This is a genomic window from Sphingomonas sp. HMP9, assembly GCF_013374115.1.
Lineage (GTDB): Bacteria > Pseudomonadota > Alphaproteobacteria > Sphingomonadales > Sphingomonadaceae > Sphingomonas.
Map to the genome: position 1 here is coordinate 865,256 of NZ_AP022673.1, position 57,477 is coordinate 922,732.

Below are 57,477 nucleotides of genomic sequence, written 5' to 3' on the forward strand. Positions count from 1 at the left end.
TGATCGACGAGCTGCCCCCCAGCCCCTTGCCGCGCGGCCACCACAGGCGGCGGTTGTCGAGATGCGGCTCGGGCTCGGTCGAAAAGCCCCAGTTGCTCGCATTCTTGCTCTTGATCAGCTCGCCGACCCCCGCCGGCATCCGCACAAGCACGCCGTCGTTGCGCCCGCCCGCCTCGAGCAGGAGCACGGTTACAGCGGGGTCCTCGGTCAGCCGCGCGGCGAGCACGCAGCCGGCCGAACCCGCGCCGATGATCACATAGTCATACGTCTGCATGCCCGCATCCTCCTGTTCGCGCTCCACTTTTTTACGGAGTCGCGGTCTGGTGTCAGGCTAGCGCTCGCATAGTAGCGTTAGCAACCCGCGGCGCAGCACGTCGCGGTCGATCGCCTCGTCCGGGTGCAGTTCGCTGAGACCGATCGCGAGCAGCGCATAGGCACGGATTCCGGCTTCGACCGAGTCGAACCCATGCGCCGTCAACTGCTCCACGAGAAATGCCATCACCTTGTCGTCATGTTCGCGGATCGCTGCCGCCGCGCGCGCGTCGCTTCTCGCCCAGGCGCGCATTGCCAGCGCCAGATGCGCCATGTCGTGATCGCGGACATGATCGGCGAAAGCGCGGATCCGTTCGACCGGCGGCAAATCCGACGCGGTAAGCTTGGCTACCAACGGATCGATATGCGCCTCGACGAAATACCCCGCGAGCGCCGCGTGATAGCCGTCGAAATCCTTGAAGTGATGGTAGAAGCTACCGGTCGATGCGCCCAGCGCCAGCGCCAGGCTGCGCAATTTCAGCGCGCGCAGCCCGCCGGTCTTGAGCGACGACAGCCCGATCTCGAGCCAGTCGCGCGGCGCCAGATCGCCCCGCGGCGCTGCCGTCTCTTCCACCAATACCGTGCTTGACAAGCCAATCCCCATAACGAATGTTACGTCGTAACGAAGCCGGACGCAATCCGGCAACAGGCACTACGATCGGAGCAGACCGGCGGGTGCAACAGGAGAGCGATGTGGCCGAGGCACTGATCATCGACGCCGTCCGTACCCCACGCGGGATCGGCAAGACGGGTAAGGGCGCGCTAGCCCATATGCACCCGCAGCATCTCGCGGCAACCGTCCTGAAGGCGATTGCCGAGCGAAACAAGCTGGATACCGCAGATATCGACGATATCATCTGGTCGACCTCGGCTCAGCGTGGCGAACAGAGCGGCGATCTCGGGCGGATGGCGGCGCTCGACGCGGGGTATGACGTCAAGGCGAGCGGGACGACGCTCGACCGGTTCTGCGGCGGCGGGATCACCGCGGTGAACTTCGCGGCGGCGCAGATCATGAGCGGGATGGAAAACCTCGTCATCGCCGGCGGTACCGAGATGATGTCGCTGGCGGCGACGATGATGCAGGACGACATGGCGGCGGGGAAGCGGCCGCTCGGGATCGGCTCGGGCAATGCCAGGCTCGACGCGGCGCACCCGCAATCCAACCAGGGCATCTGCGCCGACGCGATCGCCAGCATCGAGGGGATCGACCGCGCAACGCTTGAAGCACTGGGACTGGAAAGCCAGCGCCGGGCGGCGGTGGCGATCGCCGAAGGGCGGTTCGATCGCAGCCTCGTCCCCGTCACCGACGCGACCGGCGCGCTGGTCCTGGAAAAGGACGAATATCCGCGGCCGGACACGACCGCCGAGGGCCTCGCCGCGCTCCGCCCCTCGTTCGCCGGGATCGCCGACATCCCGCTTGACGACAAGGGCACGACGTTCCGCAAGCAGATCAATCGACGTTATCCCGACGTCGATATCAAGCACGTCCATCATGCCGGCAATTCCTCCGGTGTGGTGGATGGCGCGGCGGCCGTGCTGCTCGCCAGTGCCGACTATGCCGCCAAGCACGGGCTGAAGCCGCGCGCGCGAATCGTCGCGATGGCGAACATGGGCGACGACCCGACGTTGATGCTCAACGCCCCCGTTCCCGCGGCGCGGAAGGTGCTGGCGAAGGCCGGGCTGACGGTGGACGACATCGACCTGTGGGAGATCAACGAGGCGTTCGCGGTGGTCGCCGAGAAGTTCATCCGCGACCTGAAACTCGACCGCGACAAGGTGAACGTCAACGGCGGCTCGATCGCGCTGGGCCATCCGATCGGCGCGACCGGCGCGATCCTGATCGGCACGATATTGGACGAACTCGAACGCCGCGACCTGAAGCGCGGGCTCGTGACGATGTGCGCGGGCGGCGGGATGGCGCCGGCGATCATCATCGAGCGCGTCTGATGCACCCCGTCGCGCATGCGCAGACGACGCCCGACAAGCCCGCCTACATCATGGCGGCGACGGGCGAGACGGTGACGTATCGCGACCTTGACGCGCGGGCGAACCAGGGCGCGCATCTGCTCCGGTCGCTCGGGCTGAAACGCGGCGACGGCATCGCGGTGCTGATGGACAATTCGCCACGCTATCTCGAGGTGATGTGGGCGGCGGAGCGCACCGGCGTGTATTGCACGTGCCTGTCGTCGAAGCTCACCGCGGGCGAGGCCGCGTATATCGTCGACGACGGCGATTGCCGCGTGCTGATCGCGAGCCAGGGATGCGCCGGGGTCGCCGCGGGTCTCGTATCCCTGCTGCCCGACGTCCAACGCTACATGGTCGACGGCGCGATCGAGGGCTATGACGCGTACGAGGTCGCGCGAGACGCGATGCCGGTCACACCGATCGCCGACCCCTCGCCCGGCGGCATCCTGCTCTATTCGTCGGGCACCACCGGCAAGCCCAAAGGCGTCAAGCACGCGCTGTCGGACGAGCCGTTCGGGACCAACGTCTCGCCGCTCGTGATGCTCGGCAAGGGGCTGTACGGGTTCACGCCCGACATGGTCTATCTGTCGCCCGCGCCGCTCTATCACGCGGCGCCGTTGCGCTGGTCGATGGCGGTGCAGCAGGTCGGCGGCACCGTCGTCGTGATGGAGCATTTCGACCCCGAAACCGCGCTCGCCGCGATCGAGCGGTTCCACGTCACGCACGCGCAATGGGTGCCGACTCACTTCATCCGGTTGCTCAAACTCCCGCCCGAGGTCCGCGCGCGCTACGACATGTCGTCGCTGAAGGCGGTCTGGCATGCCGCGGCCCCCTGCCCGATCTCGGTCAAGCAGGCGATGATCGAGTGGTGGGGGCCGATCATCGGCGAATATTATGCCGGCACCGAAGGCAACGGGTTCTGCGCGATCTCCAGCGCGGAATGGCTGGCGCATCCGGGCTCGGTCGGCCGCAACCTGACCGCGCAGACGATGATCTGCGACGATGAGGGCAATGTCCTCCCGCCGCGCGCGGAGGGTGACGTGTATTTCGCGGGCGGCGGCGCGTTCGAATATCACAATGATCCCGCCAAGACCGCGGAGGCCGCCAACGCGCACGGCTGGACCACGCTCGGCGACGTCGGCTGGCTCGACGAGGATGGCTATCTCTACCTCACCGACCGCAAGAGCTTCATGATCATCTCGGGCGGGGTGAACATCTACCCCGCCGAGATAGAGAATTTGCTCGTCACCCACCCGAAGGTCGCCGACGTCGCGGTGATCGGCGCGCCGGACGACGAGATGGGCGAACAGGTCGTCGCGATCGTCTGCCCCGCCGATCCGTCCGAGGATCGCGCGCACCTCGCCGCCGAACTCAGCGCGTTCGCCCGCGCGAACCTCAGCCACGTCAAGGCGCCGCGCCGGATCGACTTCCGCGAGACGCTGCCCCGGCACGAGACGGGGAAACTCTACAAGCGCCTGCTCCGCGACGAATATTGGGCGCATTCGAAGGAGTCCGCATGAACTTCGATTATTCCGACGACCAGAAATTCCTGAAGGACGAGGCGCGCAAGTTTCTCGCGGCGCAGTGTGGCAGCGATCGGGTCCGCGCCGTGCTCGACGACGCCGCCACCGCCTATGACGCCGGCTTGTGGAAAGCGGTGGCCGCGCAGGGCTGGCTCGGCGCGGCGATCCCCGAGGCGTTTGGCGGGCTCGGTCTGGGCCACATCGAACTCTGCGCGATCGCCGAGGAGCTGGGCCGCGCCTGCGCCCCGATCCCGTTCGCCTCGACCGTGTATTTCGTCGCCGAAGCCTTGATGCTCTACGGCAGCGAGACGCAGAAAATCCGGTGGCTACGCCGGATCGCGGCGGGCGACGTCATCGGTGCGTTTGCCACATCCGAAGGCGCCGGCCCCATTACGGCACGCTCGGTCCGCTCCACCGTTTCCGGCGGCACGCTGACCGGTGAGAAGATCCCGGTTACCGACGGCGACGTCGCCGACCTGATCGTCGTCCTCGCCCGCGACGGCCTCTACCTCGTCGAGAAGGGCGCAGGCGTCACCGCCGAAGTCCTCGAAACGCTCGACCCGACCCGCAGCGCCGCCCGCCTCACCTTCACCGACGCGCCGTGCGAGAAGCTCGGCACCGAAAACGGCATCGCCGCGATGCAGGCGGTGTTCGATCGGGCGGCGGTGCTGCTCGCGTTCGAACAGCTTGGCGGCGCGGATCGGTGCCTCGAGATGGCGAAGGGCTATGCGCTCGATCGCTACGCGTTCGGGCGGCAGATCGGCGGCTATCAGGCGATCAAGCACAAGCTCGCCGACATGTATGTGAAGAACGAACTCGCACGCTCGAACGCCTATTACGGCGCGTGGGCGCTGAACGTCGGCGCCGCAGAATTGCCGCTCGCCGCCGCCACCGCGCGCGTCGCCGCGTCCGACGCCTATTGGTTCGCGTCGAAGGAGAACATCCAGACGCATGGTGGGATGGGCTTCACGTGGGAGTCCGACTGCCATCTCTATTACCGCCGCTCGCGCCAGCTCGCGCTCGTCGCCGGCAGCCCCGCGGCGTGGCGCGAACGCCTCGTCGGCCAACTCGAAATGCGTAACGCCGCCTGAAAGGACGAATATGGACTTCAAGGACAGCGACGCCGAAGCTACGTATCGCGCCGCCGCGCGCGCGTGGCTCGACGCGACCATCGCCGAGCACGACGCCGGCCATTACCCCGACGACATGGCCAAGGCGAAGGCGTGGCAGGCGCGCAAGGCGGCGGGCGGCTATGCGTGCATCACCTGGCCGCAGGAATGGGGTGGCGGCGGCGGCACACCGATCGAGAGCGTGATCTTCGGCCAGGAAGAGGCGCGCCACGCGGTCGACGGCAGCTATTTCACGATCGGGCTCGGCATGTGCGTGCCGACCGTGATGGCCTATGCCGACGACGCGACCAAGCGGCGCTTCGTCGGCCCGGCCGTGCGCGGCGACGAGATCTGGTCGCAACTGTTCTCCGAACCCGCCGGCGGCTCGGACGTCGCCGCGATCCGCACGCGTGCTGTCCGGGACGGCGACGACTGGGTGATCAACGGCCAGAAGGTCTGGACCTCGGGCGCCCATTACAGCGACTATGGCATCGTCCTGGTCCGCACCAATCCGGACGTGCCGAAGCACCAGGGCCTGACCATGTTCTGGCTCGACCTGAAGGCGCCGGGGATCGAGATCCGGCCGATCCACCAGATGTCGGGCGGGTCGAGTTTCAACGAGGTCTGGTTCGAGGACGTCCGGATCTCCGACGCACAGCGGCTCGGGCCGGTCGACGGCGGCTGGAAGGTCGCGCTGTTCACGCTGATGAACGAGCGCCTCGCGATCGGCACGAGCGGCGGGGTCGGGCCGGAGGACATCCTCGCCTTTGCAGCCCAAGCCGATGGCGCCGACGGGCCGCTGCTGAAGGACGCGGCATTCCGCCAGCGGCTCGCCGACTGGTGGGTGCAGGCGGAGGGCCTCCGCAACACCCGGATGCGGACGATCACGGCGTTGTCGAAGGGACAGGTGCCCGGCCCAGAAAGCTCGATCGGCAAGATCGTCGCCGCCAACCAGTTGCAGGACATCGGCAACACCGCGGTCGAGGCGGGCGATCAATACGGCATCATCGCCGACCCCGCGCTGACCCCGCTGAAGGGCGCCTTCCACGCCGCTACGATGTGGGCGCCCGGCCTGCGCATCGCCGGCGGCACCGACGAGATCCTCAAGAACATCATCGCAGAACGTGTCCTCGATCTTCCTGGCGAAATCCGTGTCGACAAGGACCAGGCGTTCCGGGACTTGCCGGTGGGAGCATGATGAGGGGTATCGTGCAATGAGCGAAACCCGTGAAAACGTAATCCGCGCGACCCGATTGATTACAGGTATTCATTGAGCAATGCTGTCATCGATGGTCTGTAGCGCTTTCGATAGCGCACAGTGGTAAGCAAGGGGTGACGACGATGTTACAAGCGGTTTTGACATTCGCCCTGCTGGCCTCCGCTGGGAAAGCGACGTCGGCGCAGTTGATTTCCGTCCAGCTGGATTACCCGCCGACCGCGCTGCGCGCCCGTTCGGAAGGGGTAGTCGCTTTCGAGGTAAAACTGGCGAAGAATGGCAAGGTCATTGGATGCCGGGTCACTCAAACCAGCGACCATGCCGATCTCGACCAGCAAACCTGCAGCCAGTTACGAAAGACCGCGCAGTTCAAACCAGCTTTGGACCTGATGGGCAAGCCTGTCTCAACGACATATGCTGGCAGATTGCGCTGGCAACTGCCACGCTCGGCGCCGGAAACAGTACCGGTGACCGTTCCGCAATAAACTTCGATCATAGCATCAGAAAACCTCAATGGCCGCTGCATCACCAATCAAGGACAGCGTTCCGAATCTGGCGCGGCTAACTAAACATATCGCCTGCCGCAGACATTGCCGTTGAGTTGACTGACGTCTCGCATACGTATTCGTGTTTTTGTTTCCCGTTCGAGGATGCCCGATGACCGATATGAAGACCATTCTCGTCGCGCAGCGCAACGCGTTTATGGCGGAGTTGCCTGTTACTAAGGCCGTCCGCCTCGATCGGCTGAAGCGAGCGGCGGCGATGGTGAAGGACAACGCCGCGCGGTTCTGCGATGCGGTGTCGGAGGATTTCGGGCATCGCAGCCGTGAGCAGACGATGATGACCGATATTGGCGCATCGCTCGCGCCGATCGCGCATGCCGCCAAGCATCTCGAACGCTGGATGAAGCGCGACCGTCGTCCGGTCCAGTTCCCGCTCGGGCTGCTCGGCGCGAGGGCGTGGGTCGAATATCAGCCCAAGGGCGTGATCGGCATCATCGCGCCGTGGAATTTCCCCGTGAACCTGCTGATGGCGCCGCTCGCAGGCGTGCTCGCCGCGGGCAATCGCGCAATGGCGAAGACGAGCGAATACACGCCCGCCACCGCCGCGCTGTTCGAAGAGATCGTCGGCCGCTATTTCGCGCCGGAGGAAGTCGCGATCGTCTCAGGCGGGCCGGACGTCGGCAAGGCGTTCGCCGCGCTGCCGTTCGATCATCTCATCTTCACCGGCGCGACCGCGGTCGGCCGCCACATCCTTCACGCCGCGGCGGACAATCTGACGCCCGTCACCCTCGAACTTGGCGGCAAGTCGCCCGTCATCCTCGGCGCCTCGGCGGATATCGCGCGCGCGACCGAACGCGTGACGTTGGGCAAGATGATGAACGCGGGCCAGATCTGCCTCGCACCCGACTATATGCTCGTCTCCGCGGCGGACGAGGCCAAGGTCGTCGACAGCATCAAGGCGGCGGCCAGCGCGATGTATCCGACGTTGCTTGCGAACGCCGACTACACCTCGGTCGTGAACGATCGGCACCACCAGCGGCTCACCGACTGGATCGCCGACGCGCGGGCGAAGGGCGCGACGGTCGAGGTCGTGAACCCGGCGAACGAGGATTTCGGCAGCGCGAACTCGCGGAAAATGCCGCTGCACATCGTCCGCGACGCGACCGACGACATGATCGTGATGCAGGAGGAGATCTTCGGCCCCGTCCTGCCGATCCGTCGCTATGACGGGATCGACGACGCGATCGCGCAGGTAAACCGCCGCGACCGGCCGCTCGGCCTCTATTATTTCGGCAACGACGAGGCGGAGCGTCGTCGCGTCCTCGACCGGACGATCTCGGGCGGGGTGACGCTCGACGACGTGATCTTCCACATCTCGATGGAGGATCTCCCCTTCGGCGGCAGCGGCCCATCGGGCATGGGCGCGTATCACGGCATCGACGGCTTCCGCACGTTCAGCCACGGGCGTGCCGTCTTCAAGCAGTCGAAGCTCGACGTCGCCAAGCTCGCCGGGCTGAAGCCGCCTTATGGTGCGGCAGCAGGGAAAACGATTGCGCGAATGATGCGGGGGTAGCGACACGCGTTCCTCGCATCCTGCTCGCCCCCTTTCCCCGGTCGGAATCGCTGCCGGCTTCTTGCCTCTCTCGGCGAGAGAGCGGAGCCTGTCGTCACGGTAGGCGAGGCGTTCGGGCCACTACCGTAACAATATCGCCATCGTCTCGAAATCGTCTTCGATCTGTCGTCGGCGCGTCACGCCGATCGGCAATGGGCCGCTGAGCGCCGTCGCGCTTCAGGGGACATCATGCAGACCATATCGTCGCTTTTCGCCGGTGTCGCTCTCGCGGCGCTCGCTATGCCTTCCGCATTCGCCCAGGCCGGTCCGGAAACCCCGACCGCCATGCCGACGGACGCCCAAGTCGAGCCCGCACCCGAAACGTCGGCGGACATCGTCGTGCTCGGCTTCGGTCAGAGCCGCCAGGTGCAGAGCGTCAGCGCGGTCGATCTCGCGCGCCTCACCCCCGGGTCGAGCCCGCTCAAGGCGATCGAGAAGCTTCCCGGCGTCAATTTCCAGGCGTCCGATCCGTTCGGCGCGTATGAATGGGCCGTCCGCATCTCGTTGCGCGGGTTTAACCAGAACCAGCTCGGCTTCACGCTCGACGGCGTTCCGCTCGGCGACATGAGCTATGGCAACGTCAACGGCCTGCACATCAGCCGCGCGATCATCTCCGAGAACGTCGCCCGTACCGAAGTCGCGCAGGGCGCCGGCGCGCTCGGCACCGCGTCGACCAGCAACCTCGGCGGCACCATCCAGTTCTTCAGCGACATACCGCGCGATACGGCCAACGTCACCGGTGGCGGCACCTATGGCTCGGACAGCACGTATCGCGGCTATGCCCGGCTCGATACCGGCGATCTTGGCGGCGGCCTAAAGGGCTATCTCAGCTATGGCTACCTCACCACCGACAAGTGGAAGGGCGACGGCGTCCAGCGTCAGCACCAGGCGAACGGCAAGATCGTCAAGGATCTGGGCAGCCTCGGCAGCCTGTCCGCGTTCCTGAACTTCTCCGATCGCCGCGAGCAGGATTATCAGGACCTGAGCTACGACATCATCCGCCGTCGCGGCCTGCGCAACGACAACATCGCCGATAACTATCCACTCGCGCTGCAGATCGCGAAAACCTACCAGAACCAGGGTGCGCTGGCGACCTACACCAGGGCGAACAACGGCTCGTCGGTCGGCTTCGTCGCGCCATGGGCCGGCACCGGCACGACCTTCCCGACCGGGTTTGGCACCGTCGACGACGCCTATTTCGATGCCGGTGGCGTGCGCCGCGACTATCTTGGCGGCGTAACGCTGAATGCCAACCTGACACCCGAACTGACGATGACCACCACCGGCTATTACCACAATAACAAAGGGCAAGGATCGTGGATCACGCCCTATTCGCCGACCCCGGCAGGGGCACTGAACCAGGATGGCAGCGCGATCACTGCGGCGAGCCCACTCGGCTTCCGGACGACCGAATACAGCATCAAGCGCGGCGGTGCGCTCAGCAACATCGCCTATGAAACGGGTGCGAACACCTTCGAGATCGGCGGCTGGCTCGAGACCAACACCTTCACGCAGGCACGGCGTTTCTACGGAATGACCGACAGCGCAGAGCCCAACCGCGACGTGCTGAAGTTCCAGAAGAATGCGTATGCGACGCAGTGGGACGGTAAATACGGCACCGACACGATGCAGTATCATGTCGAGGATACGCTGAAGCTCGTCAACGACCGGCTGATCGTCAACGCCGGGTGGAAAGGCGCCTATGTCGTCAACAGCGCGACGATGCTGCCCGATACGACGTCGCCGCTGTCGGTCGGCCGCATCTCTGCCAAGGACTGGTTCCAGCCCCAGGCCGGTATCCTGTTCAAGCTGACCCCGGCGGCGGAAGTCTTCGCCGACTATACCGAGAACATGCGCGCGTTCGTATCCTCGGCGACGACCGGGCCGTTCGCGGCGACGCAGGCCGGGTTCAACGCGGTTCGCGGGCGCCTCAAGCCCGAGCGATCGAAGACGGCGGAAGGCGGCGTTCGCGTCCATAGCGGTCCGTTCCAGGCCTCGGCGGTCGGCTATTATGTCGACTTCTCGAACCGCCTGCTCGCGTTCGCCAATGGTGTCGGCATCCTCGGCAACGCACCGACGCTGAACAATGCCGGCAGCGTGCGCACGTACGGCGCCGAAGTCTCCGCCAACTACCGCGTGTTCCGCCCGCTCTCGCTGTTCGCGAGCTACTCTTACACCAACGCGGAATATCAGGACACGGTTACCGACGCGTCCGGATCGGTCCAGGTCCGCAAGGGTGACACCGTCGTCGATACGCCCAAGCACATGGTAAAGGGCGAGATCGTGCTCGAGCAGTCGGGTTTCACCGGCCGGGTCGGCGCGGACTATATGAGCAAGCGCTACTTCACCTATCTCAATGACCAGTCGGTGCCGAGCCGTGTGCTGGTCGATGCGAGCATCGGCTATCGGTTCGACGGCGAAGGCGCGCTGCACGGCGTCGCGATCGAAGGCAGCGTCACCAACCTGACCAACAAGACGTACATCGCGACGATCGGGTCGAACGGCTACACTGCTAGCGGCGACAACCAGACCTTGCTGGCCGGGGCACCGCGGCAGTTCCTCGTTTCGCTAAAGAAGGGCTTCTGACGTAGCAACGCTGCATCGGACCGGGCGAAGGTCGCCCGGTCCGATGTCATTCCACCGCGCGCAGCTTGGGCCGCCCCGGTGGTGACTGGCGCAGCAGTTCGTCGACCCGGGCAGCGATATCGGTCTGGCGGAACGGCTTCGACAGACGAATGACGCCGTCGGGGACATCCTCGCCCGCTGCTGCATAGCCCGTAACGAGCAAAGCCGGGATACGATTGCCTGACGACCATAATTCGCTGATGAGCTGCCCGCCGGTCATCCCCGGCATCAGATAATCGCTGACCAATATGTCCGCATCGACGCCCGATCGGATCGCCGACAGCGCCTGGCTTGCGGAGGACACCTCGACGACGACATAGCCGATGTCGCGCAGCATGTCCGCAGTCGCCGCGCGCACCAGATCCTCGTCGTCGACCAGCAGCACCTTGGCAGCGCGCCGTGCGATGACGGGCTCGGCGGTATTCTCGGCGGTATCGGCCGCCGCTTCCTCGGTCGCTGGAAGCCACAGTTCGACCGTGGTGCCCGATCCGGGTTCGCTGGTCAGGCGGAGCGTGCCGCCCGATTGCGCAGCTAGGCCGTGGACCATCGACAGCCCCAGCCCGGTGCCCTTGCCGACCCCCTTGGTGGAGAAGAACGGCTCGGTCGCGCGCGCGAGCGTCGCGCGGTCCATGCCGACGCCGGTGTCGATCGCAGCGATCCGGACGTAGCGGTCGGGTGCGAGCCCGACGGTGTTGCGATCATCGACGACGACCTCGCTGACGGTCAGGGTAAGCTTGCCGCCACCGGGCATGGCGTCACGCGCGTTGATGGCGAGATTGAGCAGCGCGAGTTCGAGCTGGTTGGGGTCCACTCGTGCCGACGACAAATGCCGCGGGATCTCTAGCGTCACGGCAATGGACGGCCCCAGCGACCGGCGCATCAGGTCGACAAGACCGTCAATCAACGCGCCGATATCGACCGCCCGTGGTTGCAACGCCTGCCGCCGAGCAAAGGCGAGCAGCCGTTGCGTCAACGTCGCCGCCCGCTCCGCCGCCTGCAACGCGCCGCCGATCATCCGCTGCGTGCGCTCGTCGTCCTTGTGGCGTCGTCGCAGGAGGTCGAGGCTGCCGACGATCGGAGTCAGCAAATTGTTGAAGTCATGCGCAACGCCGCCGGTCAGCTGGCCGATCGCATCCATCTTCTGTGCCTGCGCCAGTTGCGCGTCGGCTTCCTTGCGATCGGTGACGTCGGACACCACCCCGGTCATCCGCGCGGCCCTGCCAGAATCGTCATACTGGACCCGCCCCTTGGCGACGAGCCAGCGCGAGTGGCCGTCCGCCGCGTCGATGCGGTATTCGACGTCGATCACGCCCGTCCGCGAAGCCTCGGTCATCGCGCGCGTGACGGTGCCGCGCTGCTTGATGTCGACATGGTTCAGGAACGTCTCCAGGTTCCAGTCCGGGCGTCCCTCGGGATACCCGTAGATCGCATCATGGCGCAGCGTCCGACGCGACTCTCCCGTAGTCAGGTCGATGTCCCAGCTGCCCATGCCGGCGGCCTCGAGCGCAATCTCCAGGCTTTCACGCGCGGTCCGCAACTCGCTGGTCCGATCCAGCACGGCGCGTTCGAGCGTTACCGCGACGTCACGCAACTCATATTGCCGCCGCCGTGCGGTCAGTGCCGACCGGATCGCGCCCAGCATCGCCTCGGCATGCAGCGGCCGTTCGAGCAGCAGGACGTTGCCGAGATCGGCGAGCCGCTGGGTGGCGCGCGCGGTGCGGGGCGCCCGTGTCCCGTTCGCTAACACGACGAACTGGATATCGGCCCAATTGGGTTGCGCCGCCACCCATTCCGCCAGGAGCGCAACCTCCTCAGCGATCAGCGCTTCCTCGGTCAGCATCACTGCACCGGCACCCTTTGCCAGTTCGACAAGCAACTCCGACTGGTCGCGACACACGAACGCGATGATGTCGTTGCGGCCGAGCAGATCCGATGCGATCGCGGCATCGCGCCCGCGCGGCGCCAGGATCAGGACGCGATCGTCCATGTCAGCCGCGAACGTCCCGAAATCCCATCCGACTGGCCATCAACGTCTTTCCTTCGCCGGAGAATGTCGGGACACCGGTCAGCACCCCCTGGAATTCGCGAAGGGGCTCGCCGACCAGCAATCCGTTGCTACCGATCTGAAACTCCCGGATCGTCCGTTCGTGCCGTGCAGTCCGGGTCTTGATCACAGAAATCGCCTGTCGCACCTCGCCATGCGCCTCGAAATAACGGAGCTGGACGATCGTGTCGGACAGATAGCTCAGGTCGACGTCGGAACGGACGTCGCCGGTGATACCGTGCAGGCCGAGGATCAACAGGCTGACGATCCCCTTCTGGCCCAGATACGTCAGCATCTCGTGCATCTGCAGGATGAGGAACTGCTCGTTGGGCATCGCCTGGAGATAGGCATTCAGGCTGTCGATCACGACGATCTTCGCGCCGTGCTGTTCGACCGCGGCCCGCACCGCGCCGGAGAACTCGCCCGGCGACATCTCGGCCGGATCGATCGCGCGCAGTTCGAGCTGCCCGTTCTCGACGAACGGCAACAAGTCCATGCCGAGCGACGCGCTCCGCTTCAACAACGTCGGCAACCGCTCGTCGAACAGGAAGTACGCCGCCCGATCCCCCCGTTTGAGCGCGGCGATCATCGACTGGACCGATGCGGTGGTCTTGCCGACGCCCGCCGGCCCCGTCAGCAACGTCGCGGTGCCGGGAATCAGCCCGCCCCCGAGCAACGCGTCGAGCTCGACGGATCCGGTCGACACGGCGTCGTCCGAATATTTCATGACGTGCTCGGACGCGATTAGCCGCGGATACACGCACAACCCGCCACGTTCGATCTCAAAGTCGTGATAGCCGCCGCGATACCGCACGCCGCGCATCTTCACGACATGCATGCGACGACGCTGTGCACCGAACCCGGACAAGGTCTGCTCCAGCGAGATGACGCCGTGTGCGATGCTGTGCAGCTGGAGATCGCTGCCCGATCCGCTCTTGTCGTCGAGGAACAGCACGGTGCAGGCGCGCGTCGAGAAGAAGTGCTTGAGCGCAAGGATCTGGCGGCGATAGCGGATCGGGCTCTGTGCCAGCAGGCGAAGCTCGGACAGGCTGTCGATCACTACGCGCTTCGGGCGAAGTTCGTCGACCTTTGCCATCACGTCGCGGATGGTTTCGCCAAGCTCGACCTCGCTCGGGTGCAGCAACGTCTGCTCGTGATCCTCGCCGAGACCGTCGGCGGGCACCATCTCGAACAGCGACAGCGAGTCCAGCGACCAGCCGTGAGTCTGCGCCACCGCGCGAAGCTCGACCTCGGTCTCGGCAAGCGTGATGTACAGCCCCGCCTCGCCAACGGCAGCGCCGGTCAGCAGGAAGCCGAGACCCAGCGTGGTCTTGCCCGTACCCGGCGTTCCTTCCACCAGATACATCCGGTCCGGCGTCAGTCCGCCGTTCAGAATATCGTCAAGTCCGTCGATACCGGTCTGCGCGAGTGCCGGTAGATGTCCGTTCAGTGCCAAGTCGGCAGTCCTTCCCCTGATCGCACCGCGCGTGGCGCCACCATTTTGCCGGTGGTAGGTTATAATCGTCCTATCGCATACCCTTGCGCTCCTTCGCCCCTGAGGAACTTGATGTCGCTCAAGCATTCGTTTCCGCCAATCGTCGCGCCCGATGCGCGCATTTTGGTGCTGGGCAGCTTGCCGGGCGATCGCTCGCTCGCGGCACAGCGTTACTATGCGCATCCGCAGAACCAGTTCTGGCGGCTGATGTCGCCGGTCGTCGGACTCAATCTAGCCGCACTCGATTATGACGACCGGTTGGCCGCATTGGGGGCAAGCGGCGTGGCGTTGTGGGACGTTATAGGGTCGGCGCGGCGGGCGGGGAGCAGCGATGCTGCGATCCTCGACGTCGAAGGCAACAACATAGCCGCACTCGTCGCGCGATTGCCGAATCTTCGCGCGGTCGCCTTCAACGGCGGCACTGCACTCAAGCAGGGGGTGAAGCTACTCGGACCGAATTTTGCGGGGCCGACCATCGTCGCGCTTCCGTCCAGCAGCCCTCTGCACACCGTCGGTATCGCGGCAAAGCAGCCCGCCTGGAACCAGCTCGCCGCGTTCCTCGTCGAACAGGCCTGATTGCGCGCCTCCGCTTGCGCACATGACCGGTCTCTACGATCTCACCGTCCCCGCGTTCCGCCGCCGTTTCGCGAGACTTTTAACTTCCGACGGCATGTCGCGCGGTGTCACCGTTGGATCATCCAGGTCGCTAGAACGCCGAAATTTGGTCGTAAGCGCCTGTAGCCAAGGGGATAATGCTACTGGCGGAGAACTCCGCGCCGCGGCAAGGGCGGGCGATGTCGATCGAAACGCTTATCGCCCAATATGGACTCGCTGCGATATTCCTGGGTGCGGGGATCGAGGGCGAGACCGCGGTCGTGACCGGCGGCGTGTTGGCGCATCAGCAACTGCTGCCGCTGTGGGGCAGTGCCGCGGCGGCGGTCGCCGGGTCGTTCGTTGCGGACCAGCTCTTCTTCCTCGCCGGCCGCCGCTACCGCGATACCGCGCGAGTCCGCAGGATCGCCGCCAAGCCGGCCTTCGCCAAGGCGCTCGACGCGCTGGAACGGCATCCGACGGTCTTCATCCTCGGCTTCCGCTTTCTCTATGGCCTGCGCACGATCAGCCCGATCGCGATCGGCACGTCGCACGTCCCGGCCCGCACGTTCATGATCCTCAACGCAGTCTCGGCGGCAGCCTGGGGCGTGATATTTACCGGCATCGGCTATCTGTTCGGCGACACGCTGCTCGACGCAGTCCACAGCATTATGCCGAAGCACAAGCTGGCCGGCGTCGCGATCCTCGCTATCGTCGTTGCCGTGGTCATGGCCGCGATCCGCTACTGGCGCGGACGAAGCGGGCATGCCAACCCCAAACCGCTGTCCTCGCCGCAAAAGCCGTCGTCTTCCTGACGAAGGAGAGCAGTGGCGGATCGGGTGACGAACCCCAACCTATCGAGGGCCCAATGCCGTACGAATACGCGCTGACGGCCAATAGATATTCGGGACCGCGTGGCGCGCACAGTATCGAAGCGCGACTGACTCTTTCGGCCGTAACCATAAAATAGTGGCCCAGCAGAGAGGCTCCACTGGACCACGAGGTTCCGCCTAGGGAGCTTCACTTCGCCTCGACGTTGCCCCGTTGTAATGCCCACTCGAGAATGGGAATATAGATAGTCGCGTTGCTCGATGAATAGAGTGTAAATCACGCCAAAGTGCGTCAGCTCAGAAGCTTACTAAGATCGAACAGAATGCAAAAGGCAACGACTTCCATCAAATGGAAGTACGTTACCTTTCTAAGGTGCTGCCGAGGGTGCGCGATCTGATGGACCGCACCATCTATTGCAAATTTAAGTCGCCTATCAGAGCGCGTGCCGCTTGAATTCGCGCCAACCTCGTTTCGGAATCGGTCGAGTTACCTCTTTCGATATCATCGACAGCGGAGAGATTCACTTCGGTGCAACCACGATTTGATCACCAGCTCAGGCCGGCGCGTGCGTAGACGTACCGGCCGTTGAACCCGAACGGCGAGTAATAGGGATAGCCGATCACCCCGGTCGGGTTGTTCGCGATGCTCGTCGCGTCGGGATAGACGTCGAACAGGTTGCTGACGCCGAGCCCGATCTGCGCGCCCTTCTTCGCCTGGTAGCGGAGTTCGAGATCGGTGATCAGGTGCTTGCCGCTATGGACGTCGCCAGCCGCCGTCGTGCCGGGCTGAGTCACGTCGCCATAATAGGTGACGCGGGCCAGTGCACCGAGCTGCTCGAGCGACCAGTCTATGGAGCCGGTCACCTTCTCGCCCGGCGTACCATTCTCCAGCGACTCGACGCGGTTGCGGGCGAACAACGTCGGTGCCGGGCTGAGGGTCGAGGTCGAGGTCGGCACGCGCGTGACGTTCACGTCGTTGACGTTGCCGGCGATCGTGAGGTCGAACGTCCCGGCAGCATCGGTCGGGAGGCGGTAATGCGCGACCGCGTCGATGCCCTTGGTGGTCGACGCGATCCCGTTGATGAAGAAGCGTGCCGCACTGACGTTGAACGGCGTCAGCAGCGCCGCGACCTGCGGATTGCCCGCCGCGGCAAGATTCTCCGACAGGCCGATCTGGTTGCGGATGCGGATACGGTAGGCGTCGACGGTCAACTCGAACCCGCCGGCGCGGATCACGGTGCCCACCGAGAGGTTGGTCGACTTTTCAGGCTCGAGCGGCAGGCCACCGAGCGCGACAGCGACGCGGTTTACCGAGGGATACGTGCCCGTCAGGATCGGAATGCCATCCTGCACGACGCTGGCGACCGACGTGAAATACTGCTGTTGCAGCGCCGGCGCGCGGAAGCCGGTCGAAGCGGTGCCACGCAGCGCGAACCAGCGCGCGAAGTCGTAGCGTGCGGAGACCTTGCCCGTGCCGGTCGAGCCGAAATCGGAATAATCCTCCCCGCGCCCGGCAAGGCCGAGCAGCAACTTGTCCGTCACCTGCGCTTCGACATCGAGGTAGACGCTGCCGTTCCGGCGGCTCCGCTCGATCGCATTGTCCGGCGAGAACCCGCCAAAGCCCTGCGCCCCCGGCGGCGCGGTCAGCAGCGCGCCGCCGGTAACCGTGCCAGCGGTCGGATAGCCGTAGGAGGCCTGTTCACCCGGCTCGATCTTGAACCCTTCGCGGCGTCCTTCCAGTCCGAAGGCGACGTTCACGCCTTGCAGAAGGTCGAATTTGCGATCGATGTCGAGCCCGAGGATGTACTGGTCGTAGATGAGTGCACCGTCGGAAAAATCCCTCGGCGTCGCGCTGCCATAGGCGTAGTTGGCGGAGTCCAGCGTGCGGAAACCGATCTTGTTGCGACCATAGCTGGCGTTCAGATCGACGGTCCAGTCGGCGACCTCGCCCTTGATACCGACCGCCGAGTTGATGTCGCGCGACTTGGTGTTGATCAGCGGGAGGAACCCGTCCTTCGTGCCGGCGAGCGTCAACCGCGTCGCCGAGGTCGCATCCAGCGGCAGGCGCGGGAACGCGGCACTGCGCGTGTCGCGGTCCTGATACCCTAGCCAGCCGTACAGCTTCCACGTACCCGTCAACGTCGTACCGGCATTGGCGAAGATGCTGTACTGTTCGACCTTGGGATCGCCGAACTGGCCCGTCACGCGCTTCGGCGTCGCGGGCGCGTTGAGCAGCGGGCGCGTATCGAAGTCGGCGCGGTTGGTCGCCTGCCGATCCAGATACTCACCCGAAACGGTCAGGAAGCCGTCCTCGCCAAAGCCGATGCCCTGCCAGCCGGATACGGTCAGCGCATGCTCGCCATTCGTGCTGCGGCTGCCGCGGGCAGTGTCTATATCGGTATTGTAGAAGCCGTAATTGACCGTCATGCCGCCGCCCGAGCGTGCCTCGCGCAGCCGCAGGTTGACCACGCCGGCGATCGCATCCGAGCCATATTGTGCGGACGCGCCGTCTCGCAGCACTTCGATGCGGTCGAGCGCAACCGTCGGGATCGTGTTCAGATCGACCGCAGCCGAGCCACGCCCGACCGACCCGCCGACGTTGAGCAGCGCCGCGGTATGGCCGCGTACGCCGTTGACCAGCACGAGCGTCTGGTCGGGCGAAAGGCCGCGCAACGTCGCCGGGCGGATCGCGTCGGTGCCGTCGACCGCGGATGGCCGCGGGAAGTCGATCGACGGCGCGATCGCCGACAGCGCCGCACCCAGTTCGGTCGTCCCCTGACGCTGGATCGCAGCCGAGCTCAGCACGTCGACCGGCGACGCGCTGTCGAGCCGCGACCGACCAACGGCGCGCGTACCCGTGACAATGATGTCGTCCTGCGTATCGGGTGCCGCAGCGGGGTCTGCGGCAGGCTCGGCAGCGGCTGGGGTCGCCGATTGAGCGGGCGCGCCCTGCGCATGGACGGCCTGCACGCTGGCGAAGGCGAGAGTCGAGGCAGCGAGCGTCAACGCGGTACGATAAGCGGTCATGATAGAGTCCCTGTCAGTGGATCGTTCTGCGACGATCTGCGTGCATGCCAAACGAGCGGATGCAGTCATCGGTCCCGATAGGTCCCAAGCGACTGGCCGATAAGTGAAAAGATTGCGCGGCTGGATGCGCTGGCTGCAACGTCCCATTCGGGATGTCACTGCACCGCCAGCACATCGCCGCCGCACGGACGCGCCGAGAACGCCTCGACCAGCCCATCCGACACCGCGTGCGCCTCGACGCTGAGCCCCTCCCCCAGCCGGTCGATCCCCTGGCGGTGAACCGACGTGACCAAGATGGTCGACTCGGCGATCGCAGCCGCGAGCATCCCTCCCGACAGCAGGCTCACATCGTGGACATGGTCGAACAGCGTTTCGTACGCGGTCGTGTCCTCGGTCGATCGGTGATGGCCGTCGTCCAGCGCATCGGTCAGCGTGCCGCCGAACAGCACGTTCAGCTCCTGCAACCCGCGACAGATGCCGAACACCGGCCGCCCCGCCTCGATCATCCGCCCCGCGAGTTCGAGCGCCACCGCATCGCGTTCGAGATCAAGTGCATCGTCGACCGCGTCGGACTTGCCATAACGGGCGCCTGCGACGTTCGACCGCGATCCGGTGAGCAACAGCCCGTCGAGTCGCGCCGCCAGCGCCCGCGTGTCCATCGCATCCGCCACCGCCGGTACCAGCAACACGGTCGCGCCCGCATACCGGACCAGCGGCTCGACGAAGCGCGTGGCGACCGCCTGGATCGGACGATCGACGACCTCGTTGCAGCACAGCACGCCAATCACCGGCTTCGGCGGTCCATCCTCTCGCCGACAACAGGCAAAGCGCATCATGCGGCGCGTCCCCGCAGCGTCTCGTGCAGTTGACCGGCGGCCTCCCCCGCCAGGATCACCGCCGTCGGCTGCGCGACGACGCTACCCGCGGGCACGTCCTCCAGCAGCCAGACATTGCCGCCGATCGTCGCGCCGCGCCCGATCGTGATCCGACCGAGGATCGTCGCGCCGGCGTAGATGACGACGTCGTCCTCGACGATCGGATGCCGGGCAAGCCGCTCGCGCGCCGATACGTCGGTCACCCCGAGCGGGCTGCGCGCTCCGAGCGTGACATGCTGGTAGATTTGGACGCGGTCGCCGACGATCGCGGTTTCGCCGATCACGACGCCGGTGCCGTGATCGATGAAGAAGCTGCGACCGATCGTCGCGCCCGGATGGATGTCGATCCCGGTGCGATTGTTCGCGAGTTCGGAGATGATCCGCGCGACGATCGGTGCGCCCAGCCCGTACAAGGCGTGCGCGATCCGGTGGTACAGGATCGCGACGACGCCGGGATAGCAGATCAGGATCTCGTCGGCACTGCGCGCAGCCGGATCGCCGAGAAACGCAGCGCGCACGTCATCGTCGACCAAAGCGCGGATCGGCCCGAGTTCGGCGATGAACAGCCCGGTGATCATCGCCGCATGGCTGACGTCGAACGCCAGCACCGCCTCTTCCTGCCAATAGCTAAACTCGCATTCGACCTGCCGTTGCAGCCGCGCCAGAGCCTGCCGAAGCCGGGTTTCGACGAACGCATCCTCGCGCTCGACCGGTCCGGTGAACATGCCCAGCCGACCAGGAAACAGCGCGGCGACAAGATCGTCGACCGCCTGCCCGGTCTCGGCCAGCGACGGGAACCGGTCGAGCCGATGGCGACCATCCGCCGCCCGCCACGCAGACCGCGCGGTGCGCAGTTCCTCGATCGTCGCCGAAAGGTCGAGCGCTTCTGTGGCATGCGCCATGAGATCATCCTTCGACACGTCAGCGGAGTTCGGGATAGCCGGCACGAACCGCGTCCGCGTCCAGTCGTGATATCGGCAACAGCGACGTCGGATCCGCAGGCACGATACCGGTGAGGAACAGCGCGTCACGCACTGCGGCGAGGTCGGGATCGGCCATGACACGGTCGAGCGCGATCCGCAGCGCTGCCACGGTCACGGCGTCGGTCGATGCCGCGGTCACGAACGGCAGGCTCGGGGACGGCGAAGTGCGCGCGACGATCTTCACCCCGGCGGTGAGTTCGGGCTCGAACCGGTCGACCGCCGCGAAGGTGACGCAGTCGATCACCGCGAGGTCCACCGCACCGCTACCCACCGCAGCGAGGCTGGAGCGATGGGCTCCGCTGTCCACGACCTTGGCAAAGAACGCCCCCTGCCCCGCATACGGCGCGACCGCCGCGCGGAACAGGTTCATGCCGGTGTTGGATCGGCGATCGTTGATGCCAGCGCGACTGCCCCGGAAGTCCTCGACCGCGTCTCGCGCATCGTCCGCACGCGCGACCAGGACGCTGCCCGGCATTGCATCATAGACCGGGAACGCGACGATCTGGAGCGCCAGCGTCGGATCGACGACCAGCGGATATCCGCACGCCTGCCCGAACACCAAGGTCGGATCGCGCCAGATCGCATGGACGTCTCGCGTCCGGTCGAGCCTGTTTGGTACGTCCGCCACGCCTTGATCGCGCAAGGCCGCGGCGAGCGCCGACCAGAGGCGGTCGTTCGCACTATGTTGCGCAGGGTGATCGTGCATGCCCAGCGAGGCGATCCGGCCGGTCAAACGGTACCGCCCCGGTGCAGCGGATGCACCATGTCGTCGTGCGCGCTGAATGCAAACCGACGGACGACCTTACCATAGCCGCGATAGATCGGTGCACCGGCATCCACGAACCGCTGCCGGTTCAGCGCGTGATAGGTAGGCAGGTCGTACCAGGCGAGCGACGGCCGCTCATGATGCGCTGCATGAAGATTGTTGTTTAGGAACACCAGCCCGAGAAGGCCGCCATGCTCGACACTCGCCGCACGACCTGGGCTGTCGAGGTCAGCGCGGTGCTCGACATAGGAGCGCACCATCGTCAACGCGATGCCAGGATATACGAAGCACAGCGCATAGCGCACCAGGCCGAGCCCGACATGGTCGAGCCGGAGGACTACTAGTATGACGGCGATCGCATGGGGCAGCCAGTGGCGCGCCACCGTCACCGGCGCGCGCACCATCCGCCGAGTCTCTTGAAGCAAGGACCGCACGACGCAGATCGGCGGGCCGAAGATGATCTGACCCAGCAGTGTCGACTGAAGCTGCGCCAGCGCCTGCTGGAGGCCGCGCGAAACCGTGCGATAGCGGGACTCAGGGTCGTATCGCGGATCGGTGATGATCGTCGCGCAGTGATGCGCGATGTGGCTCCGGCGATAGAGGCGATAGGGCAGCCAGAGCGACAAGGGGACGAACCCGATCGCATCGTTGATCCAGCGATGGCCGGTCGGATGCCCGTGGATCGTCTCGTGTTGCAACGATCCCTGCCAGGCGAGCAGCCCCCCGCCGAGCAGGATCAACACGGGTGTCGGCAACAGCGCGTGCCACGCTGTCACGGCCAGCCACCCGCCGTAGATGACAGCTGCCAGGATGACGGTAGGCCATCCGACCCGCGATCTCGAAGACTCCCGCTGCATCCTCACCTCCGTTCGGTGAGGTAAATATCCCCGTACCCGGTAGGAATTGACAGTCGATTGAACTTTCCGCTGGCAAAGTTTCACCGCCACCACGCGGATCGAGTCGGAACGCGCTATGCCCGGAGCCGCCACAGGGCGATCCGGGCATGACGACAGCAGGTTCCAGGATCAGGCGATACGGTCCAGCGGGCTATCCGGCTGGCCCGCCGTCGCCCGGAACCGCGCTGCGACCGCCTGCGTGTAGGGCTTGGTCATCACGGTCGACACCGTGACCGAGTCCGCCGTCGCGTGCTCCGGGGTCAGCGTCAGCAACGTGAACCCTTTCCCGACCTGGTCGCAGAACCGGACCTCGCCCTTGTTCGCATCCGCGATCAGCGCACCGATCCCCGGCAGCAACGAGCCATAGGACAGGCTCGTGATCGCAGTGCAGCCGAACTCGACCGCGACCTGCTTGCCCGAGGCATCGTGCAGGTCGTTCGCCCACGCTGCATGGCTGTCACCCGACAGCACGATCGGGCGCGACTTGGCACGCTGGAACGCGGCATACAGGCGCTCGCGGGCCGCCGGATAACCGTCCCAGCTATCGAGCCCGAACGGCATCCCCGCACGGTACGATGCGATGCTTGCCACCAGTCGTTCCCGCCACATTGCCGGCAGCTTCGCCATCGCTTCGGCGAATTTGACGGGTCCGAGTTGCCGCTCCATGTCGGGCCCCGCAACCTTCGCCATCACCACCTGGTTGCCGAGCACCTGCCACGGCTTCCCCGCCGCGACCGAATTCGCCATCGTCTTCTCGACCCACGCCAGTTGCGTCGCCCCGAGAAGTTCGCGGTCGGCGCGCGCGCGTTCCGCCAGCATCGGCGCATATTCAGCGGGCGTGATCTCCTCGCCCTTCGACACGACCTGATGACTACGCGCCAGCAGCCGCGTCTCGACCATCACGAGCGTCGCAAGGTCGCCGAAATCGAAGCTCCGGTTGATCGCCGCCCAGGGCTGGCCGGGCTTGGGATCGCGGATCGGCATCCATTCGAAATACGCCTGCATCGCGGCCGCCTTACGCGCGTCCCAATCGCCTTCGGTCTTGGGGTCGTGGTTCTCGGCACCGTGCATCCAGTCGTCGTTGGCGACCTCATGATCGTCCCAGACGCAGATGAACGCGGCGCGAGCGTGCGCGGCCTGCATGTCGACGTCGCGCTTCACCTGCGCGTGCCGCATCCGGTAGTCGGCAAGGCTGACGATCTCGTGGCGCGGCTCGACGAAGCGGCCGATCTTCTTGGCGATGTCCGCGCCGTACCCGTCGACGCCGTATTCGTAGATATAGTCGCCCAGATGGAGCACGGTATCGACCCGGTCGAGCTTGGCGATCGCATCATACGCGTTGAACAGACCGCCCGCGTAGAGCTGGCAGGAGACGACCGCCATGACGACGTCGGCGACCTTGCCCTTCGGCAGCGTCCGGAACCGACCGACGGGCGAGCGCGTGCCGTCCGCGGCATCGAACCAATAGCGATATTCGCGACCCGGCTGGAGCCCGGTCGCCTCCACCTTGGCCGTGAAGTCGCGCGACGCGCGGGCCTTGACGGTGCCCGAGCGGATCGGCTTGCCGTCCTCCGTCTCCGCGACATGCCAAGTGAGCGCGATATCCCCAGCCTGCGCTGTTTCGACCGGGGTGGCGCGGGTCCACAAGATGGCACCATCGACCGAGGGATCGCCGCTCGCTACGCCGTGATCGAAACGGGATTTCGCAGCGCCCGCTGCTTGTGACGCGACCGTGGGGAGCGCGAGCGTCGCGCCCGAGCCGGCGAGTTTAAGGGCGTTTTTCAAGGCATCGCGGCGGTTGATCGTCATCGTCTCGGGCTTTCGTAACGGGTGTCGCCCGCCTGCTAGCCACGATCGAAGACAAGCCGGCGGCAACGATGTGACAGCGCCGTTACGGAATAGTCATTTTGCTTTCATGGAGACGCCATCGAAACGTCACCTCCCCCCCGTAGTGCGACGGCAACGAAACGGGGGACTTAATGACACGTATCTTCACGCGGCTCGCGCTTGCGACGCTCGCCACGACCTGTTCGACCATGGCGCTTGCACAAGCCGGCACCCCCGACACTGCCCAAGCCGAAACCCAGGCCGCCACGTCGGACGACGAGATCGTCGTCACCGCGCAGAAGCGTGAGCAGCGCATCGAAGATGTTCCCGTCACCGTCACCGCGCTGACCGGCGCGCGCATGGCGTCGATCGGCGTCAACTCGCTGAGCGAAGTTGCTGCCTATATTCCCGGTCTCCAGATCCAGGAGCAGAGCGCGAACAATCCGGGCTTCGTGATCCGCGGCATCACTTCGGACAATGGTTCATCGCAGCAGGGCGCGCGCGTCACGCTCTATTACAACGGCATCGATATCAGCCGTTCGCGCGGCGCCTATCAGGACTTGTTCGACCTCTCGCGGATCGAAGTCGTGAAGGGCCCGCAGGCGACCCTGTTCGGCACCGCAGCGGCAGTCGGCGCGATCAGCCTCGTCTCAGCCAGGCCGGAGGCTGGCGTATCGGGCGCCATCAACGGCACATACGGCAGTTTCGACCGCACCCAGGTGTCGGGTTTCCTGAACGCCGGCAACGACGTCCTCGCCGGCCGCATCGCCTTCGCGTATAAATATCGCAAGGGGTACGTCCGCAACATCGCCGGCGACGCGAACGTGCCGAACCAGAACCGGGGCGGCGTCGACCAGGACGATCTGAACGGACAGGACCAGCGCGGCATTCGCGGCTCGCTCCGCTATCGTCCGAGCGACAGCATCACCGCCGACCTCGTCCTGACCTATGACGGGCAGCGCAACCCCGGCACCGCGTTCAAGAGCCGCGCACACGCCCCGACCGGTGGCCAGACCGGCGACTATGGCTATGCGGAGCTCTCGGGCTCGCCGTACAGCGAGGCCGCGCTCGGCGCCCGCAAGCTTGGTCTCGACCGCAGCGTCTACGACGCGAACCTGACGATCACCGCGGACCTGTCGCCGGGCGTCACCTTCACGACCGTGAACGGCTATCGCCGGTTCGACGCGCTCGAAATCTTCGACGCCGATGGCGGCCCCGCTGCGTATCTCGAGTTCGCCGAAGACGCGAAGGGCGACCAGTGGAGCCATGAGAGCCGCTTCGCCTTCGAAGGGCCGAAATACCGCGCCTCGGTCGGCTGGAACGCGTTCTTCGAGAACGGCTTCCAGCGCGTGCCGTTCGCGACGGAAGAAGGCACGTATCTCGCCTGTTCCGTAACTTCGGCCTATCAGCCAATTCGCACTGCGCTGAACCGCGCGGGCATCCCGACAGAGACGGGTTGCGTCGCGGCCAACGGGACCATTCCAGCAACGCGTGCCACCGCCGCGCTGACGGGTGGCCGAGCAACTGCAATCCCTTACGCAGCAGAATTCACAAACTACGGCAACAACGACACTTACTCGGTGTTCGCCGACGTGACCTATATTCCGGTACCCGCGCTTGAGTTGACTGCCGGCGCGCGTATCCTGATCGAGGATCGACAGTCAGGCTACTCGTCGGTCCAACCGAATTCGGTGATCCTCGCGAGCCTTAATATCCAGACGAGCCTGCTGGGTACCGTCAGCACCAACGGCAATAAGTTCGTCGCTGAGAAGAGCTTCACGGCTATCCTGCCGCGCCTGAACGCGCTGTTGAAAATTACCGATGACGTCAATGTCTATGGAACCATAAGCAAGGGCCGCCGCTCGACAGTGGTCCAGCTTGCCGCACAGCGGACTGCATTCGGCGTCGGTCCGAACCTCCAGATCATACCCGAGGAAAAGGTCTGGAATTACGAAGGCGGCATCAAGGGTCAGCTAGGCCCGTTCAGCGGGGCGGCGTCGGTTTTCTATCAGACCTATGATGGCTTCCAGTTCTCGGTAACTAGCAACGGCGTGACGACGGTCCGCAGTGCGGACTCGGCGAACAGCGTCGGTGTCGAGCTTGAGGGTAATCTGCGCCTCGCGCCGTATCTCTCGATCTTCGGGACCTTCGCCTATATCGACGGCGGTATCGGCGACGACGTGGCGAACGGCCCCTACGCCGGAAACCAGTTCCGCCTGCAGCCCAAGACGACGGCATCGGGCGGCATGATCCTGCGCGCTCCGGTGGGCGGCGTGACCGTCTACGCCACGCCAAGCGTCACCTATAAGTCGAAGGTATTCTTCGAGTTGCCGAACACTGATGCGATCAGTCAGCGCGGCTATACGCTGGTCAACGTCCGTGCCGGGCTGGAGTTCGCGCAAGGCCGCTACAGCGTCGGCGGGTTCGTCCGGAACGCGACCAACAAGCGCTATCTGATCGATGCAGGCAATACCGGCGGCGGCTTCGGCATCCCGACCTACATCGCGGGCGAGCCGCGCTTCTACGGCGTCGAGCTCGGCGCGAAATTCTAAATCTCACGTATCGTTACACACCGCGCAACCATTCCTTGGGGGGACCAAGCATGACGTTCGAGACCATCTATACCGACGGCGACATCGATACCAATCCGACCGCCAACCCGCATATCAACGACCTGATCGAGTCGCGCTATTCGCGCCGCCAGACGTTGATGGGCGGCATGTCCGCAACCGCTGCGGCGGTCTTTGGCGGGATGCTGCTGACCGGCTGCGACGACGACAATGACGGTAACGGATCGAGCCCCGTCACGGTAACCGCGACGGCCGGCGGCAGCGCGACCGCGGGTCGCGTCGCGACGCTGACCGGCGCGGCGATCGGCCAGGTCGACAGCGTGACCTGGACCCAGACTGCCGGCCCCGCCGTGACGCTCGCGGGTGCCACGACCGCCACCGCGACCTTCGTCGTGCCGGGTGCGGCCGCCGGAACGGTCCTTAGCTTCCAGTTCACCGCCGTGTCTGCGGGCGGATCGGCCAGCGCGACCACCAGCGTCACGGTCGGCGCAGCCTCGCTCGGCTTCACGGCGGTGGCAAAGAGCCTCGCGGATGTCGTTGCGGTGCCATCGGGCTATGTGGTGACGGTATTGTACCGGCTCGGCGATCCGATCGGCAGCGGTGTCGGCGCCTATGTCAATGACGGGACCGACGCGACCTTCTCGAAGCGCGCGGGCGATCACCATGACGGCATGAGCTATTTCGGCATGTCCGCCACCGGCACGCCCGACGCCAACGGCAACACGCGCGGCCTGCTCGTGCTCAATCATGAGAACATCACGCAAGCCTATCTGCATCCGAACGGCCCGACCACTACCGCCGGCGTCCGCCCCGAAGCCGAAGCGCTCAAAGAGATGGAGTGCCACGGCGTGTCGGTGATCGAGGTCAACCGCGCTGCCGCCTGGAGCTATACGACCGCGTCGTCGTTCAATCGCCGCATCACGCCGCTGACGCCGATGAGCTTCTCGGGGCCGGTGCGCGGCGCCGACAGCCTCAAGACGCGCTACTCGCCCGATGCCACCACGGGCCGCGGCACGATCAACAATTGTGCCAATGGTACAATGCCTTGGAACACGTATCTGACCAACGAAGAGAACTGGGTCGGCTATTTCAAGCGTGAAGTCGGCGATGCCGCGCGGCGTGCGGCGACCGGCGCGGTTGGCGTCAAGGCCAACACGTCGCTGACACGATACGGCAAGTCGGAGAGCAACACCGGCGGCAATTACGGGTGGTCGACGGTCACGCCAGCGGACACGACCAGCACGCTCTATGCGCGCTGGAACATCACCGCGCAGGCCAGCGCGCCGGCCGATGGCACGGGCGATTTCCGCAACGAGATCTTCCAGTATGGCTGGGTGGTCGAGATCGATCCGTTCGATGCCAACTCGACCCCGCGCAAGCGGACCGCGCTGGGCCGGATGAACCATGAGGGCTGCCAGATCGGCCGGACCATCGCAGGCGTGAAGCCGGCCTTCTACATGGGTGACGATGCGCAGAACGAATATATCTACAAGTTCGTTTCGGCCACGCCGTGGTCTGCGGCCGATGCAACCGCAGCGAACCGTCTCGCGATCGGTGACAAGTATCTCGATACGGGAACGCTTTACGTGGCGAAGCTTGCAGCGGACGGCAGCGGCCAGTGGCTGCCGCTGGTGTTCGGCCAGGGGCCCCTCACCTCGGCCAATGCGGCATATCCGTTCTCGAGCCAGGTGGATGTATTGATCAATACGCGTCTGGCGGCCGATGCGTTGGGTGCGACGAAGATGGACCGGCCGGAGTGGACCGCGGTCAACCCCGCGACCGGCGAAATGTATTGCACGCTCACCAACAACTCGTCGCGGACCGTCGCGACCGCGGACGCACCCAACCCGCGCGCTTATGTCGATCCGAAGACGACCGGCGGCCAGACCACCGGCAACGCCAACGGGCACATCATCCGTCTTCGCGAGACGGGCGACACGTCCGAAGCGCTCACCTTCGCGTGGGACATCTATGCGTTCGGTGCGGGTTCCGATCTGGACGCGACCAACATCAACCTGTCGGGTCTCGATGCGACCAACGACTTCTCGTCGCCCGATGGCCTGTGGTTCGGTCTGCCGAGCAACGCATCGGGGACGATCGCGCCGGTGATGTGGATCGAGACCGATGACGGTGCCTTTACCGACGTCACCAACTGCATGCTGCTCGCCTCGGTGCCGGGGATCGTCAACGATGGCGGTACGCGGACCGTGACGAACACGATCGGTGCGGCAACCGGCTCGGTGACGACGCGGATCGGCAAGGCACCGGGGGCTGCACTGCGTCGCTTCCTGGTCGGGCCTAAGGAGTGCGAGATCACGGGCATCCATACGACTCCGGACGGCCGCTCGCTGTTCGTCAACATCCAGCATCCGGGCGAGAATGGCGGACCGACCAACATCACCAGCAGCTGGCCGGCGAACCAGGCGGGTACCGTGACGACGCCCTCGCGGCCGCGGTCGGCGACGATCGTGATCACGAAGAATGACGGGGGTGTGGTGGGGCTTTAAGCGGCCCATCAGCAGGACTTACTAATCCTCCCCCGCAAGGGGGAGGTGGCGCCGAAGGCGACGGAGGGGGAGGACACGGAACAGCGGCCTACGCTAACCTCCCCCTCCGTCTGGCAAGGGCCAGCCACCTCCCCCTGCCGGGGGAGGATTGAGCAATTCAGCACGCCCGCATTGCACCCGCACCGCCCCGGCGGAGGCCGGGGTCCAAGTGGGGGACGTCGCTAATCGGCGGTGCGCGTCATTACCTCTGTCTTGCCACCTGGGCCCCGGCCTTCGCCGGGGCGGTAGTTTCTTCGCGGAGGCGGTAGTGGTTTCTTGCCGTTGCGGCTCTGATCTCTCGACCGATCCCAGGTATCAGACCGCCCCGTCCGGGATCCGCGCTAGCGCTTCCTGCTCGATCTTCTCCAATTCGTCGCGCGTTTGGACGATCGCCTCGCGTTGCGCATCGAGCAGGTCGATGCGCTGGCGGCAGCGTTCGGCCAGTGCACGCATCTGTTCGACGTGTTGCGGATCGGCGTCGTACAGGTCGAGGAACTCCTCGACGTCGCGGAGCGTGAAGCCCAGCCTTTTGCCGCGCAGGATCAACTGCATCCGGGCGACTTCGCGCCGCGTGTAGACCCGCGTCGTGCCGATCCGGCACGGCTCGATCAGCCCCTTGTCCTCGTAGAATCTGAGCGTGCGCGCGCTCACGCCGAGCATGCGCGAGACCTCCTGTATGCCGGTAAGATCGTCCTGTCGGTCGTTCACGCGTCCACTCCCCTCGCCTCCGACGCTGCTGCCTTGGCGGCCTCTTCTGCGACAAGTTCCTTTTTGGATAGCTTGCCGATCAGCGTCTTGGGCAGAGTGTCGCGGATTTCGACCTCGCGGGGAAGCTCGATCTTGCTGATCTTGTCACGCAGAAAATCACGCAGTTCGAGCGGGGTAGCCACCGCTCCTTCGGCCAGCACAACAAAGGCCTTGGGCGATTGGCCGCGGTATTTGTCGGGCACGCCGATGACCACCGCCTCGAGCACGGCGGGGTGTTCGTACAGCGCCTCCTCGATCACGCGCGGATAGACGTTGTAGCCGCCAGCGAGGATCAGGTCCTTGATCCGGTCGACGATGAACAGATAGCCGTCCGCATCGAGATGGCCGACGTCGCCGGTGCGCAACGCGCCGTCGACGAACAGGTCGGCGGTCGCGGCGGGCTTGTGCCAATAGCCTTGCGTGATCTGGGGACCGCGGGCGCAGATCTCGCCATTCTCGCCGATCGGCAGCAGCCGGGACGGGTCCTCGCGGTCGCGGATCTCGATAGTCGTGCCGGGGAATGGCAGGCCCGCCGAGCCCGGCTTGTTGATTCCCCCGATCGGATTGCAGGTGATGATCGGCGAGGCCTCAGACAGCCCGTAGCCCTCGACGAGCTTGGCGCCGGTCGCCGCCTCGAACGCGGTGCGGACCTCGGCGGGCAGCGGCGCACCACCCGAGATGCACGCATGAATCGAGGACAGGTCGACCGTCTGCGTATCCGCCGCGGTGGTGATCGCGGCGTAGATCGTCGGCACCGCGGGGAAATAGCTCGGCTTGGTCCGCGCGATCGTCTTGAGCAGCTGCTGCAATTCGAAGCGCGGCAGCAGGATCATCTCCGCGCCGGTACGGATCGAATAGGTCAGCACGGTGGTCAGTGCGAAGACGTGGAACAGCGGCAGTGCGCCCATCACGCGGTCCTGATGCGGCTGTTCGCCCCCGACGAACACCACCATCGCATCGGCGTTCGCGACCAGGTTCGCATGACTGAGCATGGCCGCCTTGGGCTCGCCGGTCGTGCCGCCGGTATATTGCAGCACCGCGACCTCGTTCGGAGCGACGTCGACCGGCGCTGGCGCGCCCTTCGCCTTCAACAGCGTATCAAACGTCAGATGACGCGCGTCGTTCGGCGCTCGAGCGATCTCGGCGCGCTTGAAGATCCGATAGGCGATCGACTTCACCGTCGGCAGCGCACCCGCGATCGGGCAGGTGATGACGTGCTTCACGCCCATCTGCCCGGCCACCTTGAGCACCCGCGCATAGATTTCGGTAATGTCGCAGGTGGCGATGATCGTCGCGCCCGAATCCTCGAGCAGATGCGCCAGCTCGCGCTCGACATAGAGTGGGTTCACATTGACGACGACGCCGCCCGCCTTGAGGATCGCGAAGAACAGGATCGGATAATAAGGCGTGTTCGGCAGGCAGAGCGCGACGCGCGTGCCCTTCACGACGCCGAGATCCTGGAGGCCCCGCGCGGCGCAGTCGACGGACTCGCCGAGCTCTGCATAGGTCAGCGTGCGCCCCATGAAATCGAGCACGTTGCGCGACCCGAACCGGCGGACCGACGTGTCGAGCATGTCGCCCAGCAACCGCGGTTCGCCCAGCAATGGCGCGCCGATCGCTGTGCCCCCGGAAGTGTCCTGCATCTCGCTCTCCATAACTCGATGTGCGTAAGCCATATTGTCGGCCGCTTCACCTTGACGTAAAGGTGAGGTATCGCACCTTAAGGGTAACCCGCAAGCGTTAACCGGGTCGACCGCAATATGAGAGGATCATCGTGACCAACGTCGTCATCGCCGGGTACGCCCGTTCGCCGTTCCACCTCGCAGGCAAGGGCGAGCTCGCCCGCGTCCGTCCCGACGACCTCGCCGCGCAGACGATTCGCGGGTTGCTCGACAAGACCGGCGTCGATCCCGCCGAGATCGAGGACATCATCCTCGGCTGCGCGTTCCCCGAGGGCGAGCAGGGTCTCAACGTCGCCAAGCTGATCGCGCAGATCGCCGACCTGCCGATCTCGGTCGGTGGCATGACGGTCAACCGGTTCTGCGGATCGTCGATGAGCGCGATCCACATCGCGTTCGGACAGATCGCAGTCGGGGCCGGCGAGGCGTTCATCTGCGCCGGGCTCGAGTCGATGAGCCGCGTGCCGATGGGCGGCTACAACCCCCTCCCCAACCCCGCGCTCGCGAAGAAGAGCGCCGGCGCATACATGGGCATGGGCGAGACCGCCGAGAACGTCGCGCGCCAATACCAGATCACGCGCGCCGAGCAGGACGCGTTCGCGGTGAAGAGCCAGGACAAGGCCGCCGCGGCGCGCACCGATGGCCGACTGGCTGACGAGATCGTGACGATCCAGACCAAGGCTGGCCCGGTCAGCCAGGACGGCACGATCCGCGCCGGAACCACCACCGAAGCGCTCGCCGGCCTGAAGCCTGCGTTCAGCAGCGACGGTTCGGTGACCGCCGGCACGTCCTCGCCGCTGACCGATGGCGCGTCCGCGGTGCTGGTCACCTCGGAGGAGTTCGCCAAGAAGCATGGCCTCACGATCCTCGCACGGATCAAGTCGATCGGCGTGTCGGGTTGCGCGCCCGAGACGATGGGCCTCGGCCCGATCGGTGCGTCGAAAAAGGCGCTCGAGCGTGCCGGGATCACCGTCGCCGACCTCGATGTGGTCGAGATCAACGAGGCGTTCGCGAGCCAGGCGATCGCCTGCATCCGCGATCTCGGACTGAAGGACGAGACGATCAACCTCGATGGCGGCGCGATCGCGATCGGCCATCCGCTCGGCGCGACCGGCGCGCGGATCGTCGGCAAGGCGGCTTCGCTGCTGTCGCGCGAGGGCGGCCGTTATGCGCTCGCCACCCAGTGCATCGGTGGCGGTCAGGGCATCGCAACGGTGCTGGAGCGCGCATGATGGTCGATCAGGTGAAAAAGGTCTGCGTCATCGGCGCAGGCGTGATGGGCGCGGGCATTGCGGCGCAAATCGCGAACGCCGGCATTCCTGTGCTGCTGCTCGACATCGTACCCCGTGAGGGCGACGATCGCGACGCCGTGGCGAAGGGCGCCGTCGCCAAGATGCTCAAGACCGACCCCGCGCCTTTCATGTCGAAGCGTGCGGCCAAGCTGGTCGAGACGGGCAATATCGACGACCATCTGGACCGGGTCGCCGAGTGCGACTGGATCGTCGAGGCGATCGTCGAGCGGCTCGACATCAAGCAGTCGCTCTACGCCAAGCTCGAGACGTTGAAGCGTCCGGGTACCGCGGTGTCGTCGAACACTTCGACGATCCCGCTCGGCCATCTGGTCGAGGGGCGTTCGGACCAGTTCAAGGCCGACTTTCTCATCACCCACTTCTTCAACCCGCCGCGCTACATGCGGCTGGTCGAGATCGTCCGCGGTGCGCAAACCGACGTCGCGGTCGCCGAGAAGGTCGAGAATTTCGTCGATCGTTTCATGGGCAAGCGGATCGTCCGTGCGAAGGACACGCCGGGCTTCATCGCCAACCGCATCGGCACCTATTGGCTGGCGGTCGCGATCAACGCGGCGATGGACCAGGGGCTGACCGTCGAGGAGGCCGACCAGATCGGCGGCCGGCCGATGGGCGTGCCCAAGACCGGGATTTTCGGGCTCGTCGATCTCGTCGGCGTCGACCTGATGCCGCTGCTGACCAAGAGCCTGTCGTCGACGCTGCCCGCGGGCGATCCCTATTTCGACACGGTGCGCGACATGGCGCTCGTCGACAAGATGATCGCGGAGGGCTTTACCGGCCGCAAGGGCAAGGGCGGCTTCTACCGCTTCGACAAGGCGACGCGCACCAAGCTTTCGCTCGATCTCGCGACCGGCGAATACCGGCCCGAGGCGAAACCCGCCGACCTGCCCGGCAAGACCGGCAAGGATATCGCCGCGCTGATAGCCGAACCCGGCAAGATCGGCACCTATGCGTGGACGATCCTCGGCAGCGTTCTGTCCTATGCCGCGATGCTCGTCGGCGAGGCGACCGACGACATCATCGGCATCGATGACGCGATGAAGCTCGGTTATAACTGGAAATACGGGCCGTTCGAACTGATCGACCGGGTGGGGCCGGGCCTGCTCGCCCAGCGTCTGGCCGCCGAAGGCCGCGACGTGCCCGTTATCCTGAAGACGGCGGGCGATCGTCCGTTCTACCGCGTCGAGGACGGCAAGCGTCAGTATCTGACCACCGCCGGCGACTATGCGGATGTCCCGCGTGGCGATGGCGTCGAACTGCTCGAGGATATCAAGCTCCGCTCGCAGCCGATTCTGACGAACTTGTCGGCGTCGCTCTGGGATGTCGGCGACGGCGTAGCCGCGCTCGAATTCCACACCAAGATGAACGCGCTCGACGATCAGGTCGTGGCGTTGATCGAGGAAGCGATCCCCGTGGTGCAGGACCGCTTCAAGGCGCTGGTCGTCTACAACGAAGCCAGCAACTTCTCGGCGGGTGCCAATCTGGGTGCGGCAATGTTCGCAGTCGGTGCGGGCCTTTGGGACATGGTCGAGGCCAGCGTCGCCAAGGGCCAGGCGGCGTACAAGGCGCTCAAATACGCCCCCTTCCCTGTCGTCAGCGCGCCGGCGGGCCTCGCGCTCGGTGGCGGGTGCGAGATGCTGCTCCATTCGGATGTGGTGCAGGCGCATGCCGAGACCTATGCGGGCCTCGTCGAATGCGGCGTCGGTCTCGTCCCCGGCTGGGGCGGTAATGGCGAGATGCTCGATCGCTGGACCAAGTCGGGCATGCTGCCCAAGGGCCCGATGCCGGTGCTGACCGCGGTGTTCACGAGCATCTCGACCGCGGTCGTCGCCAAGTCGGCGGCGGAGGCGAAGGAGATGATGATCCTGCGCAAGGACGACGGCATTACCATGAACCGCGACCGGTTGCTGGCGGACGCCAAGGCCAAGGCGCTGTCGCTGGTCGACGGCTATGTCGCACCGGAGGCGCCGACCTTCCGCCTGGCGGGCGAAAGCGGCCGCACGGGGCTGAGCATGGCGGTCGCGGACTTCCACAAGAAGGGCATGGCGACCGACTACGACCTCGTCGTCGCGGATCGGCTTGCCGAGGTGCTGACCGGTGGCGAGGCCGATCTGATCGACACCGTGACCGAGGACCAGCTGCTCGACCTCGAGCGCGCTGCGTTCATGGCGAGCGTGAAGGATCCGCGCACGCAGGCCCGTGTCGTCCATATGCTGCAGACGGGCAAGCCGCTGCGGAACTGAACTGTTCCCCCGCCTCGGCGGGGGGACAATCGATCCATGAATACTATTTCACGCCAGCGAATCAGTAAGAAGACTTGACTTGTCTTCGTACAATTCTAGTCGGGATCGATAACTGCCGTATACGGCAACAAGGTCGCGGTAACGTCGGCGGCCTTACGAGAAATCCAGCGACCGTACGCATACGGCGCGTCCAACGACACTAGGAGAGGATAGAAGATGTCCCTGTTGATCGCCACCGCCCTGCTCGCAGGCGCGTCCGCCACGCCTGAGACCGTCATCGGCCGCTGGAAGACCGAGACTCACAACGCGATCGTCGAGATCGCCCGCTGCGGCTCGTCGATCTGCGGCAAGATCCTCACCTCCGACGCGCTCCGCGCCAATCCTTCGATGAAGGACGCCAACAACGCGAACACCGCGCTGCGTAATCGTCCGATCCAGGGCATGCAGATGCTCAGCGGATTCAAGCCCGATACGAACGGCGTCTGGGGCAGCGGACAGGTCTACAACGCCGAGGACGGCAAAACCTATAGCGGCAAGATCACGCCCGTCGGCGCCAACCAGCTCAAGTTGCGCGGCTGCGTCTTCTTCCCGCTCTGCAAGACGCAGACCTGGACGCGCGTGCGCTAAGCCGCCGCTCACGCCTTTTCCGATAATCAGTACAGCTTTCACAGGACTTCCCCATGACTCTGCGCACCAAAGCCCCGCTCCTCGCGGTTTCCGCTCTCGTCTCCGCCTTCGGGTTCGCCAGCACTGCCTATGCAGACGCCTTCTACCTTCAGGCCCAGTCCGCACGCGGCGCAGGCCGCGCATTCTCGGGTGAAGCGGCCGACACCGGCGCTGCATCCTTGTGGTGGAACCCTGCCGCGATCGCCGGAATCCGCGACGGCAGCGCGACGCTGAGCGCCAGTGCGATCCTGCCCAAGGGCGATGTCATCGATAACGGGACGATCATCGGTCGTCCGACCTTCTCGCCCACGACCGGTCGCCCGACCGGCCTGAACTATACCCCGGTCGGCGGCAACGGCACATCGAGCGATCCGATCAACAAGGGCGTCGTCCCGTCGGGCGCGGTCGCCTATCCGCTGACCGACCGGATCGCGATCGGCATTGCGGTGACGTCGCCGTTCAGCTTCACCACCAATTACGAGGCGAACAGCTGGGCTCGCTACAGCGCGGACAAGACGCGGTTGCGGACGATCGACGTTCAGCCTTCGATCGGCATCGCGGTGACCGACTGGCTCCGCGTTGGCGGTGCATTGAACGTCGAATACACCGATGCGACGCTCAACAACGCGCTTCCCAATCTATCGGCGACGCTGCCCGACGGCTTCCAGGAGCTGAAGGGCGATGGCTGGGACTTCGGCTGGTCCGCCGGTGTGCAGCTGCATAACGACTTCGCAACAGTCGGGGTCAGCTACAAGTCGAGCATCCGCCACAATCTCAAGGGAAGCCTGAACATCACCGGGCTCGTCGGTCCGCTGGCAAGCTCGAACGTGTCGATCGACGGCGCCAAGGCAAGCTTCAACACCCCCGGCCAGGTGATCGTCGCCGGCCGCATCCGCGCCACCAACGCGCTGACGCTGAACGCACAGGTTGTCGCGTACAACTGGAGCAAGTTCGACGCGATCGATCTGGGCGCACCGCTCAACGTGTCGCTTCCCGAGAATTATCAGGACAGCTGGAGCCTGGCGGGCGGCTTTGATTACGACGTTACCCCTAAGGCGACGATCCGCGCGGGTGTGCAGCGTACTAAGACGCCGACCCAAGACGGTCTTCGCGACGCACGCGTCCCCGATGCCGATCGCTGGACCTATGCGGCGGGCGGCTCGTACCAGTTGTCCTCGCACATCGCGCTCGACGCCGCAGCGCAATATGTCGACTTCGAAAACACCACGATCGACCGGGTCACGGCCGCGTATGCCGGGACCGCGGTACAGACTCCGATCGTCACTCGGGGCCTGTTGCAGAACGCACATGCGGTCGTGCTGTCACTGGGTGGCCGTGTAAGCTTCTAACGTCTCAACCAAATACTGCATGCGACATGGTCGTTCTCCTCCGGGTAAGGAGGAGAACGACCTTGCTATTCCTCGATACGTTCGAGCCCGTCGGCATAGACGCGCTGCCGGGACGCATAGGCCGCTGCCGACATCCTCAGGCCGGCGATCGCTTCCGGCGACAGCACCCGCACAGCCTTTGCGGGCGCGCCGACGATCAGGCTGCCCGCGGCAAACACTTTCCCCTCCGTCACGAGGGCGTTCGCGCCGATCAGGCAATTCTCGCCGATCACTGCGTTGTTGAGGATCGTCGCGCCCATCCCCACCAGCACGTTGTCGCCGATCGTGCAGCCGTGCAGAATCGCGTGGTGGCCTATCGTGCAGCCCTCGCCCACGGTCAGCGGGGCGCCTGGATCGGAATGCAGCATCGCACCCTCCTGGATATTGGTGCGCGCGCCGACGACGATCGGCGTATTGTCCGCGCGAATGACGGCGCCGAACCAGACGCTCGCCCCCTCCCCCAGTCGCGCGTCGCCGATCACGTCGGCGGACGGCGCGACCCACACGTCGTCCGCCAGCGTCGGGCGGTGTCCCTCGATCGCATAGAGCGGCATCAGGCGGCGTCCCTTTTCTTTGCCCGCGCGCGGAACGCGTGGAGCAGCGGCTCGGTATAGCCACTCGGCTGCGTGAGGCCATCGAACACCAGCGCGCGGGCGGCCTCGAACGCCAGGCTTTCGTCCTCATGCCCTGCCATTGGTCGATACAGCGGATCGCCCGCATTCTGCGCATCGACCTTCGCCGCCATCCGCCGCAACGCTGCATCTGCCTCTTCGGGCGTGGCGATCCCGTGAAGCAGCCAGTTCGCCATATGCTGCGAACTGATCCGCAGCGTCGCGCGGTCCTCCATCAGGCCGATGTCGTGGATGTCGGGCACCTTTGAACAGCCGACGCCCTGGTCGACCCAGCGGACCACGTAACCGAGAATGCCCTGCGCGTTGTTCTCCAGTTCCTCGCGGATCTCCTCGGGCTGCCAGTTATGCCCGGTCGCCACCGGAATCGTCAGCAGCGCATCGAGCGACGCGATCGGCTCGGCCCTGCGCTCCGCCTGCCGCGCGAAGACGTCGACGCGGTGGTAATGCGTCGCGTGCAGCGTCGCCGCGGTCGGCGACGGCACCCAGGCGGTGTTCGCGCCGGTCATCGGATGCGCGATCTTCTGCGCGAGCATGTCTGCCATCCGGTCAGGCGCGGCCCACATGCCCTTGCCGATCTGCGCCTTGCCGCTGAGCCCGCAGGCGAGACCGATCTGGACGTTGCGATCCTCATAAGCCTTGATCCACGACGAGGCCTTCATGTCGCCCTTGCGGATCATCGGCCCTGCCCGCATCGACGTGTGCATCTCGTCGCCGGTACGATCGAGGAAGCCGGTGTTGATGAAGACGACCCGGTCCTTCACCGCCGCGATACACGCGGCGAGATTGGCGGAGGTGCGGCGCTCCTCGTCCATCACCCCGACCTTGATCGTGTGGCGCGCCAGGCCGAGCAAATCCTCGATCGCGTCGAACAGACGATTGGTGAAGCCGGCTTCGTCGGGGCCATGCATCTTCGGCTTGACGATATAGATCGAGCCCGCGCGGCTGTTGCGGATCGGGCCCGTGCGGTTCAGGTCGTGCAGCGCGATCAGCGACGTGACGATGCCATCGAGCATGCCCTCGGGTGCCTGACCGCCGTCGGCGAGAAGGATCGCGGGTGTGGTCATCAGATGCCCAACGTTGCGCACGAACATCAGGCTGCGGCCGGGCAGCGTGAAGGCGCCGCCGTCGGGGGCGGTGTACTGCCGGTCCGGTTCGAGCGACCGCGTGACCGTGCGGCCGCCCTTGTCGAAGCTGGCGGTCAGATCGCCCTTCATCAGCCCGAGCCAGTTGGCATAGGCGGCGACCTTGTCCTCGGCATCGACCGCGGCAATCGAATCCTCGAGGTCGGCGATCGTGCTGAGCGCGGATTCGAGCATTACGTCGGCCAAATTCGCCGGATCGTCGCGGCCAATCGGATGCTCAGGGTCGATCACCAGTTCGATGTGCAGGCCGTTGTGACGCAACAGGATATTGTCCGCCGCATGCCCGCCGAGCTGGCTGGGATCGGCAAGCTCGGGCGTGCCACCGGTCCAGTCGGTCCACGAGCCGCGCGCCAAGGGTACGGCATCGTCGAGAAACGCCTTCGCCCAGGCAATCACCTGCGCGCCACGGCCGGCGTCATAGCCTTTACCGGACGCCGCACCGGCAATCGCGTCGGTGCCGTAGAGCGCATCGTACAGGCTCCCCCACCGCGCGTTCGCGGCGTTCAACAGGAAGCGCGCGTTGAGGATCGGCACCACCAGCTGCGCGCCGGCGAGCGAGGCGACCTCCGCATCGACATTGGTCGGGGCGACCGCGAACGGTGCCGGCTCGTCGACCAGATAGCCGATCTCGCGTAGGAACGCCTGATAGTCGGCCTGGTCGATCGGTCTTCCGGCGCGGGCGTCGTGCCACGCATCGATCTTCGCCTGAAGGTCGTCGCGAACCGCCAGCAGCGTGGCATTTTCGGGTGCGAACCGAGCGTAGACGTCGGAGACACCCTGCCAGAACGTAGCGGGATCGAGCCCCGTACCCGGCAGCGCCTGCGTGTCGATGAACTCCACCAGCGACGCGGCGATCTTCAGACCTGCCTTCTCGATCATCTCGGCCATGCTGCTCTCCTATCCTCTGGCAGCACGATAGACGCCCGCCACCTTCGCCACTAGACACTATAAAACGAAAGCTGTTGATCGCCTGGAGAACGAATGGACCCCGATATCGTGCTCTTCGCCGAAGTCGTCCGGACCGCCAGCCTCAGCGCGGCGGGGCGGTCGCTCGGCATCTCCCCGGCGATGGTATCGAAGCGGATCGCGCGGCTTGAGGCGCGGCTCGGCGTGCGGTTGCTCAACCGAACCACGCGCCGGCTCGAGCTGACCGCTCGGGGGGCTGCGTATCACCGCGATATGGTGGCGATCCTCGCCGCGATCCGCGATGCCGAGGCGCGCGTGTCGGATCGAGCCCAGACACCGGCCGGGCCGCTGCGGATCAGTGCGCCGACCTCGTTCGGACGCCTCCATATCGCGCCGCACCTCAAGCCGTTCCTCGACGCGCACCCGGGGGTCCAACTCGACCTCGATTTGTCCGACGGATATGCCGACGTCATCGGCGACCGGCTCGACCTCGCGATCCGGATCGCGCCTGCCGTGCCGCCCAGCCTGACCGGCTACCGCCTCGCCGACAGCCGTCGCGTCCTCTGCGCGGCGCCAGGCTACAGTGCGCCACGCGACGCCGCCGACCTCAAGACGCACCGCCTGCTCGCGGCGAAGGGCCAGATGCCGTGGCGCCTTGCCGGCCCCGACGGCGCCGTCACGATCGACCGCCCGAGCTATGTCGCGACCAACTCCAGCGAAGTCGTCCGCGAACTCACCTTGGCGGGTGTCGGTATCGCGCTGCGGTCTCTGTGGGACGTCAGTGCCGATCTTGCGAGCGGCCGGCTCGTCCGCGTCCTGCCCGAGCTGGCCGGGTCTGCGGATGTCGGAATCTATGCGGTGCACGCGCGCGGGCTTGTGTCGTCGGGCGCGACCGCGCTACTCGACTATCTACGCGGTCTCTGGTCGCCGCTACCGCCGTGGGAGTCCTGAACCAGATCGATCGTGACGGCATCGATCCGCCGCAACATCGCGACGAATTGCTCGACCTCCGCGCCAGAGAACCCGGCAAAGATGCGGCGCTCCAGATCGAGCGCCTTTGGTGCTACCGACGCGTAGAGCGTGCGGCCGTCGTCAGTCAGTCGCAACAGATGCGACCGCCGATCGTCGGGGTTCGCATGCCGCTGCATCAGCCCGCGCTCGACCAGCGCGATCGCCGCGCGGCTGACGGTAACCTTGTCCATGCGGGTTTGCTGGCCGACCTGCTGCTGCGTGATCCCGCCCGCTTCGGCCACCACCGCGATCAGCCGCCACTCCGGGATCGTCAGCCCGAACAGCGCCTCATACGTATCGGCCACCGCCTCGCTGACGAGGTTCGAGGTGATCGACAGGCGATACGGGATGAAATCGTCCAGGACGAGCGCGCGGTCAGCCATAGCGAGATCGTAACGATTGACACCAGTTGATCAAGACGGCAGATTGGTAACAACAGATACCAATCTAAGGATCGAGTCATGGACCATATGGACGTAAACCCAATGGGTCTCGACGGGTTCGAGTTTGCCGAATTCACCTCGCCCGACCCCGACCGGATGGCCGCGCAGTTCGAGCAGTTCGGTTTCGTCGCCGCCTCGTCTCACCCAACCAAGGCCGTGATTCGGTACAAGCAGGGCCGCATCAACCTGCTGCTCAACCGCGAAGACGGTGGCCATGCGGCGGCATTCCGCGCCGATCATGGACCGTCGGCGAGCGGCATGGCGTTCCGGGTTCATGACGCCAAGGCAGCGTTCGACGCCGCCCTCGCGCGCGGGGCCAAGGCGGCGGATGCCAGCACGGGTGCGCTCGGCGAGGGTAGCTACGTACTCGAAGGGATCGGCGGCTCGCTATTGTATCTGGTCGACAAGCATGGCGCTGCGGGCAGCCTGTACGACGACTGGACCGCAGTCCCGGGCGCAGCCGAAGCGGAAGCCGCGAACAATGTCGGTCTCGACCTGCTCGACCACCTTACCCACAACGTGAAGCGTGGCCAGATGCGGACCTGGGCCGAGTTCTACGGCCAGATCTTCGGCTTTGAGGAGCAGAAGTATTTCGACATCAAGGGCAAGGCGACCGGGCTGTTCAGCCAAGCGATGATCGCCCCCGACCGCGCGATCCGCATCCCGCTCAATGAGAGTCAGGACGACAAGAGCCAGATCGAGGAATTCCTCAAGGACTATAACGGCGAAGGCATCCAGCATCTGGCGCTGACCACCGACGATATCTTCGAGACGGTTGAAAAACTGCGCGCGCGCGGCGTCAAGCTGCAGGATACGATCGAGACCTATTACGAGCTGGTCGACAAGCGCGTGCCGAACCACGGCCACGACCTCGAACGCCTGCGCCGCAACCGCATCCTGATCGACGGCAATGTCGGCGAGGAGGGTCTGTTGCTCCAGATCTTCACCGAGAACATGTTCGGGCCGATCTTCTTCGAGATTATCCAGCGCAAGGGCAATGAAGGCTTCGGCAACGGCAATTTTCAGGCGCTGTACGAGAGCATCGAGCTCGACCAGATCCGCCGGGGCGTGATCACCGTCGACGCCTGATCGCTGAAACCCTCTCCCCTCGGGGGAGAGGGAAAGGCGCGCCAGCGCCGAGGGTGAGGGCACGCGAGACGCCAGCGCGTGCCCTCACCCTTCCGCCGCGCAAGCGCGCGTCTCCCTCCCTCTCTCCAGAGGGAGAGGGCTAGAAGTTTGAACGGCCGGCGGTCCGGGCGTTGATCGGAACAGGTGACGGAGAGGAAGTCATGACAATCCACCAGCCGATCAACGCCGCAGGCGAGACCGCCGGCCAGAGCGAGTACCTCCCCGGCTTCGGCAACCACGTATCGACCGAAGCCGTCCCCGGCGCACTGCCGATCGGCCGCAATTCCCCGCAACGCCCGGCGTTCGGACTCTACACCGAGCAGCTCTCCGGCACCGCCTTCACCGCGCCGCGGCATGAGAACCGCCGCAGCTGGCTCTACCGGATGCGCCCGACCGCCGAGCATCCGCCGTTCGAACGTTACACCGGCGCGAAGCGGTTCGCCCCCGGCACTACCGACGCGCCGCTTGCGCCCAATCGCCTGCGCTGGGACCCGATCGAAGCACCTGCTTCCGGCACCGATCTGGTCGACGGCATGACGACGATGCTCGCCAACCGCGATCCCGCCGACCTTGAGGGCGTCGCGCTCCACGTCTACGCCGCCAATACCGACATGACCGACCGCGTGTTCATGGACGCGGACGGCGAGCTGTTGTTCGTGCCGCAGCACGGCCGGCTGCGGCTGCTGACCGAACTCGGGCGGATCGATGTCGCCCCCGGCCAGATCGCGCTGATTCCCCGCGGCGTCCGCTTCCGCGCCGAACTCCCCGACGGAGAAGCGCGCGGCTATGTCGCGGAGAATTACGGCCCGTTGTTCCGCCTGCCCGATCTCGGCCCGATCGGTGCCAACGGCCTCGCCAACCCGCGCGATTTCGAGACGCCGTTCGCGTGGTTCGAGGATCGCGACGCGCCGGTCGAGGTCGTCCAGAAGTTCATGGGATCGCTGTGGACCACCACGCTCGATCATTCGCCGCTCGACGTCGTCGCGTGGCACGGCAACCTTGCCCCCTGGCGCTACGACCTGTCGCGGTTCAACACGATCAACACGGTCAGCTTCGACCATCCCGATCCCTCGATCTTCACGCTGCTGACCTCGCCCAGCGACGTGCCCGGCCGCGCCAACGCCGATTTCGTGATCTTCCCGCCGCGCTGGATGGTGGCGGAGGGGACGTTCCGCCCGCCCTGGTTCCACCGCAACATCATGTCCGAGGCGATGGGGCTCATCACCGGCGCGTACGACGCCAAAGCCGAGGGGTTCGCGCCCGGCGGCATCTCGCTGCACAATCTGATGTCCGGCCACGGCCCCGATCTGGCAAGCTGGCAGGGCGCGAGCGCGGCCGACCTGAAGCCGCACAAGATCGACGGGACGATGGCATTCATGCTGGAGAGCTGCTGGCCCTACGCACCGACCGACTATGCGCTGGACCATGCGCAGCTCGATTACGACGCGGTCTGGTCCGATTTCCCCAAGGCGATCCTGCCGCGGTGACCCCGACGCTCCACGGCTATTGGCGCTCGACCGCCGCCTACCGGGTCCGCATCGCGCTCGCCGTGAAGGACGTCGACTATGCGCAGGTCCCGCATGACCTGCGCACCGGCGCGCACCGCGAGCCGGGCTACCGTGCGCTCAATCCGCAGGCACTCGTGCCGGCACTGGAAACCGACGACGCTGTCCTGACGCAGAGCCCCGCGATCCTCGAATGGATCGACGAGACCTATCCCGATCCTCCTTTGCTTCCGGCCGACGCGAATGGTCGCGCAGTCGTCCGCGCGATGGCCGCGACGATCGCGTGCGATATCCACCCGGTGAACAACCTGCGGATCCTGAACGCGCTGCGGAGCGAGTTCGGCGCCGACGATGCCGCCGTGAACCGCTGGATCGCGCGCTGGATCGGCGAGGGGTTCGCCGCGCTGGAGGTGATGATCGCGCATCATGGCAAAGGCTTCGCGTTCGGCGCGACGCCAACGATCGCCGACTGCCACCTGGTGCCGCAGGTCTATTCCGCCGAGCGCTTCGGTGTCGATCTCTCTCCCTACCCGCACCTTAAGGCTGCGGCCGACATGGCCCGCGCCCTCCCCGCCTTCGCCGCCGCGCACCCCGACCGGCAACCGGACGCGGATCGCTCATGAGCGACGGCGAGCGGCTTACCGCCACGCCTAGCGGGATCAAACTCGCGCCGCTCGACACGGTCGCCGAGGGCAAGGCGCGCAACTTCGTGGTGCAGATGCGTGCCGGGCGGTTTCACGGGTTCGTGGTGCGCAAGGATGACGCGGTGGTCGGCTATGTCGATCGCTGCCCGCATATGGGCCTGCCGCTCGCGCAGGTGCTCGACGACTATCTCACCCCGCGCGGCGACCTGATCGCGTGCAGCTGGCATTCGGCGCTGTTCGCGATTCACAGCGGCGCATGCGTCGGCGGCCCATGCGCGGGCGCCCGCCTGACGCCGTGGCCGGTCGCGGTGGTCGACGGGATGATCGTCACCGCAGGCTGACGCGGCGGGCGAGGTGCGCTAAGGGAGCGCACCTCCTCCCCTTCACAATGAACCGATGACCCAAAATCTCCCCATCCGCGTCGTGGCGCTGTATCGCTTCACGCCGTTCGCCGACATCGCCGCGATCCAGCCGCCGCTTGCGCTCGCATGCTGCTCGAACGGGGTGAAGGGTACGCTGCTGCTCGCGGCCGAGGGGATCAACGGGACGATCGCCGGGTCCGAGGCGGGGATCGATGCCGTTCTCGCGCATATCCGCGCGCTGCCGGGCTGCGCCGACCTGGAGGTCAAGGAATCGCGCGCCGGGACGATGCCGTTCCACCGCATGAAGGTGCGGCTGAAGCGCGAGATCGTCACGATGGGCGAGCCGACGATCGATCCGCTCGACGGCGTGGGCCATTATGTCGAGCCCGCGGACTGGAACGCGCTGATCGCCGAGCCGGGGACAATCGTGATCGATACGCGCAACGACTACGAAGTGTCGGTCGGCACCTTCGCCGGCGCGGTCGATCCGCAGACACGCAGTTTCCGCGACTTCCCGGCATGGTTTCGCGCACATCGCGCCGAGCTGGTCGGCGACGGCCCGCCGCCGAAGATCGCGATGTTCTGCACCGGCGGCATCCGCTGCGAGAAATCGACCGCGTTCCTGAAGGCCGAGGGGCTCGACGAGGTCTATCACCTGAAGGGCGGTATCCTGAAATATCTCGAGACGGTGCCCGAGACGGAGAGCCTGTGGGAAGGCGAATGCTTCGTCTTCGATCAGCGCGTCGCGGTTGGCCACGGGCTCGTGCCGGGCAGCCACGTGCTGTGCAATGCCTGCCGGATGCCGGTCAGCGTCGCGGAGCGCGCCTCGCCGCTCTATGTAGAGGGGATCAGCTGCCCCAACTGCCACGACGCGCGGGACGAATCCCAACGCGCCGGCTATGCCGAACGCGAACGCCAGATGCGCCTAGCCGAAGCCCGCGGCGAAACCCATGTCGGCGCGGTACTCTCCAAGACGCACGGCAATGACGACCACCACACCCCCTCCCGTCGTCCTGACGAAAGTCAGGATCCAGAGCCAAGGACGTAGCGCGCGTTACCCTGGATCCTGACTTTCGTCAGGATGACGGACTAGAGTCAGCAAACCGCGCCGCCAACGCTGTATGTCGAGGGGACCAGGTGCCCGGCATGCCATGACGCGCGCGACGCGGATCAACGCGCGGGCTATGCGGAGCGCGAACGGCAGATGCGCCTAGCTAAAGCCCGCGGCAAAACCCATGTGGGCGCGGTGCTGCCCAAGACGCACGGCTCTGACGACCACCAGCCCCCCTCCCGTCATCCTGACGAACGTCAGGATCCAGAGCCAAGGACGTAGCGCGCGTTACCCTGGATCCTGACTTTCGTCAGGATGACGGACTAGGGTCAGCAAATCGCGCGGCCAACGCTGTATTGCCCTGCGACAGCGCCAGCGAGTGCACGGTGTTGCCCGCAGCATCCGCAACCGATGCGTCCGCGCCATGCTGCAGCAGCAGGTCGATGATCGCCGTCTTGTTCACCAGCGCCGCCATCATCAGCGCGGTCTGGCCGACACCGTTGCGGCGGTTCACGTCCGCACCCGCGTCGAGCAGGATCTGCGCGATCTCGGCATAGCCCTTGAAGCAGACGCCCATCAGCGCGGTATTGCCGCGCGCATCCGCCGCGCCGTCGACCTGCGCGCCTGCCGCGAGCAAAGCCGCGGTGGCGCCGGGCTGGCCGTTATAGCTCGCGATCACGAGCGGCGTGTAGCCCTTCTGATCGGTCACCTCGATATCGACCCCCGCCTGCAACAAGGCGGGGATCATTTCGTCCCGCCCCGTCCGCGCGGCATCGAACAGCAATTCGATGAGCCGCTCGATCGGCGGCAAGGGGGGGAGTTCGCGCACGTCGCTCATACTAGGCCTCGATGATATGCGGCACGAACCGCGCGAGATTGCGCGTCACCACCGTATCATCTTCCCGAACGCCGATCCCCGCGGCTTCGTTGCCAACCATCCACGCGCCGATCACCGGATGCCGCCCGTCGAACACCGGCGGCGGCGCATAGGCCTGCCGGATCGCACCCTCGGCGCCATAGCCCTGATCGAGCACCGCATGCGCTGCGTCCCCGATCACCTCGACATTGGCACCCTCGCGCGAGAACAGCGGTTTCCGCACATATTTGGGACCCAGGATCTGCGCTGCGGGATCGTCGTCGAAAAACGCCGGCAGCAGGTTGGGATGCCCGGGATGCCGCTCCCACAACAGCGGCAGGATGCCCTTGTTCGACAGGATCGACTTCCACGCCGGCTCGATCCAGCGCACGTCGGCGCGCGACAGGTTCGGCGCATAAGGCTCGCGCAGCATGAACTCCCACGGGTACAGCTTGAACGCCGCCTGCACCTCATAGCCGTCGGTATCGACGAAGCGGCCATCGGCAGCGAGCCCAATGTCCTTCATCTCGACGAACTTGGGCTCGATCCCGACCTGGCTCGCCAGATCCTCGAAGAACCGCACCGTCTGGCGGTCCTCGATCGCCGACGCATCCGCGGCGAAATGGACGAACCCACCGCTCGGGAACAGCGCACGGAACCGCTCGCGCAGTTTGTCGAACAGGCTGTTGAACTGGTCCGTCCCCGCCGGCAGCTTGCCGCTCGCGAGCAGATCCTCCAGCCACATCCACTGGAACGTCGCGCATTCGAACACGGAGGTCGGCGTGTCGGCGTTATATTCGTAAAGCTTGGCCGGACCCGTCCCGTCATAGGCGAAGTCGAACCGCCCATAGAGTGACGGCTGGCGTGTCCGCCACGTCTCGGCGACGTAGTTCCACTGCTCGCGCGGGATGGCCAGACGTTCCATCAGCTGCTGGTCGCGGACAACCTCGTCGACGAGATCTAGGCACATCGCGTGCAGCTGTTCCGAGACGGGCTCGAGATCGTCCTCGATCTCCGCCAGCGTGAAGGCATAGGCCGCGCCCTCGTCCCAATAAGGCTCGCCGTCGGTGTCGTGATAGACGAACCCGATCGCGTCCGCCCGCTCACGCCAGTCGCTACGCGGGTCGACCGCGATCCGGCGCATCAGCTGTCCTTGCTATCGTCGCGCTGGCCGATCTGCAGCGTCTGACCGAGTTCCGGCGTCTTCGGCGCGGTCAGGCGCGCAAGCACGTCGTCCGCCGACGACTGGCCAGGGCCGATACCCGCAAGCCGCAGCTTCTCGTCGAGATCGGCGCCGGTACGACGGTCTTCCAGTTCGCCCGCGGCCTTGATCCGCTCGCCACGGATCGCCTGGCGTTCGCGGATCCGTGCGAGGCTGTCGGCGGCCGAACCGAGCTTGTTGCCCGCCCCCATGCTGCCCGACGCGACCGAGGCCTGCGCCTTCTGCACCGACTCGTTGACCTTCACGACCTCGACCTCGCGGCGGAGCTGCTCGATCTTGCGGTCGGTCTGCGCGACGGCGGTATGGATCTGCTCTTCGGCGGCGCGCATGTCCTCGACCTGCGGGCTCTTCAGCGCGATATCCTGTTCGAGATCGGCGATCCGCTGCGCGACCTGGCGCGCGAGATCCATATTACCTTTCTCGACCGCGATGCGCGCCGATGCCTCGTACTTGGCTGCCTGCGCACGGAAGCTCTCGACCTCGGTCTCGAGGATCCGGCGGCGCGCGACGAGCCCGGCGAGATCATCACGCGCTTTCCCCTGCGCCTTGTCCGCATCGCGAATTTCCTGATCGAGGATGCGGAGCGCGTTCGCGTCGACGACCGCCGCGCCCGCTTCGTGCGCGCCGGCACGACCGAGGGTGAAAAGCTTGCTCCAGATGGCCATGCCAGTCTCTCCGTTTGTATCTAGTTCAGGCGGCGGGAATCTGCGCGTGGCGCAGGTCGGTGGCCGCATCGATCGCGTTCTCGGCAAGCGTGCGCAGTTCGATGATCACGGTATCGAGCCGGCTCGACGTCGCCAGTTCGCCGAACAGCTCGTAATAATCGCGGCCGTCGACGGTGCCGATCCCGAAGTTCGACAGCGGCACCAGCTTCTGCGACTTCAGCAGGAAGGTGTTGAACGCCAACTGGTCCTCCTGCTCGTCGCACGGCCAGAGCAAGGTCGAACACGCGATCTGCGCCTCGCTGACGTTGACGAACAGCTCGAGATCGCCGTGCTGGTGCATCGTCACCAGCAATACCGGGTCCGCGCCTTCCAGGATCCGCGCGGAAAACTCGCCAGCCTTGGCAGGCTCGGACGTATCGAGCGCCGCCTTCAGGCTGCGGACGGTCCAGATTTCGGTCAATGCAAGAACTCCCGTGCTTGTCGCGTGGCGCACACATAGGACATTCACAAGCGCCTGCCACCCTCCCTCCGCCATGCTTCCCCCCTTCTTACGTCATCCTGACGGAAGTCAGGATCCAGGGTGACGAGGCGACGCACTGTTTGGCTCTGGATCCTGACTTTCGTCAGGATGACGGAGTTGTGTCGGAGTCGTCTATGACCGTTGGCGAACCCGTGCAGATCGGCCTATGCTGAAAGCCAACAAACCAACGTGAGGATTGCATGTTCGATCGCCTGTTCGGCCGCAAGCCAGCGCTTGACGGCAACGCGCTGCCCGTCGTCCGCAACGTCACGCTGGGACGCACGGTGACGGTCGACCCGCTCGCCTGGCGCCGGTTCGGCGACGAACTGCTGTTCCCCTTCGACCGCGATACGCTGGTGATCGTCGCGCAGGGGCTGATCGACCTCAACGAAGGCGGCTTCGTCCACCGATTTTATACCGACGACGACATCATGTTCCAGGCGGTGTCGAACGACCGCGCCGGGCAGGACGTGACCGACGTCACGCTGTTCGCGCCTTGGGACAGCGCCTACCCGTCGTCCGCCGCCGAGCGTCCCGCATGGAAAAGCCGCCTCAAGGCGCGCACCTTCACGGCAAAGGGGCTGCCCGAGTATGGCAGGTCCTGGTTCGGCCCAGACGCGAGCGAGCAGGAGCCGGTGACGTTCTGGGAAGAACTGCACGACGACCGCGACGGGATCGTCGACCGCCGCATCTTCCAGACCTGCATGCTGTTCAGCCGCGACCTGCCAGGGGACGACGGCCGCGAACTGCTGCTTGCGATCGACATGGAAACCGAGTCCGGCGAGGTATCTTTCGAGATCATGCTGGGCGTGGCACTGGAACTCGGCGAGTTCCGCGCCTAGCGTCTGTCGCTGACGGCTTCGGGGGAACCAGCATGATCGACCAATACAGCTTCGGCGCCAGCGCGCTTGCCTTCCTGATCGCGTTCGTCGCGGCGGGGGCGTTCACCATCGTGTTCAAGATCGTCTATCAGGTGGCGACGCCGTATCATGAAAAGTCTCTGATCCGCGAAGGCAATACTGCCGCTGCGATCACGCTTGGTGCCGCCTTGCTCGGCTATGTCCTGCCGCTGGCGTCGGCGTTGACGCATACCGTTACGCTGATCGAGTTCGCGGTGTGGGCGCTGCTTGCGGGCGTGATCCAGATCGTAACGTTCCTGATCGTGCAGCATTTCGTGATGCGCGATTTCAACGAGCGTATCGTCCGCGGCGAAATCGCCGCTGCAACCTATATGGCAAGCATCTCGCTGTGCGTCGGCATCCTCAATGCCGCCTGCATGACGAACTGAGGGGCATAGCGATGAAGCGTTCCAGATCGATCGTTCTCACCAGCCTGATCGCAGGCTCGGGTATCTCGCTGACGGCGTGCGACGGCGATGTCGGCGGCAAGCCGGTCGAGGCGCAGAGCTATGCGTCGGTGCAGGAATGTCGCGCAGCGGGTGCGCTGTCGGCAGTGCAGTGCGACACCGCGTTCGAGCAGGCCAAGGCCGACGCGGCGAAAACCGCACCACGATTTCAGGACAGGCAGACCTGTGAAGAGCAATATGGTGCCGCGCAGTGCGAACCGCGCAACAACGGCAACGGCGGCAGCTTCTTCACGCCGCTGCTGACGGGATTCCTGGTCGGACAGGCGCTCAACGGCGGCTTCGGCAACCGTGGCGCGCCGATGTACCGCGACCGCGACGGCAATTATTACGGTGGTGCGGGCGGACGGATCAACCGTGACTATGTCACCGGGCGAACCCGCGTAGGCTCGGATGCGTTCACACCAACTACCGCAAGAGCTCCTGCCCGCGTTCAGTCGCGCAGTTCGGTCATCTCGCGCGGTGGCTTCGGCGGCGGCTTTGGCGGGCGCAGCTTCGGGGGATAAGGATCGTCATCCCCCGACGCCGCGATCAGCGGCGCGGCGCCATCAGCGGCCCGCCGATCTCGGTCGCAGCAATGAACGCCGGGCGCGTGCGCAGGCGGTCGAGATAGGCTGCAACCTGGGGATGCTCGGTGAGCAAGCCCGTGCTCTCAGCGATCGCCAGCATGTAGCACATCTGGATGTCCGCCAGCATGAGCTGCTCGCCCATTAGATAGGGGCCATCGCCAACGCCCGCGCTGATATAGTCGAGCGTCTTGGTCACTTCGGGGCCGGTGAACTTGGTCAGGCCGTCGGGCAGGCCGCCCATCCGCTTGCCGAACATCGTCATCATGATCGGCAGCGCCGCGGAGCTCTCGACGTACTGAAGCCATTCGTCGTGGATGGCCGCGGCGTCGCTATTGACCGGCGGCGAGAAACGCCGATCGCCGTAGCGCTCGTCGATGTATGACAGAATCGGCGCGCTCTCGGCGAGCGTCAGGTCGCCGTCGACTAGCACGGGGGCCTTTCCGAGCGGATGGATCGCCTTCAACTCGGGCGGTGCCCGGAAGTTCGCGTCACGCTCGTATTTGACGAGGTCGTACTCGATGCCGAGCTCTTCGAGCAGCCAGAGGACACGGATCGACCGCGAGTAATTCAGGTGGTGTAGCGTTATCATCGCGGGTTCCTTGATATACATTATCCTGCGGTGCGGAACGGCTGGCCGCGGTTGAAGGTTTCCTCGCGATATCCCCCGGCTTCTCCGGTGGCGGAGAGACATATGACGAACCTGACCTGCGACGTTGCGATCATCGGCGCGGGCACCGCCGGCCTTGCCGCCGAACGCAGCGCGCGCCGCAACGGCGCCAAGACGCTACTGATCGACGAAGGCTTTGGCGGCACGACCTGCGCCAGCGTGGGATGTATGCCCTCCAAGCTGTTGATCGCGGCCGGCAATGCGACGCACGCGGTCGACCAGGCCAAGGTCTTCGGGGTCGAGGCATCAGCCAAGGTCGACGGCGTCGCGGTGATGGCGCGGGTCCGCAAGGAGCGCGATGCGTTCGTCGCCGGGGTCGAAACGTCGATCGACAAATTGCCCGACGCGGTGAAGATCGAGGCACGCGCAAAATTCGCAGGCGCGACGATCCTGGCCCTCAGCGACGGGCGTCAGGTCCATGCGAAATCCGTCGTGATCGCGACCGGGTCGAGTCCGGCGATCCCTGACATGTTCGATGCCGTACGTAACCGCGTGCTGACCAACGAGAGCGTCTTCGAGCTGGAGAACCTGCCCGGCTCGATCGGCGTGGTCGGCGCAGGCGCGCTCGGGCTCGAACTTGCGCAGGCGATGGCGCGGCTCGGTGTCGAGACAATGGTGTTCGACATGGGCGAGACGATCGGTGGGCTGAAGGATCCCCATGTCGCCGAAGCGTATCACGCAATTTTGTCGCGCGAGATGCCGGTCCTGCTCGGTGTTGAGCTAAAGGCCGAACCCGATGGCGACGGCGTCGTGCTGTCCTGGACGGGCTCGGCGTCGGGCAGCAAGCGCTTCGACTATCTGCTTGTCGCGACGGGCCGGCCACCGCGGATCAAGGACATCGGGCTCGAAACGACCGGGCTCGCGCTCGATGACCACGGGATGCCCGACTACGACCCCGACACGATGCAGTGCGGCAGCGCGCCGATCTTCATCGCCGGCGATGCGGACCATGATCGCGCGGTGCTGCACGAGGCATCGGCGGAGGGCATGATCGCGGGGCGCAACGCGGCCAGCTATCCCGAGGTTACGCCGGGCAAGCGCTCCGTCCCGTTCGCAATCACCTTCACGCACCCCAATGTCGCGGTGATCGGCGACATCGCCAAGGACGACGACACCGACAGCGTGATCGGCACCGCCTCCTATGACGATCAGGGCCGCGCGAAGGTCGAGGCGTGCAACGCCGGGCTGGTGCGCTTCTACGCCGACCGCCGCGACGGTCGCCTAACGGGGGCGACGATGGCGGGGCCTGCGGTCGAGCACAGCGCGCACCTGATCGCCTGGGCGATCCAGAGCGGCTGGACCGCAACCGAAGTCCTCGATCTGCCCTTCTATCATCCGACGTTCGAGGAGGGGATGAAGGGCGCGCTTCGGTCGATCTGCGCAGAGGTGCATTCTCCGACGCCGCGGGATCGCGATGATGGCTTCACGCCGGGGACGTGAGCCGAGGCGGCCACCGTACCACCCCGGCGAAGGCCGGGGCCCAATTGGAAAGGTCGTCGTAACGGAGCGCAGGCCGCCTTTACCAAGCGCCCCCAATTGGGCCCCGGCCTTCGCCGGGGTGGTGATATCCGCGGCGGCGCATCGGCGAGCTACCCCTCCAAATCCAGATACGCGACGACGTCGTTTTCGGTCGCAAGATACAACCCCGCCTGCACATCCTCCTCCTGCTGCGCCGCGATCCCCAGCGCCTCCCCCAAAGGCCCATAGAACAGCGTCGTCGCCGCCCCACCCTCCCCGCTATCGTCGAGATGATAGAGCCGGACCGACACACCGGAAGAAATCGTCCGCATTACAACTCCCTACCGCAAACCAGATGACTGAGACGTCACGGAACCAAATGCGCACCAGCGCAACTTTGCCCGCCCTCGCGAGTTACGCTAGCAGATACAGGGGTTTATATGCATCACGATGAAGGTTTTCCGGTATCGCGCCGTGGCGTGATTGCCGGCGGTGTCGCGTCAGCCACGCTGGCCGCGGCACCCAGCGCGCAGGCCCAGGCGCAGGGCAGCGTCCAGCCGGCCCCGCCCACGATGCCGGTCACGCTCAAGGTGAACGGCCGCGCAACCAAGATCAATGTCGACACGCGGACCACGCTCCTTGACGCGCTGCGCGAGAATCTGAAGCTCACCGGCACAAAGAAGGGCTGCGATCACGGCCAGTGCGGTGCGTGCACGGTGATCGTCGAGGGTCGCCGGATCAACAGCTGCCTCACCCTCGCGGTGATGCACGAAGGCGAGGAGATCACCACGATCGAAGGTCTCGGCACGCCCGAGAAGCTCCACGCGATGCAGGCCGCGTTCGTCAAGCATGACGGCTATCAGTGCGGCTATTGCACGCCGGGCCAGATCTGCTCGGCGGTCGCCACGCTCGGCGAGATCAAGGCGGGCATCCCCAGCCATGTGACGGGCGACATCGCCGCGCAGCCGACGGTCAGCACCGACGAACTGCGCGAGCGGATGAGCGGCAACATCTGTCGCTGCGGCGCCTATGCCAACATCATCGACGCGATCCACGACGTCGCAGGTACGGAGCGCACGGCATGAAGGCCTTTACCTACGAGCGCGCCACCTCGGCCAAGGAGGCCGCGAGCGCCGCGGCCCGCATGCCGGGCGCCAAGTTCATCGCCGGCGGCACCAACCTGCTCGACCTGATGAAGCTCCAGATCGAGACTCCCCAGCATCTGATCGACGTCGACGGCCTGGGCCTCGACAAGATCACGCCGACCGCCGACGGCGGCCTGCGAGTCGGGGCACTGGTCCGCAACACCGATCTCGCCGCTGATGCGCGTGTGCGCAAGGACTACGGCGTGCTCAGCCGCGCGCTCGTCTCTGGTGCGTCGGGCCAGCTCCGCAACAAGGCGACGACCGCGGGCAACCTGCTCCAGCGCACGCGCTGCCCCTATTTCTACGACACCACCAAGCCCTGCAACAAGCGCCAGCCGGGCAGCGGTTGCGCCGCGATCGGCGGGTTCAACCGCAACCTCGCGATCATGGGGACTAGCGAGGCGTGCATCGCCACGCATCCGAGCGACATGGCGGTCGCGATGCGTGTGCTCGACGCGACCGTGGAGACGGTGAACGCCGCCGGCGCGACGCGTGCGATCCCGATCGCCGACTTCCACCGCCTCCCCGGCACCACACCGAACATCGAGACGGCGCTGGCGCCGGGTGAACTGATCACCGCGGTGACGTTGCCCAAGCCGATCGGCGGCACGCATATCTACCAGAAGGTGCGCGATCGTGCGTCCTACGCGTTCGCGCTGATCTCGGTTGCGGCGGTGATCCAGCCCGGCGGTCGTGGGCGGCTCGCCTTTGGCGGCCTCGCGCACAAGCCCTGGCGGGTCGAGGCGGCCGAGGCGCAGATGCCCAATGGGGCCAAGGCCACCGCAGCGGCGGTTCTTGCCGGCGCCCGCACCACGTCACAGAACGCGTTCAAGCTGCCGTTGGTCGAACGCACCATCGGCGCCGTGTTCGAAGACGCGAAGGCCTGACGCCCATGAAATTCGATACCTGCGCAACCGCCAATCCCACCGACCGGATGAAGGTGCTCGGCAAGCCGATCGACCGCATCGACGGCAAGCTGAAGACGACCGGCACCGCGCACTACGCCTATGAGCGCAACGACGTCGCCCCTAACGCCGCCTATGGCTACATCCTCGGCGCGGCGATCGCCAAGGGCCGGATCGAGAGCATCGACGTCGCCGACGCCAAGGCGGCGCCCGGCGTTCTCGCGGTCGTCACCTACCAGAATGCCGGGACGGTCGCCAAGGCCAATGCGCATACCGCACGGATGCTCGCCGGCCCCGACGTGCAGCATTACGACCAGGCCGTCGCGATCGTCGTCGCCGAGACGTTCGAACAGGCCCGGGCCGGCGCCAAGCTGCTCCGCGTCAACTATGCCCGGACGAAGGGCAATTTTGATCTCGCCGCCGCCAAGGGCACCGCCGTGAAGCCCAAGGACGGCAACCCCGATACCGCGGTCGGCGATTTCGCGGGCGCGTTCGCCAAGGCGGCCGTCAAGGTCGACCAGCGCTATACGACGCCCGATCAGAGCCATCAGATGATGGAACCGCATGCGACGACCGCGGCCTGGAAGGACGGCAAGCTGACCTTGTGGACGTCGAACCAGATGATCAACTGGGCGGTCCGCGACATGAGCGAGACCTTGGTCATGCCCAAGGAGAACATCCACGTCATGTCGCCCTATGTCGGCGGTGGCTTCGGGTCGAAGCTGTGGATCCGCAGCGACGCGGTGATGGCGGCACTCGGTTCGCGGGCGATCGGTGGCCGGCCGGTCAAGGTCACGCTCGCGCGGCCGCAGGTGATGAACAACACCACGCATCGCCCTGCGACGATCCAGCGCCTGCGCATTGGTGCGCAGAAGGACGGCAAGATCACCGCGATCGCGCATGAGAGCTGGTCGGGCGACCTGCCAGGCGGCGGACCCGAGACCGCGCCGAACGCGACTCGTCTGCTGTACGCGGGTGCCAACCGCATGACCGCGACGCGTCTCGCCGTGCTCGACCTTCCCGAGGGCAACGCGATGCGTGCGCCGGGCGAGGCGGTCGGCCTGCTCGCGCTCGAAGCGGCGATGGACGAGCTGGCCGAGAAGCTAAAGATGGACCCGGTCGAGCTGCGCATCGTCAACGACACGCAGGTCGATCCGGAAAAGCCGTCACGCCAATTCTCGCAGCGCGATCTGGTCGGTTGCCTCAAGACCGGCGCCGAACGCTTCGGCTGGAACAAGCGGAATCCCGTACCGGGCCAGGTCCGCGACGGGCGCTGGCTGGTCGGCATGGGCATGGCATCGGCGTTCCGCGACAACGTAACGATGAAGTCGGGCGCACGCGTCGGCATCGACAAGAAGGGCATGGTGACGGTCGCCACCGACATGACCGACATCGGCACGGGCAGCTACACGATCATCGGCCAGACCGTCGCCGAGATGATGGGCGTGCCGATGGACAAGGTCATCGTGCTGCTAGGCGACAGCAGCTTCCCGGCCTCGTCGGGGTCGGGTGGCCAGTGGGGCGGCAACAGCTCGACCGCGGGCGTCTATGCGGCATGCATGGCGCTGCGCGAGTCGGTCGCGCGCAAGCTCGGCTTCAATTCGGACGATGTCGTGTTCGAGGACGGCAAGGTGAAGTCGGGCAACCGCAGCGTCTCGCTGTCGGAAGCTGCGGGCGATGCCGGCCTGTCCGCCGAGGACTCGATCGAGTTCGGCGATCTGACCAAGACCTATGCGCAGGCCACGTTCGGCGCGCATTTCGTCGAGGTCGGGGTCGATGCAGCCACCAGTGAGATCCGCGTCCGCCGGATGAGCGGTGCATTTGCCGCTGGGCGCATTCTCAACCCCAAATCGGCGCGCAGCCAGGTGATCGGTGCAATGACCATGGGCGTCGGCGCGGCGTTGATGGAGGACGCGATCGTCGACACGCGCTTCGGCT

The 57,477-nt window shown here is 65.7% G+C and carries 49 protein-coding genes (2 of these 49 only partly in view); 28 read left to right on the top strand and 21 right to left on the bottom strand.

Features of this window, described 5'->3' with window-relative positions:
- Positions 1 to 274: the start of a choline dehydrogenase gene (locus HMP09_RS03745; protein WP_176499242.1), read on the bottom strand. It extends 1,346 nt beyond the left edge of the window; only the first 274 of its 1,620 coding nucleotides appear in the window; it begins with the start codon at positions 272 to 274; its stop codon lies off the left edge, out of view.
- Positions 275 to 331: 57 nt separating this feature from the next.
- Positions 332 to 904, bottom strand: a complete 573-nt coding sequence (locus HMP09_RS03750) for a TetR/AcrR family transcriptional regulator (RefSeq protein ID WP_176499243.1) — start codon at positions 902 to 904, stop codon at positions 332 to 334.
- 101 nt (positions 905 to 1,005) lie between these two features.
- Between HMP09_RS03750 and HMP09_RS03755 the strand changes: the two genes are divergently transcribed.
- The 7 genes from HMP09_RS03755 to HMP09_RS03785 all read left to right on the top strand — a co-directional run bounded on the left by HMP09_RS03755 (position 1,006) and on the right by HMP09_RS03785 (position 10,826).
- Positions 1,006 to 2,259 carry an acetyl-CoA C-acetyltransferase gene (locus HMP09_RS03755; RefSeq protein WP_176499244.1) on the top strand — a complete coding sequence of 418 codons (1,254 nt, stop codon included), beginning with the start codon at positions 1,006 to 1,008 and terminating at the stop codon, positions 2,257 to 2,259.
- The gene (locus tag HMP09_RS03760) at positions 2,259 to 3,797 is read left to right on the top strand and encodes an acyl-CoA synthetase (RefSeq protein WP_176499245.1); all 1,539 of its coding nucleotides are present in this window, start codon (positions 2,259 to 2,261) and stop codon (positions 3,795 to 3,797) included. Before HMP09_RS03755 ends, HMP09_RS03760 begins: the two co-directional genes overlap by 1 nt.
- A complete protein-coding gene (locus HMP09_RS03765; RefSeq protein ID WP_176499246.1) occupies positions 3,794 to 4,891 on the top strand; it encodes an acyl-CoA dehydrogenase family protein in 1,098 nt (365 codons plus the stop codon). Before HMP09_RS03760 ends, HMP09_RS03765 begins: the two co-directional genes overlap by 4 nt.
- A gap of 10 nt (positions 4,892 to 4,901) precedes the next feature.
- The gene (locus tag HMP09_RS03770; RefSeq protein WP_176499247.1) at positions 4,902 to 6,107 is read left to right on the top strand and encodes an acyl-CoA dehydrogenase family protein; all 1,206 of its coding nucleotides are present in this window, start codon (positions 4,902 to 4,904) and stop codon (positions 6,105 to 6,107) included.
- Positions 6,108 to 6,250: 143 nt separating this feature from the next.
- Positions 6,251 to 6,610: an energy transducer TonB gene (locus tag HMP09_RS03775; RefSeq protein ID WP_176499248.1), complete on the top strand. Its 360-nt coding sequence runs from the start codon at positions 6,251 to 6,253 to the stop codon at positions 6,608 to 6,610.
- A gap of 181 nt (positions 6,611 to 6,791) precedes the next feature.
- The gene (locus HMP09_RS03780; RefSeq protein WP_443026459.1) at positions 6,792 to 8,201 is read left to right on the top strand and encodes a coniferyl aldehyde dehydrogenase; all 1,410 of its coding nucleotides are present in this window, start codon (positions 6,792 to 6,794) and stop codon (positions 8,199 to 8,201) included.
- 228 nt (positions 8,202 to 8,429) lie between these two features.
- Entirely contained in the window at positions 8,430 to 10,826 is a 2,397-nt protein-coding gene (locus HMP09_RS03785) for a TonB-dependent receptor (RefSeq protein ID WP_176499250.1), read from the top strand.
- A 46-nt stretch (positions 10,827 to 10,872) separates the two neighbouring features.
- On the opposite strand, the gene HMP09_RS03790 is transcribed toward HMP09_RS03785, so the two are convergent.
- Both HMP09_RS03790 and HMP09_RS03795 read right to left on the bottom strand, forming a co-directional pair.
- Entirely contained in the window at positions 10,873 to 12,852 is a 1,980-nt protein-coding gene (locus HMP09_RS03790; RefSeq protein ID WP_176499251.1) for a PAS domain-containing hybrid sensor histidine kinase/response regulator, read from the bottom strand.
- A 1-nt stretch (position 12,853) separates the two neighbouring features.
- Positions 12,854 to 14,365 (bottom strand): ATPase domain-containing protein, encoded by a 1,512-nt coding sequence (locus HMP09_RS03795; RefSeq protein ID WP_443026440.1) that lies wholly within the window; start codon positions 14,363 to 14,365, stop codon positions 12,854 to 12,856.
- A gap of 111 nt (positions 14,366 to 14,476) precedes the next feature.
- Between HMP09_RS03795 and HMP09_RS03800 the strand changes: the two genes are divergently transcribed.
- A complete protein-coding gene (locus HMP09_RS03800) occupies positions 14,477 to 14,980 on the top strand; it encodes a DNA-deoxyinosine glycosylase (protein ID WP_176499253.1) in 504 nt (167 codons plus the stop codon).
- 218 nt (positions 14,981 to 15,198) lie between these two features.
- Positions 15,199 to 15,810: a DedA family protein gene (locus HMP09_RS03805; RefSeq protein WP_176499254.1), complete on the top strand. Its 612-nt coding sequence runs from the start codon at positions 15,199 to 15,201 to the stop codon at positions 15,808 to 15,810.
- Positions 15,811 to 16,371: 561 nt separating this feature from the next.
- Here the strand turns inward: HMP09_RS03805 and HMP09_RS03810 are convergent.
- The 6 genes from HMP09_RS03810 to HMP09_RS03835 form a co-directional block, all read right to left on the bottom strand.
- On the bottom strand, positions 16,372 to 18,852 hold the full coding sequence (locus tag HMP09_RS03810; RefSeq protein ID WP_176499255.1) for a TonB-dependent receptor plug domain-containing protein: 2,481 nt from the start codon (positions 18,850 to 18,852) through the stop codon (positions 16,372 to 16,374).
- Positions 18,853 to 19,007: 155 nt separating this feature from the next.
- The gene (locus HMP09_RS03815) at positions 19,008 to 19,688 is read right to left on the bottom strand and encodes a gamma-glutamyl-gamma-aminobutyrate hydrolase family protein (protein ID WP_232090648.1); all 681 of its coding nucleotides are present in this window, start codon (positions 19,686 to 19,688) and stop codon (positions 19,008 to 19,010) included.
- Positions 19,685 to 20,629, bottom strand: coding sequence for a serine O-acetyltransferase EpsC (epsC, locus tag HMP09_RS18525; protein ID WP_176499256.1), 945 nt, complete (start codon positions 20,627 to 20,629; stop codon positions 19,685 to 19,687). Before epsC ends, HMP09_RS03815 begins: the two co-directional genes overlap by 4 nt.
- 19 nt (positions 20,630 to 20,648) lie before the next feature.
- Positions 20,649 to 21,416, bottom strand: a complete 768-nt coding sequence (locus HMP09_RS03825) for a phosphate/phosphite/phosphonate ABC transporter substrate-binding protein (protein ID WP_232090650.1) — start codon at positions 21,414 to 21,416, stop codon at positions 20,649 to 20,651.
- 23 nt (positions 21,417 to 21,439) lie between these two features.
- Positions 21,440 to 22,252 (bottom strand): fatty acid desaturase, encoded by an 813-nt coding sequence (locus HMP09_RS03830; RefSeq protein ID WP_232090652.1) that lies wholly within the window; start codon positions 22,250 to 22,252, stop codon positions 21,440 to 21,442.
- A gap of 249 nt (positions 22,253 to 22,501) precedes the next feature.
- Positions 22,502 to 24,181, bottom strand: coding sequence for an alkaline phosphatase D family protein (locus HMP09_RS03835; protein WP_176499259.1), 1,680 nt, complete (start codon positions 24,179 to 24,181; stop codon positions 22,502 to 22,504).
- Positions 24,182 to 24,351: 170 nt separating this feature from the next.
- Here HMP09_RS03835 and HMP09_RS03840 point away from each other — a divergent pair, with 170 nt between their 5' ends.
- Both HMP09_RS03840 and HMP09_RS03845 read left to right on the top strand, forming a co-directional pair.
- The gene (locus HMP09_RS03840) at positions 24,352 to 26,751 is read left to right on the top strand and encodes a TonB-dependent receptor (protein ID WP_176499260.1); all 2,400 of its coding nucleotides are present in this window, start codon (positions 24,352 to 24,354) and stop codon (positions 26,749 to 26,751) included.
- A 50-nt stretch (positions 26,752 to 26,801) separates the two neighbouring features.
- Positions 26,802 to 29,276, top strand: a complete 2,475-nt coding sequence (locus tag HMP09_RS03845) for a PhoX family protein (protein WP_176499261.1) — start codon at positions 26,802 to 26,804, stop codon at positions 29,274 to 29,276.
- Between the two features lie 354 nt (positions 29,277 to 29,630).
- Here HMP09_RS03845 and HMP09_RS03850 read toward each other — a convergent pair whose 3' ends face one another.
- Entirely contained in the window at positions 29,631 to 29,975 is a 345-nt protein-coding gene (locus HMP09_RS03850) for a MerR family DNA-binding protein (protein WP_443026460.1), read from the bottom strand.
- Between the two features lie 44 nt (positions 29,976 to 30,019).
- The gene (locus HMP09_RS03855) at positions 30,020 to 31,705 is read right to left on the bottom strand and encodes a long-chain-fatty-acid--CoA ligase (protein ID WP_176499263.1); all 1,686 of its coding nucleotides are present in this window, start codon (positions 31,703 to 31,705) and stop codon (positions 30,020 to 30,022) included.
- A 131-nt stretch (positions 31,706 to 31,836) separates the two neighbouring features.
- Between HMP09_RS03855 and HMP09_RS03860 the strand changes: the two genes are divergently transcribed.
- The 4 genes from HMP09_RS03860 (at position 31,837) to HMP09_RS03875 (ending at position 37,306) form a co-directional block, all read left to right on the top strand.
- The gene (locus tag HMP09_RS03860; protein WP_176499264.1) at positions 31,837 to 32,973 is read left to right on the top strand and encodes a thiolase family protein; all 1,137 of its coding nucleotides are present in this window, start codon (positions 31,837 to 31,839) and stop codon (positions 32,971 to 32,973) included.
- Positions 32,973 to 35,291 carry a 3-hydroxyacyl-CoA dehydrogenase/enoyl-CoA hydratase family protein gene (locus HMP09_RS03865; RefSeq protein ID WP_176501559.1) on the top strand — a complete coding sequence of 773 codons (2,319 nt, stop codon included), beginning with the start codon at positions 32,973 to 32,975 and terminating at the stop codon, positions 35,289 to 35,291. Before HMP09_RS03860 ends, HMP09_RS03865 begins: the two co-directional genes overlap by 1 nt.
- Before the next feature lie 216 nt (positions 35,292 to 35,507).
- Positions 35,508 to 35,918 carry a DUF2147 domain-containing protein gene (locus HMP09_RS03870; protein WP_176499265.1) on the top strand — a complete coding sequence of 137 codons (411 nt, stop codon included), beginning with the start codon at positions 35,508 to 35,510 and terminating at the stop codon, positions 35,916 to 35,918.
- Positions 35,919 to 35,971: 53 nt separating this feature from the next.
- Positions 35,972 to 37,306, top strand: coding sequence for an OmpP1/FadL family transporter (locus tag HMP09_RS03875; protein ID WP_176499266.1), 1,335 nt, complete (start codon positions 35,972 to 35,974; stop codon positions 37,304 to 37,306).
- 65 nt (positions 37,307 to 37,371) lie between these two features.
- On the opposite strand, the gene HMP09_RS03880 is transcribed toward HMP09_RS03875, so the two are convergent.
- Together HMP09_RS03880 and HMP09_RS03885 are read right to left on the bottom strand one after the other, a co-directional pair.
- The gene (locus HMP09_RS03880) at positions 37,372 to 37,899 is read right to left on the bottom strand and encodes a gamma carbonic anhydrase family protein (protein WP_176499267.1); all 528 of its coding nucleotides are present in this window, start codon (positions 37,897 to 37,899) and stop codon (positions 37,372 to 37,374) included.
- Positions 37,899 to 39,998: a malate synthase G gene (locus HMP09_RS03885; protein ID WP_176501560.1), complete on the bottom strand. Its 2,100-nt coding sequence runs from the start codon at positions 39,996 to 39,998 to the stop codon at positions 37,899 to 37,901. The genes HMP09_RS03880 and HMP09_RS03885 overlap by 1 nt, the downstream gene beginning before the upstream one ends.
- Before the next feature lie 102 nt (positions 39,999 to 40,100).
- Between HMP09_RS03885 and HMP09_RS03890 the strand changes: the two genes are divergently transcribed.
- On the top strand, positions 40,101 to 40,976 hold the full coding sequence (locus tag HMP09_RS03890) for a LysR family transcriptional regulator (RefSeq protein ID WP_176499268.1): 876 nt from the start codon (positions 40,101 to 40,103) through the stop codon (positions 40,974 to 40,976).
- Here HMP09_RS03890 and HMP09_RS03895 read toward each other — a convergent pair.
- Entirely contained in the window at positions 40,931 to 41,419 is a 489-nt protein-coding gene (locus tag HMP09_RS03895; protein ID WP_176499269.1) for a MarR family winged helix-turn-helix transcriptional regulator, read from the bottom strand. The two genes, HMP09_RS03890 and HMP09_RS03895, sit on opposite strands and share 46 nt — an antisense overlap.
- A gap of 78 nt (positions 41,420 to 41,497) precedes the next feature.
- Between HMP09_RS03895 and hppD the strand changes: the two genes are divergently transcribed.
- The 5 genes from hppD to trhO all read left to right on the top strand — a co-directional run bounded on the left by hppD (position 41,498) and on the right by trhO (position 46,166).
- Complete coding sequence (gene hppD, locus HMP09_RS03900; RefSeq protein ID WP_176499270.1) at positions 41,498 to 42,568, top strand: 4-hydroxyphenylpyruvate dioxygenase; 1,071 nt, start codon at positions 41,498 to 41,500, stop codon at positions 42,566 to 42,568.
- Between the two features lie 200 nt (positions 42,569 to 42,768).
- Positions 42,769 to 44,094: a homogentisate 1,2-dioxygenase gene (hmgA, locus tag HMP09_RS03905; RefSeq protein ID WP_176499271.1), complete on the top strand. Its 1,326-nt coding sequence runs from the start codon at positions 42,769 to 42,771 to the stop codon at positions 44,092 to 44,094.
- Positions 44,091 to 44,735, top strand: a complete 645-nt coding sequence (maiA, locus tag HMP09_RS03910; protein WP_176499272.1) for a maleylacetoacetate isomerase — start codon at positions 44,091 to 44,093, stop codon at positions 44,733 to 44,735. The genes hmgA and maiA overlap by 4 nt, the downstream gene beginning before the upstream one ends.
- Complete coding sequence (locus tag HMP09_RS03915) at positions 44,732 to 45,097, top strand: Rieske (2Fe-2S) protein (RefSeq protein ID WP_176499273.1); 366 nt, start codon at positions 44,732 to 44,734, stop codon at positions 45,095 to 45,097. Before maiA ends, HMP09_RS03915 begins: the two co-directional genes overlap by 4 nt.
- A gap of 55 nt (positions 45,098 to 45,152) precedes the next feature.
- Entirely contained in the window at positions 45,153 to 46,166 is a 1,014-nt protein-coding gene (gene trhO, locus HMP09_RS03920; protein WP_176499274.1) for an oxygen-dependent tRNA uridine(34) hydroxylase TrhO, read from the top strand.
- A gap of 313 nt (positions 46,167 to 46,479) precedes the next feature.
- Here trhO and HMP09_RS03925 read toward each other — a convergent pair whose 3' ends face one another.
- The 4 genes from HMP09_RS03925 to HMP09_RS03940 are packed head-to-tail and all read right to left on the bottom strand — an operon-like array spanning position 46,480 to position 49,372.
- Complete coding sequence (locus HMP09_RS03925; RefSeq protein ID WP_176499275.1) at positions 46,480 to 47,007, bottom strand: ankyrin repeat domain-containing protein; 528 nt, start codon at positions 47,005 to 47,007, stop codon at positions 46,480 to 46,482.
- Between the two features lies 1 nt (position 47,008).
- Positions 47,009 to 48,169: a glutathionylspermidine synthase family protein gene (locus HMP09_RS03930; RefSeq protein ID WP_176499276.1), complete on the bottom strand. Its 1,161-nt coding sequence runs from the start codon at positions 48,167 to 48,169 to the stop codon at positions 47,009 to 47,011.
- Positions 48,169 to 48,912, bottom strand: coding sequence for a PspA/IM30 family protein (locus HMP09_RS03935; protein WP_176499277.1), 744 nt, complete (start codon positions 48,910 to 48,912; stop codon positions 48,169 to 48,171). The genes HMP09_RS03930 and HMP09_RS03935 overlap by 1 nt, the downstream gene beginning before the upstream one ends.
- 25 nt (positions 48,913 to 48,937) lie before the next feature.
- Entirely contained in the window at positions 48,938 to 49,372 is a 435-nt protein-coding gene (locus tag HMP09_RS03940; protein ID WP_197942455.1) for a YjfI family protein, read from the bottom strand.
- 260 nt (positions 49,373 to 49,632) lie between these two features.
- On the opposite strand from HMP09_RS03940, the gene HMP09_RS03945 reads away from it, so the two are divergent.
- Genes HMP09_RS03945 through HMP09_RS03955 form a run of 3 tightly spaced genes read left to right on the top strand, consistent with a single transcriptional unit; the run spans position 49,633 to position 51,301 of the window.
- Positions 49,633 to 50,274: a DUF2491 family protein gene (locus HMP09_RS03945; protein ID WP_176499279.1), complete on the top strand. Its 642-nt coding sequence runs from the start codon at positions 49,633 to 49,635 to the stop codon at positions 50,272 to 50,274.
- A 32-nt stretch (positions 50,275 to 50,306) separates the two neighbouring features.
- On the top strand, positions 50,307 to 50,720 hold the full coding sequence (locus HMP09_RS03950; RefSeq protein ID WP_176499280.1) for a DUF350 domain-containing protein: 414 nt from the start codon (positions 50,307 to 50,309) through the stop codon (positions 50,718 to 50,720).
- Between the two features lie 11 nt (positions 50,721 to 50,731).
- The gene (locus HMP09_RS03955; protein WP_107953207.1) at positions 50,732 to 51,301 is read left to right on the top strand and encodes a DUF1190 domain-containing protein; all 570 of its coding nucleotides are present in this window, start codon (positions 50,732 to 50,734) and stop codon (positions 51,299 to 51,301) included.
- 25 nt (positions 51,302 to 51,326) lie between these two features.
- On the opposite strand, the gene HMP09_RS03960 is transcribed toward HMP09_RS03955, so the two are convergent.
- Complete coding sequence (locus HMP09_RS03960; RefSeq protein ID WP_176499281.1) at positions 51,327 to 51,953, bottom strand: glutathione S-transferase family protein; 627 nt, start codon at positions 51,951 to 51,953, stop codon at positions 51,327 to 51,329.
- A 102-nt stretch (positions 51,954 to 52,055) separates the two neighbouring features.
- Here HMP09_RS03960 and HMP09_RS03965 point away from each other — a divergent pair, with 102 nt between their 5' ends.
- Positions 52,056 to 53,471 carry a dihydrolipoyl dehydrogenase gene (locus HMP09_RS03965; protein ID WP_176499282.1) on the top strand — a complete coding sequence of 472 codons (1,416 nt, stop codon included), beginning with the start codon at positions 52,056 to 52,058 and terminating at the stop codon, positions 53,469 to 53,471.
- A 149-nt stretch (positions 53,472 to 53,620) separates the two neighbouring features.
- Here HMP09_RS03965 and HMP09_RS03970 read toward each other — a convergent pair whose 3' ends face one another.
- Positions 53,621 to 53,821 (bottom strand): hypothetical protein, encoded by a 201-nt coding sequence (locus HMP09_RS03970; protein WP_176499283.1) that lies wholly within the window; start codon positions 53,819 to 53,821, stop codon positions 53,621 to 53,623.
- A 108-nt stretch (positions 53,822 to 53,929) separates the two neighbouring features.
- On the opposite strand from HMP09_RS03970, the gene paoA reads away from it, so the two are divergent.
- The 3 genes in view from paoA to paoC are tightly spaced (at most 5 nt apart) and all read left to right on the top strand, a layout consistent with a single transcriptional unit that may run on beyond the window.
- Complete coding sequence (gene paoA / locus HMP09_RS03975; RefSeq protein WP_176499284.1) at positions 53,930 to 54,574, top strand: aldehyde dehydrogenase iron-sulfur subunit PaoA; 645 nt, start codon at positions 53,930 to 53,932, stop codon at positions 54,572 to 54,574.
- Positions 54,571 to 55,521, top strand: coding sequence for an FAD binding domain-containing protein (locus HMP09_RS03980; protein WP_176499285.1), 951 nt, complete (start codon positions 54,571 to 54,573; stop codon positions 55,519 to 55,521). The genes paoA and HMP09_RS03980 overlap by 4 nt, the downstream gene beginning before the upstream one ends.
- Before the next feature lie 5 nt (positions 55,522 to 55,526).
- Positions 55,527 to 57,477, top strand: partial view of an aldehyde oxidoreductase molybdenum-binding subunit PaoC gene (gene paoC, locus HMP09_RS03985; RefSeq protein ID WP_176499286.1) — the 5' portion only. The gene runs 242 nt beyond the window's last position; 1,951 of the gene's 2,193 nt are visible here — the first part of the coding sequence; the start codon lies at positions 55,527 to 55,529; the stop codon falls past the right edge of the window.

Excerpts from the sequence above, each read along its gene's own strand:
- HMP09_RS03760 (WP_176499245.1), top strand. The coding sequence starts at position 2,259 with ATGCACCCCGTCGCGCATGCGCAGACGACGCCCGACAAGCCCGCCTAC.
- HMP09_RS03765 (WP_176499246.1), top strand. The coding sequence starts at position 3,794 with ATGAACTTCGATTATTCCGACGACCAGAAATTCCTGAAGGACGAGGCG.
- HMP09_RS03770 (WP_176499247.1), top strand. The coding sequence starts at position 4,902 with ATGGACTTCAAGGACAGCGACGCCGAAGCTACGTATCGCGCCGCCGCG.
- HMP09_RS03775 (WP_176499248.1), top strand. The coding sequence starts at position 6,251 with ATGTTACAAGCGGTTTTGACATTCGCCCTGCTGGCCTCCGCTGGGAAA.
- HMP09_RS03780 (WP_443026459.1), top strand. The coding sequence starts at position 6,792 with ATGAAGACCATTCTCGTCGCGCAGCGCAACGCGTTTATGGCGGAGTTG.
- HMP09_RS03785 (WP_176499250.1), top strand. The coding sequence starts at position 8,430 with ATGCAGACCATATCGTCGCTTTTCGCCGGTGTCGCTCTCGCGGCGCTC.
- HMP09_RS03790 (WP_176499251.1), bottom strand. The coding sequence starts at position 12,852 with ATGGACGATCGCGTCCTGATCCTGGCGCCGCGCGGGCGCGATGCCGCG.
- HMP09_RS03800 (WP_176499253.1), top strand. The coding sequence starts at position 14,477 with ATGTCGCTCAAGCATTCGTTTCCGCCAATCGTCGCGCCCGATGCGCGC.
- HMP09_RS03805 (WP_176499254.1), top strand. The coding sequence starts at position 15,199 with ATGTCGATCGAAACGCTTATCGCCCAATATGGACTCGCTGCGATATTC.
- HMP09_RS03810 (WP_176499255.1), bottom strand. The coding sequence starts at position 18,852 with ATGACCGCTTATCGTACCGCGTTGACGCTCGCTGCCTCGACTCTCGCC.
- HMP09_RS03815 (WP_232090648.1), bottom strand. The coding sequence starts at position 19,688 with ATGATGCGCTTTGCCTGTTGTCGGCGAGAGGATGGACCGCCGAAGCCG.
- epsC (WP_176499256.1), bottom strand. The coding sequence starts at position 20,629 with ATGGCGCATGCCACAGAAGCGCTCGACCTTTCGGCGACGATCGAGGAA.
- HMP09_RS03825 (WP_232090650.1), bottom strand. The coding sequence starts at position 21,416 with ATGCACGATCACCCTGCGCAACATAGTGCGAACGACCGCCTCTGGTCG.
- HMP09_RS03835 (WP_176499259.1), bottom strand. The coding sequence starts at position 24,181 with ATGACGATCAACCGCCGCGATGCCTTGAAAAACGCCCTTAAACTCGCC.
- HMP09_RS03840 (WP_176499260.1), top strand. The coding sequence starts at position 24,352 with ATGACACGTATCTTCACGCGGCTCGCGCTTGCGACGCTCGCCACGACC.
- HMP09_RS03845 (WP_176499261.1), top strand. The coding sequence starts at position 26,802 with ATGACGTTCGAGACCATCTATACCGACGGCGACATCGATACCAATCCG.
- HMP09_RS03850 (WP_443026460.1), bottom strand. The coding sequence starts at position 29,975 with ATGCTCGGCGTGAGCGCGCGCACGCTCAGATTCTACGAGGACAAGGGG.
- HMP09_RS03855 (WP_176499263.1), bottom strand. The coding sequence starts at position 31,705 with ATGCAGGACACTTCCGGGGGCACAGCGATCGGCGCGCCATTGCTGGGC.
- HMP09_RS03865 (WP_176501559.1), top strand. The coding sequence starts at position 32,973 with ATGGTCGATCAGGTGAAAAAGGTCTGCGTCATCGGCGCAGGCGTGATG.
- HMP09_RS03870 (WP_176499265.1), top strand. The coding sequence starts at position 35,508 with ATGTCCCTGTTGATCGCCACCGCCCTGCTCGCAGGCGCGTCCGCCACG.
- HMP09_RS03875 (WP_176499266.1), top strand. The coding sequence starts at position 35,972 with ATGACTCTGCGCACCAAAGCCCCGCTCCTCGCGGTTTCCGCTCTCGTC.
- HMP09_RS03880 (WP_176499267.1), bottom strand. The coding sequence starts at position 37,899 with ATGCCGCTCTATGCGATCGAGGGACACCGCCCGACGCTGGCGGACGAC.
- HMP09_RS03885 (WP_176501560.1), bottom strand. The coding sequence starts at position 39,998 with ATGATCGAGAAGGCAGGTCTGAAGATCGCCGCGTCGCTGGTGGAGTTC.
- HMP09_RS03890 (WP_176499268.1), top strand. The coding sequence starts at position 40,101 with ATGGACCCCGATATCGTGCTCTTCGCCGAAGTCGTCCGGACCGCCAGC.
- HMP09_RS03895 (WP_176499269.1), bottom strand. The coding sequence starts at position 41,419 with ATGGCTGACCGCGCGCTCGTCCTGGACGATTTCATCCCGTATCGCCTG.
- hppD (WP_176499270.1), top strand. The coding sequence starts at position 41,498 with ATGGACCATATGGACGTAAACCCAATGGGTCTCGACGGGTTCGAGTTT.
- hmgA (WP_176499271.1), top strand. The coding sequence starts at position 42,769 with ATGACAATCCACCAGCCGATCAACGCCGCAGGCGAGACCGCCGGCCAG.
- HMP09_RS03915 (WP_176499273.1), top strand. The coding sequence starts at position 44,732 with ATGAGCGACGGCGAGCGGCTTACCGCCACGCCTAGCGGGATCAAACTC.
- trhO (WP_176499274.1), top strand. The coding sequence starts at position 45,153 with ATGACCCAAAATCTCCCCATCCGCGTCGTGGCGCTGTATCGCTTCACG.
- HMP09_RS03925 (WP_176499275.1), bottom strand. The coding sequence starts at position 47,007 with ATGAGCGACGTGCGCGAACTCCCCCCCTTGCCGCCGATCGAGCGGCTC.
- HMP09_RS03930 (WP_176499276.1), bottom strand. The coding sequence starts at position 48,169 with ATGCGCCGGATCGCGGTCGACCCGCGTAGCGACTGGCGTGAGCGGGCG.
- HMP09_RS03935 (WP_176499277.1), bottom strand. The coding sequence starts at position 48,912 with ATGGCCATCTGGAGCAAGCTTTTCACCCTCGGTCGTGCCGGCGCGCAC.
- HMP09_RS03945 (WP_176499279.1), top strand. The coding sequence starts at position 49,633 with ATGTTCGATCGCCTGTTCGGCCGCAAGCCAGCGCTTGACGGCAACGCG.
- HMP09_RS03950 (WP_176499280.1), top strand. The coding sequence starts at position 50,307 with ATGATCGACCAATACAGCTTCGGCGCCAGCGCGCTTGCCTTCCTGATC.
- HMP09_RS03955 (WP_107953207.1), top strand. The coding sequence starts at position 50,732 with ATGAAGCGTTCCAGATCGATCGTTCTCACCAGCCTGATCGCAGGCTCG.
- HMP09_RS03960 (WP_176499281.1), bottom strand. The coding sequence starts at position 51,953 with ATGATAACGCTACACCACCTGAATTACTCGCGGTCGATCCGTGTCCTC.
- HMP09_RS03965 (WP_176499282.1), top strand. The coding sequence starts at position 52,056 with ATGACGAACCTGACCTGCGACGTTGCGATCATCGGCGCGGGCACCGCC.
- HMP09_RS03970 (WP_176499283.1), bottom strand. The coding sequence starts at position 53,821 with ATGCGGACGATTTCTTCCGGTGTGTCGGTCCGGCTCTATCATCTCGAC.
- paoA (WP_176499284.1), top strand. The coding sequence starts at position 53,930 with ATGCATCACGATGAAGGTTTTCCGGTATCGCGCCGTGGCGTGATTGCC.
- HMP09_RS03980 (WP_176499285.1), top strand. The coding sequence starts at position 54,571 with ATGAAGGCCTTTACCTACGAGCGCGCCACCTCGGCCAAGGAGGCCGCG.